Here is a 57,671-nt window from a genome sequence, read left to right as displayed (position 1 = left end):
CTAAAGCTTGTGCTTCTTCAATCGCATTCAAATCTTCGCGTTGAATATTTTCTATCAGTGCCATCGCAATCGCAGCGCGATCTTGGACATTTTTGATCAAACAGGGCACTTGCTTTAAACCTGCTTGTTTTGCAGCGCGCCAACGGCGTTCACCTGCAATAATTTCATAGCCGCCAAGCTCTAAACGTCTTACCACGATCGGCTGGATAATACCTTGCGATTGGATAGACGCAGATAGCTCTTCCAACGCTTCTGCCGACATATCTTTACGTGGTTGATACATGCCAGGTTTCAAATTTGATACCGCGATATCCATTAATTCGCCATCAGAAGAGAGTGCTTGGCTATGTGAGGCGGCTTGCTCCTTTTCACGAGCAAGAGAACTGGTTGCGAGCAATGCATCCAATCCTTTTCCTAAACCACGTTTAGTCATGTAGACGAATTCCTTTAGTTGAGATTATGCGGGTATTTCTTCTCGACGAAGCATTTCGCCAGCTAAGGCGAGATACGCTTTTGCCCCAGCTGAATACTTGTCGTAGTACATTGCTGGCTTGCCATAACTTGGCGCTTCAGCAAGACGGACATTACGAGGAATAACGGTGCGATAGACTTTGTTTCCAAAGTGCTTTTTCAGTTGATCGGATACTTCATTGGCTAGGCGATTACGCGGATCGTACATCGTTCGAAGTAACCCTTCGATTTTCAGGTTTTCGTTGACTACCGCGGCTAACTTGCTGATGGTATCCATTAACGCCGTTAAACCTTCTAATGCAAAATACTCACATTGCATTGGCACTAACACAGAATCCGCTGCGGCCATGGCGTTGATTGTAAGAAGATTTAAAGAAGGAGGACAATCAATAAAGATGAAATCATAGTTATCACGAACTGGCGCGAGGGCATTTTTCAAACGCACTTCGCGAGCAAAGACTTCCATTAATTTGATTTCAGCGGCTGTCACGTCTCCGTTCGCCGCAATCAAATCGTAGTGTCCCGTTGTTTTGCGACACACGACTTCATCAAAAGGGGTGTCTTCGACCAACAATTCGTACGCGGTTGCATCTACTTGATACTTATCAACACCACTGGCCATCGTTGCATTGCCTTGTGGGTCGAGATCGATCACTAAAACTTTACGCTTAGTCGCCGCCATAGAGGCCGCTAAGTTAATGCACGTTGTTGTTTTTCCTACGCCACCTTTCTGGTTGGCGATTGCTACGATTTTGCCCACGGTATGCCTCGCTGTTATCCCTTGCGAGATAAGATTACAAGATGACGGTCACCTTCCAACTCAGGAACTTTCAAAGCTTTGACATCAGTCACAGAACACCACTCAGGTAGTGTGGCTATTTCCTCATCTGGCCGTTGTCCTTTCAGGGCTAAAAATCGGCCCGATGTTTCTTTTGGTAAATGGTGACACCATTCCACCATATCGAGCATTGAAGCAAACGCACGGCTCAGTACGCCATCAAATTTTACTTCCGGCTGAAACTCTTCGACTCGACTTTGAATCGTGGTCACATTTTTAATACCAAGCTCATGCAGAACTTGTTTAATAAAACGAATGCGCTTACCTAAACTATCGAGTAAGTAAAAGGTTTTATCAGGATTCATGATAGCGAGAGGTATTCCAGGTAAACCAGGCCCAGTACCAACGTCGATAAAACGCTCACCCTGTAAGTGAGGACTTACCACTATACTATCTAAAATATGTTTCACCAACATATCCATAGGATCGCGCACTGAGGTGAGATTGTAGGCTTTGTTCCATTTATTCAGCAGTTCCACGTAACCGACTAATTGGCTACGTTGCTGCTCATTGACCTCGAGATCGGTTTGACCAATTAAATCATCGAGACGCGTTCTTAACTCGCTCATGCGGCGTCTTCCCCTTTCTTCAGTACACCTTGCTTTTTCAAATAAACCAATAAGATAGAAATAGCAGCTGGTGTAATACCAGAAATACGAGAGGCAATACCAACCGTTTCAGGCTTGGCATTGTTAAGCTTAAGGATCACTTCGTTGGACAAGCCTTTGACCTGTTTATAGTCAAGATCCAGCGGCAATTTAGTGTGCTCATGGCGCAATGATTTGTCGATCTCATCTTGCTGACGCTGAATATAACCATCGTATTTGATTTGAATTTCAACTTGCTCAGCCGCTTCACTATCGTTCAATGCTGGTGCAAATGACTCAAGCGACGTGAGCTGTTGATAGGTGATTTCAGGTCGACGTAGTAGATCTTCACCACTTGCTTCACGAGACATGGGTGTTTTGAGCAACGCATTCAGAGCATCAACACCAACGGAATTCGGGTTCATCCACGTTTGTTTCAAACGTTGACGCTCGATTTCCATGTTTTCCATTTTTTGATTAAAACGCGCCCAGCGCACATCATCGACTAAACCTAACTCTCTGGCTTTTTCGGTTAAACGCAAATCGGCGTTATCTTCGCGTAGCAGTAAGCGATATTCAGCGCGAGAGGTAAACATGCGATAAGGTTCTTTGGTACCCATAGTGGAAAGATCATCGATCAACACGCCCATGTAAGCTTGATCACGGCGTGGACTCCAGCCTTCTTTTTCTTGGCTAAATAAGCTTGCATTCAAACCAGCCATTAACCCTTGCGCTGCCGCTTCTTCGTATCCGGTGGTGCCGTTGATTTGACCAGCAAAGAACAAACCACTGATGAATTTGGTTTCATAGGTTTGTTTTAAATCTTGTGGATTGAAAAAATCGTACTCGATGGCGTAACCCGGACGAACAATATGTGCGTTTTCAAACCCTTTCATTGAGCGAACGATCTGCACTTGTACATCAAACGGTAAGCTGGTGGAAATACCGTTAGGGTAGAGTTCTGTCGTGGTCAAACCTTCAGGCTCGATAAAAATTTGATGGCTATTTTTGTCGGCAAAACGCATGACTTTGTCTTCGATCGATGGGCAGTAGCGTGGGCCGATACCTTCGATGACACCTGCGTACATCGGACTACGATCAAGATTGGCACGGATCACATCATGCGTTTTATCGTTGGTATGCGTGATGTAGCATGGTATTTGACGTGGATGCTGTTCACGTTGTCCCATGAAGGAAAAAACAGGCGTTGGGTTATCACCGTGTTGTGTTTCTAACACTGAGAAGTCCACGCTACGGGCATCGATCCTTGGTGGCGTACCCGTTTTTAAACGATCGACTCGAAACGGCAGTTCACGTAAACGTTGCGCTAATGCGATCGATGGAGGATCTCCTGCGCGGCCTCCTGAGAAGTTTTCAAGACCAATGTGGATCTTTCCACCAAGGAAGGTACCTACCGTCAATACCACCGCTTTGGCGTGGAATTTGAGGCCCATTTGAGTCACAACGCCCATTACACGATCATTTTCAACGATAAGATCATCGACCGCTTGTTGGAACAAAGTTAAGTTTGGCGTGTTTTCAAGCACATCACGCACATACGATTTGTAAAGCGCACGATCTGCTTGGGCTCGAGTCGCTCGAACTGCTGGCCCTTTTGAGGCATTGAGTGTTCTAAATTGAATACCTGCATGATCAATCGCTTGTGCCATTAGACCGCCCATGGCATCGACTTCTTTAACCAGATGTCCTTTACCAATTCCGCCAATCGCAGGATTGCACGACATCTGTCCTAGAGTCTCAATGTTATGGGTAAGCAATAGCGTACTTTGACCAGTACGAGCTGCAGCGAGAGCGGCTTCCGTTCCAGCATGGCCACCACCGACCACAATGACGTCAAATTTTTCGTGATAAAGCATGAACCGACCTCAGGTATTCAATGAAGCATGGACTGACAAAAGAGGCGTATTCTACCTGCTTTCCACTGGCTAGAAAATCGCTTTTCTGCTTTTTTAATCTGAGCTTGGTAAGTTAATAATATATAAGATCTATATAGAGATCTTTTATTAGATCTATTATTAGGATCGAGCATATCTGTGGATAACCGATAAATGATCAACAAGATCATGGTTTTTAAGAGGATCACAAGCTGTGATCCTGACATGATCTAATCGTGTATTAGCTGGGATCAAAAAGGCTAGTTATGCACAGGGTCGTAAAATGCATAAGTTATTAATTGGATAACTATAGGTTAATCACCGAATAACAGCATAGTTATACACATTAAAATATTTAAAATGGACTTAACTTTTCTATGGCGAGTATTGAGACAGTTATACACAGAGCTTAAGAGTACAAAAAAAGCGGCTCACAGGCCGCTTGGTGACTTGATGCTATTCGCTAGAATTGTTCTATGTGCTGTTTGAGCCATACTTCAGCGGCATCTTCAGGAACGGAATATTCTAATATATCTATGGTGAAACAGTCGCTAATTGGCGTTGCACCTATATCCTCAAGCAGTTGATATGCATGCTTACCTGCTGCGCAAAACGTGTCATAGCTTGAATCGCCAAGTGCTACCACGGCATATTTTAACTCGCTCGTATTCGGTGGTGTTGATTGCAAAGAAGCGATAAAAGGTTGGATATTGTCTGGGTAGTCACCCGCTCCATGCGTGGAGGTGACAATGAGCCAAGTCCCTTGTGCGGGGAGTTCACTTAAGTTGGGTTGGTTGTGGATAGTCGTAGTATAACCTTGCTCTTGCAGTAGATCGTTGAGATGATCGGCGACATATTCAGCGCCTCCTAAGGTGCTGCCAGTGATGATATGGATCATGAGATATTCCTATAATTAAGAGTGATCAAGCTTCTCACTGCGATCATTTGCCGATACAGAACGACGAAAAGATGCGCCCTAACAAGTCATCGGAGCTAAATTCGCCCGTTATCTCGTTTAGATGTTGCTGCGATAAACGCAGTTCTTCCGCTAAGATTTCACCAGCCATGTAGCCTTCGAGCTGCTGCTGACCAATCATGAGGTGCTGTGCGGCGCGCTCTAGCGCGTCCAAATGGCGTCGTCTGGCCATAAAGCCGCCTTCATTGCCCCCAGCAAAGCCCATGCACTCTTTGAGATGAGTACGCAGAGCATCAACTCCCTCTCCAGTTTTTGCCGACAGGCGGATTAAGGTTGGAGAATTAACATGACAGATACCGAGTGATTCTTTGGTTTGATCGACTTTGTTGCGGATCACCGTCATGCCGATGTTTTCAGGCAATCGATCGACAAAATCTGGCCAGATTTCTTTCGGATCGGTGGCATCTGTGGTGGTGCCATCAACCATAAAGAGCACACGATCTGCTTTTGCTATTTCATCCCAAGCACGCTCAATACCTATTCTTTCGACTTCGTCATTGGCATCACGTAGGCCAGCGGTATCGATGATATGCAGTGGCATGCCATCGATGTGGATGTGCTCTCTCAGTACGTCACGCGTGGTTCCTGCGATGTCGGTGACGATTGCTGAGTCTTTGCCTGATAAGGCATTAAGTAAACTTGATTTGCCCGCGTTAGGACGCCCTGCTATCACCACTTTCATCCCTTCGCGTAAAATGGCCCCTTGATTGGCCTCTTTGCGCACGGCGTCTAAGTTGTCGATGATATTTTGCAGATCTGCGGCAACTTTACCATCGGCAAGAAAATCGATCTCCTCTTCAGGAAAATCAATCGCTGCTTCAACGTAAATTCGCAGGTGGATTAGGGAATCGACCAAGGTGTGAATGCGTTTGGAAAATTGACCTTGCAATGAATGCAGAGCGGATTTGGCCGCTTCTTCAGAGCTGGCATCAATCAAATCGGCAATCGCTTCCGCTTGGGTTAAATCCATTTTGTCGTTTAAAAACGCACGCTCAGAAAATTCACCCGGGCGCGCTGCGCGCAAGCCACTGATAGCCAAAATGCGTTTGATCAGCATATCCATGACGACCGGGCCACCGTGTCCTTGTAGTTCGAGGACATCTTCGCCGGTAAAGGAGTGAGGGTTAGGAAAATAGATCGCGATGCCTTGGTCAAGTTCGGTGCCATTTTGATGCTTAAAAGGCAAGTATTCCGCATAACGAGGTTTCAGTGTTTTCCCGGTTACTTCAAGCGCGACTTGAGCTGCTTTCGGGCCTGAGACGCGAATAATCCCCACGCCACCTCGGCCTGGAGCGGTTGCTTGAGCAACAATGGTGTCTGTAGACATAAGGGTACCTAACATAGGGGTGTATGAGCGCAATTGTAATCAGCCAAAAACAAAAAGGCGACCAAAAGGTCGCCTTTGTTTCACTTGTCAGTGTGACTTCTTGCTGAAGTGGCTACTTAGAGTGTAAGCCTTTTTTCTCCAGCGCTTTGTAAATCAAGGTTTGCTGGATCAAGGTAACGATGTTCGATACCAACCAGTAAATCACTAAACCTGATGGGAAGAACAAGAAGAAGAACGTAAACATAACCGGCATAAAGGTCATGATCTTCTGTTGCATCGGATCAGTGACTGTCGTCGGGCTCATTTTCTGGATCATAAACATACTCACACCCATCAGCAGTGGCAAGATGTAGTATGGGTCTTGTGCTGAAAGGTCATGAATCCAACCAAAGAAAGGTGAATGACGCAGTTCAACCGATTCCATTAATGACCAGTAAAGCGCAATGAAGATAGGCATTTGCAGGAAGATAGGTAAACAACCACCGAGTGGGTTTACTTTCTCTTTCTTATACAGCTCCATCATTTCTTGGCTCATGCGTTGGCGGTCATCGCCGATGCGCTCACGCATTGCTTGCAGCTTCGGTTGCAGCATGCGCATTTTTGCCATAGAGGTGTATTGTGCTTTGGTCAGTGGGTACATAGCACCGCGAACAATGAAGGTTAAGCAGATGATTGCTACACCCCAGTTGCTAACGAAGCTTTGAATGAATGAAAGCAACATGTGTAGTGGTTTTGCAATAAACCATAACCAGCCGTAGTCGACAACTAGATCAAGATTTGGCGCAACTGCAGCCATCTCATCTTGCAGTTTTGGACCGACCCAAAGTGTGGCTAAGAATGTCGCTTTTTCACCGTTGGCGATGGTTTTATTTGGCATGCGAACACCAATATCACCTAAGTTGCCAATCACGCGAGTGTATAAGTTTGACCCTGCTGCATCACGTGGGATCCACGCGCTGGCAAAGTAGTGTTGGATCATCGCCGCCCAACCTTCACCGTTAACTAAAGGCAGTGACAAGTTACGATCTTGCATATCATCGAAACTGTATTTCTTATAACGTGTATCTTGTGTTGAGTAAGCACCGCCACGGTAAGTTGGCATAGCCAAGCTGCCTCCAGCGTCCAATAAATTTTGGCGTAGGTGTGCGTACATACCCAGTGTCGCGTTATTACCAGATTGGTTGACTACATCAAATTCAACATCCAAGGCGTAGCTGCCACGTTTAAGGATGAAGGTTTTGGTGTATTCAAGGCCATTGGCTTGATAAGTCATGGGAATGCGCAGTTCGTCTTGACCATCCGCTAGAGCAAAGGTGTCGGCGCTAACAGTATAGTTTGGACGATTGTTGCTGCTTAAATCGATCCCTTGCGGTCCCACTAAACCACTTTGCGCGATAAACTGGTGACCAGGAATGTCTTTAAGTAGCACAAATGGGTCTTCTGAATTGAGTTCAGCATCGTACTTATTCAGCTCGGCCTTCACTACATCACCACCTACCGTGTCAATTGACAGAGTCAGTACATCAGTCTTGACGGTGATGGTTTTTGCAGACGCATTGGTTACTGCTGGTGCTGGGTCTAACTCATCAGCCATAGATGGTGCAGTTAAAGTGCTGCTATTTTGTGCCTGCTCAACCGCTTGAGGTGCTGGGTTCTTTGCTACTTGCCATTGCTGGAAAAGTAAAAAAGAAACGAGTGCCAAGGCGATTAACAGGATATTACGTTGAGAATCCATCGTTAATTATCTCTGTCTTGTTTTTGGACTGGTGGCGGAACGGGGTCAAAACCCCCTTCGTTCAAAGGGTGGCATTTTAATAGACGTTTGCCTGATAACCAACACCCTTTTACAAAACCGTGAGCTTTCAACGCTTCTATCGCATAGTTTGAACAGGTTGGAGTAAAACGACAGCGTGGTCCAAGCAGAGGACTGATGATTCCTTGGTAAAAACGGACGAATCCGATTGCTAACCACGCGAAGGGCGAGACAGGCGATGCCATAATTTTTCAAATAGTTTGAACATTTCTTCATTGCTTAAATCTTGCGCGCTCTTTTTCGCAATCACAACAAAATCTTTGTTAGGAAGTTGATGCTGTTTATTACGGAAGCTTTCGCGAGCGAGGCGTTTGAAGCGATTACGGCCAACAGCAGTTTTGATCTGTTTTTTGGGGACGGCCAACCCTAACCTTGGGTGGGTAAGAGCGTTTTCGCGAGCAATGATAGTGAAATGGGGGGAGCCTGCGCTGTGCGCTTGCTGGAAGACTTTTTTATAATGTTCGGGAGTTAACAAACGTAACTCCCGATTGAACGCGTACGTATTCAAAATAATCGCGAATTATTTTGACAGGCGCGCGCGGCCTTTAGCACGACGTGCATTAATAACCTTACGGCCATTCTTAGTTGCCATGCGTGCACGGAAACCGTGAGTACGCTTGCGCTTTAGAACGGTAGGTTGAAAAGTGCGTTTAGACATGTGTAATTACCTTACTGATCAGTAGTTTTTAGGTTCAAATAAACCCGGCGTGGGCATATTTTCGCTTCTTTAATAGAAAGAAAGGAATCCGACGCCTCTCAACAAAGAGGCGGAATTGTAATCACTGTCACAATAAGTGTCAACGATTGGGTTCACTAAAATTCCGGTCGGGGGATTATACGCAGTCTCCTTTAAATCACAAGGATCCTTCGTCGATCCCCACCTGATTTAAAAATTTCTTGAGCTTAGGATCCTGTGGATTACCAAAGATATTCTGTGGAGAGCCTTGCTCTACAATTTGCCCATCGGCCATGAAGATCACGCGATCGGCTACCTCCTTTGCAAACTGCATCTCATGGGTAACCACCAGCATTGTTTGGTGATGAGTGGCTAATTTCTTCATTAAAGCAAGCACTTCGCCAACCCATTCAGGATCTAGTGCTGATGTAGGTTCATCAAATAGCAGCAATTCTGGTTGTAGCGCCATCGCACGGCCGATCCCAACGCGCTGCTGCTGGCCACCAGAAAGCGCTGCGGGATAACTATCTCCTTTATCCCCAAGACCGATGTCATCCAAAATCTGCTGCGCACGGGTCAGGGCGAGATCTTTTTTCCAACCGTGCACCGTAATGAGCCCTTCGGCGACATTTTGCCTCGCCGTCATATGAGCAAACAGCGCGTAGTTTTGGAAAACAAAGCCTGTTTTTCTGCGCAGTGCTAATACATCTGCTTTGGTCTGTTGCTGGGTGTCGACGGTGACATCATCAATAGTAATGGAGCCTTGGTCTGCGCGTTCTAGGAAGTTGACGCAGCGCAGTAAGGTCGATTTACCTGTACCGCTTGAGCCAATAATGACGATGATTTCACCTTTTTCTATTGCTAAGCTGATTCCTTTGAGCACTTCAGTATCGCCAAAGCGCTTATGAATATTATCGAGTTTAATCATCGTACATACGCCTTATTGAGCCTATCTTCAGCCCAAATTTGTACCCGAGTCAGTACCACCACTACGGCCCAGTAAATTAATGCAACGGCGAGGAAAGCTTCAAAGAAGCGAAAGCTTGACGAAGCTTCCATCTGCGCTCTGGCCATGATCTCAGCGACTCCTAATGTAAAAGCTAATGAGGTCGATTTGATCATATCAATGAAGTAATTCATTAATGATGGCAACGCGATACGAGTGGCTTGCGGCAAAATAATGCGGCGCATTGCTTGGCTTGTGGTCATACCCACAGACAAACTCGCTTCCATTTGGCTGCGATCAATACCCAAAATGGCGGCGCGAATACTTTCTGCCATATAAGCGGCGAAGTGAAGAGTTAGCCCGATCACCGCGGCGCTAAATGCATTTAAACCGACCATCCACGGTAACACTTGCGGCAGACCATAGTAGAGTAGAAATAGTTGTACCAGCAGGGGAGTACCGCGGAAAAAGCTGATGTACAGCTGGCTTAGCGGATCCAAAATGGGCACTTTGAACACACGAATATTGGCTAAAATGACCGACAGGATCAAAGCAAACACTAAGCCCCAAGTCGCCATCTCCATAGTGGTGCCTAAATACCTGAGCAGTATTGGCATCAGCTCAAGCATATAGTGAAAATCAAATCCCATCGGCTTACCTTTTTAAAACAAAAAAGGTGGAATGTGTGGTTCCACCTCAATCCTATCTTTTGATAATAGGGGAATTTACTTATTGGTGATATCGGCAGCAAACCATTTTTCAGAAATCGCACTCAGTGTGCCATCAGCGCGCATCGAGGCTAACGCTTGATTCACTTCAGCTTGCAGTTTTTGGCCTTGCTCGTTGTTAACAAACGGCCAAGCGTTTTCAATGGTTTCAAAAGGGTGACCAGCCAATTGCAACGGTAAGCCCGTTGTTTTAATCAATTCCAGAGCCGAAAGGCGATCCATCACAAACGCATCGGCACGGCCAAGAGCAACGTCATGTTCAATGCCAGTATCGTAAGTTTTGATGATGATTTTATTGTCTTTGTCAAAGCTGCGCAGTAGCTGCTCGAAGTTTGAGCCTAAATTGACCGCGACCGTTTTGCCGGCAAGATCGTCAATCCCTTTAATGCTGTCATTACCTTTGCGAACGGTAATTTGTGCACCGTCGATGACATACGGGTCAGCAAATAAGTATTTCGCTTTACGTGCTTCTGTGACGGTGATTTGGTTTGAAATGGTGTCAATTCGGCCAGTTTCAAGCAGGCCAAAGAGACCGGAGAAATTAGCAGTAACATATTTTACATCGTAATCATTGCGTTTACCTATCTCATCCCAAACATCCACTTCAAAGCCTTGCAGCTTGTCTTGTTTGACAAAAGTGAATGGAAAATAGCGCCCTGACATGCCGACTTTTATTTCCGTTGCCGCGTGTACGCTTGCAGCGGATAGTGCAATTGCAGTAATGGCGACTTTAACCCAGTTTTTCATCTTGAAACTCCTTATATTTATAGAGAGGGATGTTACTGGTAAAGCACTCAATAGAATAAATAACCAGTAGTTATTAACCATAACCGAACATAGTGACACAATTGGGGATAAGTATAGAGGATCCTTGTATATGTGGATCATCGTGTGGGTAAAGTGGTGCTAATTGTGAAGATCGACAAAAATCAAGCGCAAATTGTGTGAATAACTTCGATCTTATTCACTGGATCACGGATCAATCGCTGGCGATCTTGGTTATCAACAGGTAAAATCGCCAGTCTTTTCGATCATTTACTTAGGGTGAGGGCAACCGTGTCATCTTCGCTTTGGTTGCAATGTTTGCAACAGCTTCAAGAAGAGTTACCAGCAGCGGAATTCAGCATGTGGGTACGTCCGTTACAAGCGGAGCTCAATGACAATACTCTCACTTTATTCGCCCCAAACCGATTTGTGCTTGATTGGGTGCGCGATAAATACATCAACAGCATCAACCGACTACTGCAAGAGCATTGTGGCCACGATACCCCGAACCTGCGTTTTGAAGTGGGTAGTCGCCGGGTCAGCGCGCCTAAAGCTGCTCCCGTTCGTACTCAAGCGGATGTCGCGGCTGAATCTTCAGCTCCTGCACAGTTACAAGCGCGTAAACCAGTACATCGTACGTGGGAAAACGACACGGTTGTGGCAGACATTAATCACAGATCAAACGTTAACCCTAAACATAAGTTCAATAACTTCGTTGAAGGTAAATCGAACCAACTTGGTTTGGCTGCAGCGCGTCAAGTTTCCGATAACCCCGGCGCGGCCTATAACCCACTCTTCTTATACGGTGGTACAGGGCTAGGTAAAACACACTTATTGCACGCCGTTGGTAATGCGATTGTTGATAACAACCCGAATGCGAAAGTGATTTACATGCACTCAGAGCGTTTCGTGCAAGATATGGTGAAAGCGCTGCAAAATAATGCGATTGAAGAGTTCAAACGCTATTACCGCAGTGTTGATGCACTCTTGATCGATGATATTCAATTCTTTGCTAATAAAGAGCGTTCGCAAGAAGAGTTCTTTCATACCTTTAACGCATTGCTTGAAGGTAACCAACAAATCATTTTGACTTCCGACCGCTATCCGAAAGAGATCAATGGGGTGGAAGATCGCCTGAAATCTCGTTTTGGTTGGGGTTTGACGGTTGCGATTGAGCCACCAGAGCTTGAAACGCGTGTTGCGATTTTAATGAAGAAGGCAGAAGATCACCAAATTCATCTTGCCGATGAAGTTGCCTTTTTTATTGCCAAACGCTTACGTTCCAACGTGCGTGAATTGGAAGGCGCACTAAACCGTGTTATCGCCAACGCTAACTTTACTGGCCGTCCGATCACCATCGATTTTGTGCGTGAAGCGCTGCGTGACTTATTAGCTTTGCAAGAAAAATTGGTCACCATTGATAACATTCAAAAGACCGTGGCGGAATACTACAAAATTAAAGTGGCGGATTTGCTTTCTAAACGTCGCTCTCGCTCGGTTGCTCGTCCACGCCAGTTGGCGATGGCACTGGCTAAAGAGCTAACTAACCACAGCTTGCCTGAAATTGGTGATGCGTTTGGTGGCCGAGATCATACGACAGTGCTGCACGCTTGCCGTAAAATCCAGCAGTTACGTGAAGAGAGCCACGACATCAAAGAAGACTATTCGAATTTAATTCGTACCCTGTCTTCTTGATGCACAACCTTCTTATATCAGCTATTTTAACCCTCACATTTGGGGTTGCCCGATAACATCGTAAGAGCTAACTATGAAATTTACTATTGAACGTAGCCACTTCATTAAGCCACTTCAGCAAGTATCTGGAACATTAGGCGGACGTGCGACTTTGCCAATTCTTGGTAATTTGTTGCTCAAAGTGGAAGAGAACGAGCTGTCGATGACGGCGACCGATCTTGAAGTCGAACTGATTAGCCGCGTGACACTTGAAGGTGAGTGCGAAGCAGGAAGCATCACTGTCCCTGCGCGTAAATTTTTAGATATTTGTCGCGGCTTGCCCGATAGCGCCGTGATCACTGTGGTATTGGAAGGCGATCGCATTCAGATGCGTTCTGGCCGTAGCCGTTTCTCTCTGGCAACCTTACCTGCCAGTGACTTTCCTAATATTGAAGATTGGCAAAGTGAAGTGGAAGTGTCGCTCACTCAGGCAGAACTGCGTAGTTTAATTGAGAAAACCCAGTTTTCGATGGCTAACCAAGATGTGCGTTATTACCTGAACGGTATGCTATTTGAAATCGACGGTTCAACCTTGCGCTCTGTGGCAACCGATGGACACCGTATGGCGGTTTCGCAAACGGCACTCAGCGCGGATTTTGCCAATAAACAGATCATCGTGCCGCGTAAAGGGGTACAGGAACTGGTCAAGTTACTTGATGCGCCAGAACAGCCGGTTGTGCTGCAAATTGGTAGCTCAAATTTGCGCGCCCAAGTGAATAATTTCATCTTCACTTCTAAGCTGGTTGATGGCCGCTTCCCTGATTATCGCCGCGTTATGCCGCAGCAAACGACCAAAACCTTAGAAACGGGCTGTGATGAGTTACGTCAGGCATTTTCTCGTGCCGCGATTCTCTCAAATGAAAAGTTTCGCGGGGTACGGGTTAATCTTGCGGATAATGAAATGCGCATTACCGCCAACAACCCAGAGCAAGAAGAAGCGGAAGAGTTGTTGGATGTCACCTTTGAAGGCGACGCCATCGAAATCGGTTTTAACGTCAGCTATGTACTCGATGTACTGAATACATTACGTTGTGAACAGGTTCGTGTATCGATGTCTGACGCCAACGCCAGCGCGCTGATTGAAAATCGCGATGACGACAGCGCGATGTATGTCGTCATGCCGATCCGACTTTAAGTTTGCGCAATGCCGCTGACTCGTTTAATCGTCCAACAATTTCGTAATATTAAAGCCTGTGATATCCCATTATCATCAGGCTTTAACTTTCTTATTGGCCCTAATGGCAGCGGCAAAACCAGTGTATTGGAAGCGATTTACCTGCTGGGACATGGTCGCTCGTTCAAAAGCGCCTTAACCGGACGCGTCATACAAAATGAGTGTCAGGAGCTGTTTGTGCATGGGCGTTTTTTGACCTCGGATCAATTTGAGCTACCGATTGGCATTAATAAGCAGCGTGACGGTTCAACAGAGGTTAAAATAGGCGGTCAATCTGGACAAAAACTGGCGCAACTGGCACAAGTTTTACCTTTGCAATTGATTCATCCGGAAGGGTTTGATCTGCTCACCGATGGACCAAAACAACGACGTGCATTTATTGATTGGGGGGTATTTCATAGTGAACCTGCCTTTTATGATGCGTGGGGGCGTTTTAAGCGCCTCAATAAGCAGCGCAATGCGTTGTTAAAAACGGCAACCCATTATCGTGAACTCAGTTATTGGGATCAGGAGATGGCGCGCTTGGCTGAACAAATCGATGCATGGCGCACACATTATGTGACGCAAATGAAGTGTGTTGCCGAGGTGTTGTGTCGCAGTTTTTTGCCAGAATTTGATGTGCAAATGAAGTATTATCGTGGTTGGGAAAAAGAGACGCCCTATCAACAAATCCTCGAGAAAAACTTCGAACGCGATCAATCGCTAGGCTACACATTCAGTGGCCCGAACAAAGCGGATTTAAAAATAAAGGTCAATGGAACACCAGTTGAAGATGTTCTATCACGCGGTCAGCTTAAATTAATGGTGTGTGCACTGCGCGTAGCACAAGGACAACACTTAACCGAGCTGACAGGTAAGCAATGCATCTATTTAATTGATGACTTTGCTTCCGAATTAGATAGCCATCGTCGTAAGCGTTTAGCGGATTGCTTAAAATCGACGGGGGCACAAGTTTTTGTAAGTTCTATTACGCAAGGCCAAGTTGCAGACATGATTGAGTCAAACAGCAAGATGTTTCATGTGGAACATGGCACAATAGAGCACGGATAAAATAGTGAGAGAGTAACTCATGTCGAATAATTACGATTCATCGAGTATTAAGGTACTGAAGGGTCTGGACGCGGTTCGTAAACGTCCAGGAATGTACATCGGCGACACGGATGATGGCACCGGTCTGCACCACATGGTTTTTGAGGTGGTGGATAACTCAATTGATGAAGCGTTGGCAGGTCACTGTAAAGACATCGTAGTGACTATTCACGAAGACAATTCAGTTTCAGTTAGCGATGATGGCCGTGGTATTCCTACCGACCTTCACGAAGAAGAACAAGTTTCTGCCGCGGAAGTGATTATGACGGTTCTGCATGCGGGCGGTAAATTTGATGACAACTCATACAAGGTTTCGGGTGGTCTGCACGGCGTCGGTGTGTCCGTTGTCAACGCGCTGTCTGAAAAAGTGCTACTGACTATCTACCGTAATGGCGCTATTCACACACAAACTTATTGTCACGGTGTGCCACAAGCGCCGTTGGCTGTGGTGGGTGAAACCGATAAAACAGGGACAACCCTGCGTTTTTGGCCAAGTGCTGAAACCTTTACCAACATTGAATTCCATTACGATATTTTAGCTAAGCGTCTGCGTGAGCTCTCTTTCCTAAACTCTGGTGTATCCATCAAACTGTTTGATGAACGCGAAGAAGACAAAAAAGACCACTTCAGATATGAAGGTGGTATTAAAGCGTTTGTTGGCCATTTAAACCGCAATAAAACGCCGATCCATGAAAAAGTATTCCATTTCAGCTCTGAGCGTGACGATGGGATTACCGTGGAAGTGGCGATGCAGTGGAACGATGGTTTCCAAGAAAACATTTACTGCTTTACCAACAACATTCCTCAACGTGATGGTGGTGCCCACTTAGCGGGTTTCCGTGGGGCGTTAACTCGTACCCTAAACACCTTCATGGATAAAGAAGGCTTCTCGAAAAAAGCGCAAGCGGCGACCTCGGGTGATGATGCTCGTGAAGGCTTAACCGCGGTGGTTTCAGTGAAAGTGCCGGATCCTAAGTTCTCTAGCCAAACTAAAGATAAATTGGTTTCATCCGAGGTGAAATCTGCGGTTGAATCAGCAATGGGTGAGAAATTGGCGGAGTTTTTGGCTGAAAACCCAAGTGAAGCCAAGATGGTCTGTTCAAAAATCATTGATGCGGCTCGTGCTCGTGAAGCGGCGCGTAAAGCGCGTGAAATGACACGTCGTAAAGGTGCGTTAGATCTTGCTGGTTTGCCGGGTAAACTCGCCGATTGCCAAGAAAAAGATCCTGCACTATCTGAACTGTACATAGTGGAAGGGGACTCTGCTGGCGGTTCTGCCAAGCAGGGACGTAACCGTAAAAACCAAGCGATTTTGCCACTGAAAGGTAAAATTCTTAACGTTGAAAAAGCACGTTTCGACAAAATGCTTTCTTCGCAAGAAGTCGCAACGCTTATCACCGCATTAGGCTGTGGCATTGGCCGTGATGAATATAACCCAGACAAACTGCGTTATCACAACATCATCATCATGACCGATGCGGACGTCGACGGTTCGCACATCCGTACGCTACTGTTGACCTTCTTCTATCGTCAAATGCCTGAGCTGATTGAGCGTGGCTACATCTACATTGCTCAACCGCCTTTGTATAAAGTGAAAAAAGGCAAGCAAGAGCAGTACATCAAAGATGAAGATGCGATGAACCAATACCAAGTTGCTTTGGCATTGGATGGAGCCTCATTGCATGTTAACCCTCAAGCGCCAGCATTAGCAGGCGAAGCGTTAGAAACCTTGGTTAAGCAATACAATGTCGCCATTAAGCTGGTGGAGCGTATGAGCCGCCGCTACCCTTACGCCTTGATCCATGAATTCATCTATATGCCGCGTATCATTGTTGATCAATGCGCTGATTCTGCAGTAGTAGAAGCGTGGGGCAAACAGCTGGTAGAGCAGTTAAATGCGAAAGAAGTTGGCGCAAGCCAATACAGCATTGAAACTGAGCACAATGCAGAGCTTGGTATTTATCAGCCTAAGATAGTAGTGCGCACTCATGGTGTAACGCACCAACATCTATTAAGTGCTGATTTGCTCAATTCGAAAGAGTACAGCAAGCTGGCGGACCTTTCTGAAGCACTTTATGGCTTAGTTGAAGAAGGGGCTTACATTCAACGTGGTGAGCGTATTCAACCTGTCGATAACTTTGTTGATGCGTTGAACTGGTTAATTAAAGAGTCTCGTCGTGGCCTAAGCCTACAACGCTACAAAGGTCTAGGTGAAATGAACCCAGATCAGCTGTGGGAAACGACGATGGATCCTGAATCTCGCCGTATGCTGCAAGTCACGATTGAAGATGCTGTTGGTGCTGATGAACTGTTTACCACCTTGATGGGTGATCAAGTTGAGCCGCGTCGCGCATTCATCGAAGAGAACGCCTTAAAAGTTGCCAACCTCGATGTCTAAGTCGTTGCTATAAAGCAAATCCCAAAAACACCGTTTCGCAAGAGCGGTGTTTTTTTATGGTCAATACAAAGTCACCCAACGTGGGAGCAACCATTTTTAGCATCAACACTTTCTACTTATCTTAGGTTGTCTTCAAGGATAAAAGGTCATAAACGTTTTTTTATTGGGATTTTCTCTCAATAAAAAAAAGTATCTACTATTTTATTTTATTCCATGTTTTTAGCGGTTTTTATGAGCTTGAATTATATTTTTTGGCCGATATAGTATTCATTAATTACTTTTTAGGAGATGTGGTTTTGTTATTTATCTTACAGTAATAAATCCGAAGGTCTAACTTTCGGATATTATCTAATCTATTTTTGGAATTATTGTAAGGAGTAATAAATATCAACTTATTTAAGCGTTGGCTTGTTTTTTTCAAAAGTAAAATAATAACAAGCTTATTTGTTACCTATCAGTCTCCACTGGTTTTACTGACTCTTTTCGAGAGAATAGAAGCAGAATCATTGGCCAGATCTACGGCAGAGCGCCGAGTCAACGTTGGAGATAGGGTCAGCTTTGTTGATACAGAAAAGTGTCAACCTTATCAAATTATTATAGTGCTTGGTGAGCGGAATAACCCTAATGATGGTCTCGTATCACTTTACTCTTATTTAGGCGCTTCTATTTTTGGATTACGTGAACAAGAGTGTTTTAAATTATATATTTTAGGAAAAGAGCGAGAATATAAAGTGGTTAATATTCTTCCTGAAAAGTCACTAACGTGTGTAAATTAAATTTCTTCGTTAAAATAAGGAGATTACTATGAGTAAGAAAGATATGAAAAAAGCGCAACTTAGCCTAAAAGAAAAGCGGAAATTAAAGCAAGAAAAAATGGAAGAAAGCAGTGTAATTAAAGAAAGGAAAAAACGCGGAAAATAAAATAAGTTTTCATCGGTTAAAGTGCAAAATAAAGCCTAATGATATCGTTAGGCTTTTTTATGTCTCTGTATTGACTCTATATCCTGCTAATGAAGGCTTTGTAACTCTACGGAGTATCAGTTTGATTCGATGTCCTCTTTCTAGTTTCTGTTCGCTTTAGCGAGGACTAAAAAATTTTTCAAAAAATCCTTGAAAAGAATTTTAGTGCCCCTATATCTATCAATGAAGAGGATGCCGTAAGGACCTCTGGAATGGCGACACAGGTTTGCTCTCTTAAGAGGAGCCTTGTGTTGTGATCATTAAATGTGTTGTTAGCTCCATGTTGAAAGAATGGCTGCTAACGGCTTAAGGCTATTGCTTATGATGAGGATAGTATGATGAGAACAGTAGATTTCACTCCTTTATACCGCAACGCAATTGGTTTTGACCGTCTATTAAACATGATGGAATCCAGTTCAGCGAAGAATAGCTCTGCGGGTTACCCTCCGTACAATATTGAACAGCAAGACGACAATAAATATCGCATCACGATGGCGGTAGCTGGTTTTTCTGAAGAGCAGATTGAGATTACTCAACAAGAAAATACGCTGATTGTGCGTGGTGAACGTAAACCCGAAGAGAATAAAAACTACGTCTACCAAGGTATTGCTGAGCGCGATTTTGAACGTAAATTCCAATTGGCCGACTATGTCAAAGTGCTCGGAGCCACAATGGAAAATGGCTTGCTACACGTGGATCTTGAACGTGAAACACCTGAAGCGATGCAACCACGTAAAATTGCGATTAATGGTAAAAACTTAATTGAGAACAATTAAGTTACTGGCCACATTAAAGTAGTGAAAGAGCGCCTTTTGGCGCTCTTTTTCATGGCAGAAAGGATGAATTACTGTTGATACGCTAATGCCACTTCTTGAGCAATAATTTGAATGCCCTTTTGCATGGCTTCATCATCTTGCACGTAGTTCATGCGCAGACACTGATGCGCGTGTTGCCAATCGTCTTGTTGACCAATAAAGAAATATTCACCCGGTACAATCAATACTCCTCTGGCTTTTAGACGTTGGTAAAGTTCCATGGTGGTTATAGGGAGCTCATCAAACCAGAGCCATAAAAAGATCGCCCCTTCTGGTTTATGGATACGAAAGCGCGGGTCGCTAATGGCTTGCTTGAGTAACTCGACTGCTCTTTGTGATTTCTGCTGGTAGAAGGGCTTGATCACATCGCGACTGAGCCTTAATAGATCGCCTTTTTCAATCATATGATGAGCAATGGCTGGGCCGATGCTGCCTGGCGCTAAGCTAATGATGCCATTCATGTTGGTTAATGCTTGGGTAATGGTTTCGTTGGCAATGACGATACCGCAGCGCACACCGGGTAAACCCAGTTTCGAAAGGCTCATGCATAAAATGGTGTTGTCATTCCAAAAGGGTTCAATCTCTTCAAAAATGATGTTGGGAAATGGAACGCCGTATGCATTGTCGATAATCAGTGGGATATTGTTCTCTCTAGCCAGCTTATCGAGCTTGTGGATCTCTTGTTCTGTGAGCACATTTCCCGTCGGATTGGTTGGACGGGAAGCACAAATGGCGGCTACCGACGAATCCACGCTCAAGGTTTCGAAATCCACGTGGTATTTGAATAAGCCATTGTCGAGTAGTTCTATTTCTGGGCGATAGGAGACAAAAATATCTTCATCTATCCCGGCATCACCATAACCAATATATTCAGGCGCTAATGGCAGTAAAATTTTCTTATGTGAACCATCAGCTTGCTGGCCAGCAAATAGATTAAATAGATAGAAAAATCCACTCTGGCTGCCATTGGTTAAGCTAATGTTCTTTTCACTGATTTCCCAGCCATAGGTTTCTTTGAGCAGTTTTGCGAGAGATTTAACGAACAGATCTTTACCTTGTGGGCCATCATAGTTGGCGAGGGCAGCGATCAGTTCACCACTGCTAAGCATGTCAGCACTGGTTTGATGAAAGTAGTCAATCATGGCGGGAATGGCAGCTGGGTTACCACCGCCGAGCATAATGGCTCCGGGAGTGCGCAGGCCATCATTGAGATCGTCCATTAACTGGGTAATACCGGAATACTGATTAAATTTTTCACCAAATTTCGAAAACTGCATTGCTGACTGCCTAATTCATTCTTGTATTTGCTTGCATAAAGGGGCATGAAACGATGCCACGCCCATCGAGTAATCCTTGAACATACCCCAATGTTTTTGCGAGTCAAAGCACTATTTTTCGCCAAATAACACACTGCGGTCAGATAAAACAAAAAGCCCAGCGGATGGCCGCTGGGCTTTGATAGATTAATTTGTGTGCCGAAATATCAGCGACTACTTTTGCAGCAGTGAAATATCAGCAATTTGTAGGAACAGATTACGCAAGTTGTTGAGCAGCGTTAAACGGTTTTGTTTTAATGCTTCATCGTCTGCCATCACCATGACATTATCAAAGAAAGCATCAACAGGTTCACGTAGTGCTGCCAGCTTGCTCAGTGCTTGTTGGTAATCACCGGTAGCGAAAGCAGGTTCTAGTGCTTCGGTCATCACTTCCACTTCTTCCGCTAAGGCTTTTTCGGCCGCTTCTTGAAGAAGTGTTAGGTTGATTTCTGCAGCCAGTTCACCGTCAAATTTCGCTAAAATGTTACCGACACGCTTGTTTGCCGCCGCTAGGGCTTCAGCCGCTTCCAGTTCACGGAAGTGGGAAACCGCTTTAACACGTTTGTCAAAATCAGCGGGTTTGGTTGGACGACGAGCAAGTACCGCTTGGATGATGTCGACGCTAAAACCTTCATCTTGATACCAAGCACGGAAACGGCCAAGCATAAACTCAATTACATCGTGCTCAACGTTGTCGTTGGTAAGGCGATCACCAAACAGCGATTTCGCTTTTGCTACGAGGTCAACTAAGTCCAAGTTATAGCCGTATTCAACGATGATGCGCAGTACACCCAGTGATGCGCGACGCAGAGCAAAGGGATCCGAGCCTTTTGGTGCTTGGCCAATACCGAAGATGCCGACTATGGTGTCTAGCTTGTCTGCGATTGCCACAGCGGCGGAAACGCCATTGGTTGGCAGAGCATCGCCAGCAAAGCGTGGCATGTACTGTTCGTTTAGTGCAACGGCGACTTCTTCTGCTTCTCCGTCATGGCGAGCATAATGCATACCCATCACGCCTTGCGTGTCGGTAAATTCAAACACCATTGAGGTCATCAAATCGCATTTAGCCAGTAAGCCCGCACGTTTTGATTTTTCTACATCCGCGCCAATCTGTTCTGCAATGTAACCAGCCAGTTCAGTAATACGGTCAGTTTTATCTTTAATCGTACCTAACTGCTGCTGGAAAATCGCGGTTTCTAGTCGTGGTAGACGATCGACTAATTTGCTTTTGAGATCGGTATTAAAGAAGAATTCCGCGTCCGCTAAGCGTGGACGAACGACTTTCTCGTTGCCTTCGATAACATGGCGAGGCTCTTTCGACTCGATGTTAGAGACGAAAATAAAGTTAGGCAGCAATTGCTTATTCGCATCGCTCATCTGATGAGAATAAACCGGGAAGTATTTTTGGTCACCTTTCATGGTGTAAACCAAAGCTTCTGACGGTACTTTAAGGAATTTTTCTTCAAATTTCGCCGTCAGCACCACTGGCCATTCAACCAGTGAGGTCACTTCTTCAACCAAGTCATCGTCAAGATCGGCAACACCGCCAACCTGTAGCGCTGCTTTTTGTGCATCCGCAATAATTATCGCTTTACGCGCATCGTAATCGGCGATCACTTTACCGCGCTGTTCTAAAATCGCTGGGTATTGTTCTGCTGAATCGATGGTGAACTCTTTTTCGCCCATAAAGCGGTGACCACGAATGGTGCGCGCAGAAGCTACGCCTAAGATCTCACCTTCGATCAGTTCATCACCCATCAAAATAGTCAGAGTTTTTACTGGGCGGATAAATTGTGTTTCTTTATCACCCCAGCGCATGGGTTTGGCGATAGGCAAGTTTGCTAACGCTTTGGCGGCAAGTTCAACCACAATAGCTTTGGCATCTTGGCCTTTGACTTCCTGTTTGAACAGTAGCCATTCACCTTGTTCTGTTGTTAGGCGATCCGCTTGCTCAACAGTAATGCCGTTACCACGCGCCCAGCCTTGTGCTGCTTTGGTTGGATTGCCATCGGCATCAAAAGCAACAGAAATAGCGGGGCCACGTTTTTCGACCACTTTATCCGCTTGACCTTGGGCCAAGTTGGTCACTTTCAGTGCTAAACGGCGAGGGGTTGCAAACCATTTGATGCCTTCGTGTGCCAGTTCAGCGGTTTTCAATTCTGCGGCAAAGTTAGCCGCAAACGCTTCAGCCAAAGTGCGAAGTTGTTTTGGTGGTAGCTCTTCTGTGCCTAATTCAATTAGAAATTCTTTTGCCATCTTATTTATCCTCACCCTTTTTACACATAGGGAAGCCGAGTGCTTCACGAGATGCGTAGTACGCTTCTGCAACCGCTTTGGTCAGGTTACGGATGCGTAGGATGTAACGTTGACGTTCTGTCACCGAAATCGCTTTACGCGCGTCCAATAGGTTAAAGGCATGGCCCGCTTTCAAAATACGCTCATAGGCAGGAAGTGGCAGCGGTTTTTCTAGCTCAAGTAGATGCTTACACTCTTTTTCGCACTGGTCGAAGAAGGTGAATAGAAAATCGACATCCGCGTGTTCGAAGTTGTAAGTGGATTGTTCGACTTCATTTTGATGGTAAATGTCACCATAGGTGACTTTACCTAATGGGCCATCTGTCCAGACTAAGTCATACACTGAATCCACGCCTTGAATGTACATGGCAAGACGTTCAATACCGTAAGTGATTTCACCAGTTACAGGTTTGCACTCAAGGCCGCCGACTTGTTGGAAGTAAGTAAATTGAGTTACTTCCATGCCGTTTAGCCACACTTCCCAGCCAAGACCCCAAGCACCTAAGGTTGGGTTTTCCCAGTTATCTTCCACGAAACGAATATCGTGTACTAGTGGGTCAACACCGAGCACCTCTAAAGACCCTAAATACAACTCTTGAATGTTGTCTGGTGAAGGTTTGATGATGACTTGGAATTGGTAATAGTGTTGCAGGCGGTTTGGGTTTTCACCATAACGACCGTCCGTTGGACGACGAGAGGGTTGAACATACGCCGTTGCAATGGGCTCTGGGCCTAAAGCTCGCAGGCATGTCATTGGGTGAGAGGTTCCTGCACCAACTTCCATGTCTAATGGTTGAACAATGGTACAGCCTTGTTGGGCCCAATAATCCTGCAGCGCGAGGATCATACCCTGAAAGGTTTTGATATCGTATTTTTGCATAGTCAGGTTCGCGCGATTCTTCTGTCTGAATGGATGAAAATAACGAACAAGTATACCCAGATATTCGCTCAGCGAGTAGGGGTAATCTTGCTTAATTAATGGTCGAAAATCCGTTTTGGTCGAATTTATCGCATCGATTGTGCCAAATTCCTGCACATGAACGATTTTGACTTATTTCTAACTTGAGATTTTCACTCGGCCTGATTAGAATTGCGCCGTCTTTGGGGAGTAGCTTACCAGTGAGATTTCTTATCTTAACGGTTCGTTCGTCAACATAATTGGTGCCAAATCACCGTGGCGTTCGAGGCTAAAGTCATTTTAGCTTAGCAAGACCTTAGACAAACATCACAAACCGGGGTGGGGAGTGGCGTTTGTCTATGGTTATTATAATTATCCCGCCCCATTGAGCCTGTCGTGAGCGTATTAGCTATTTCAATTACTACCGTCGCCTTAGCTGAAATTGGCGATAAAACCCAACTGCTTTCTCTGCTGCTAGCCAGTCGTTATCGTAAACCTTTGCCTATTATTGCCGCCATTTTTGTCGCAACGATGGTTAACCATGCACTCGCTGCTTGGCTGGGCGTGGTCGTTGCCGATTACCTGTCACCAGAAATCCTTAAATGGGTGTTGGTCGCCAGCTTCCTTGCCATGGCGGGTTGGGTATTAATTCCAGACAAACTCGACGGCGATGAAAAAATTACCAATCGAGGTCCTTTTGTCGCTAGCTTCATCGCTTTTTTTGTCGCTGAAATTGGCGATAAAACCCAAATAGCAACGTCTATTCTTGGTGCGCAATATGCGGATGCTCTACTGTGGGTGGTGCTCGGAACGACAATTGGTATGTTGCTGGCTAACGTACCTGTGGTGCTGATTGGTAAATTATCCGCCGATAAAATGCCGCTAGGACTTATTCGTAAAATCACGGCGGTACTCTTTTTGATATTAGCGATCGGCGCGGCGATTTGGTAATTCCAATCGATTAGATGATTGGGCGAGTGAGCGTGACACAATTTATTACTCAACTTGTCGCCCAACGTCTACGGTTGCGTGATGAGTGACAAATTTATGCCATACTGGTCATGTTACTGTAGTGCTAGATGATGCAAGTCTAAGAGGGAATGCATATGCTGACACGTTATATGGGAATGACCGCCAAGAGCCAAAGTTACTTGTTTACGTTCGGTTTTGTGCTGACGTTGTTGGGTATGGCGTTGACGGAAATGTGGCTACCCATGGTGGCCGGCGCAATCATATTGTGTGGCTTAATGGTGGAATCTTGGATCCGAGTCGCGCACATTATCCCGATGCACGATGAAATTCGAACCCTGCAAAAGCAGATCACAAAACTGCAATCAGAGATCCGCACCATCGAGTTTAATGAGTAGTGTGCAGCGCAATGAATCAATGAATCAATAGCAAAAGGCGGCCTTTTTGAGGTCGCCTTTTCTTTTGCGTACACATCACTTAGATCGAGGCTTAACTCAATCCTTTCTTAATCAAATAGAGATAGGGCAATGTGTCCACTTTCTCCGCAATTAACTGATGATCCATAAAGCGGCAAAAACTGGGAATGTCTCGAGTGGTTGACGGGTCATCGGCTTTCACTAGTAAAATTTCGCCATCTTGCATGGTTCGAATGGTTTTTCTGACCATCATTACAGGCTCGGGACAGCGCAATCCTTCGGCTTCGAGTGTTTGTGTGGCAAGTGCCGGATCAAATGTCATATTCAAACCTAATCGATGTTATCGCAAGGCGTAGATAATACTGGCGAGGAAAAAATATTCAATAACCACTTGGCAAAGTGATCTTTTTGTTTTAACTTACTTAACAAGTTGATAACAATTTAGTGAGGCACTTATGTTAACAGCGCTTGATAGGTTAACCATTTATTCGGTTCTCTGCTTTATCTCATTTTGTGCCTTAGTGATGCGAACGCCTGCAGAAACGTCGTGGATGCCACTTTTTGGTGTCAGTGCGTCACTGGTTGGGATCTGGCTTGAGATGCATCTTTGGAAAGGCATCTCAGAAGAGCAGAATCACTAATCCATCACATATTGATCAACGCATTGCACTAATACGACACGTAACACATTCCGACACTATCCCCATTTTCTTGGGCTTCCCCGCTGAAAGGCGGGATTTTTTTTGCCTAACGCGTACACTGAGCCTATTTACCAATGACAAAAATGGGGTTATTGCATGGAGTTGGAAGATATCTATCGTCGTGATCTGAATTTATTGATTGCACTGAGAGTGTTGATAGAAGAGAGCAGTGTCAGTAAAGCGGCCCAGCGTTTAAATCTTAGCCAGTCAGCCATGAGCCGTGTATTAGGTCGGTTACGTGATCTGCTCAATGATCCTCTTTTTACGCGTCAAGGTCAGCATCTCATTCCGACTGAAAAAGCGCTGGAGCTTAATCGTGCCTTAGGCGAGCCATTGGAGTCTCTACGTCAAATCCTTTCACCTGTTGAATTTGACCCCCAGCAATGTGAACAAACCTTCACCATTGCCACGACAGATTACGCAATGCAGACCATCTTACCGTTTGCTTTACCAAGGATATATCAAGAGGCACCAAACGTGTCGTTTGAGTTTTTACCTTTGCAGCATGATAGGTTGGCCGATCAACTGACTTATGAAGGAGCTGATTTAGCGATTTGTCGCCCAACGTCGCCAGTAGCACCATTGATGAGTGAGGTGCTTGGGCGAGTCGGTGTGCTTTGTTTGCTCTCCCAACACCATCCGTTGGCGAATCGGCAGATCTCTTTAGCGGATTACCTGACATACCCGCATGCGATGATTGCGATCAGTGATGGTGTTAATGCCTTAATTGAACAAGCATTAAGTGGGCAGCCTAAACGGAAAATGGTGCTCAGAGCCTATCATTTAGAAGCCGCGCTAGCGATTGTTGATACCATGCCATTGATTATTACGGTGCCTGCGGATCTGGCCTATTTAGTGGCAGAGCGTTACGCATTGGTGGTGAAGCCGTTACCGTTTCAGTTTACGCCGTTTGACTACTCTATGATTTGGCACTCGCGATGTGAGCATTCTCCTGCCCAAGAATGGTTAAGGCAGATCGTCAAACAAGAGTGCAGCCGGTTGATTGCTAAGCGTATTGAAGAGATGCAGTTAGAGGGATAAAAATCATCAAGCTTTGAGTAAGACCAAAGCTTGATGAATGAATGGTTTAAAGCTTAATCACCACGCGACCAGTCACTTGACCATTGGTGATCGTTTCAGCGTACTGCGCTGTTTGTTCGAGGGTGATTTCCTCACACGCTTGCTCAAAGTAGCTTGCAGGTAGCAGTTTCGCTAAGCTTTCCCATGCTGCCATGCGTTTTTCTAGCGGGCAAGAGACGGAGTCGACACCTTGCAGGCGTACATTGCGCAAAATGAACGGCATGACGGTGGTGGGTAAATCAAAACCACCCGCTAAACCACACGCGGCAACTGTGCTGTTGTAGTCCATTTGGGCTAACACTTTGGCTAACATTTTGCTGCCTACTGTATCGACCGCGCCAGCCCAAATCTGTTTTTCCAGCGGACGAGCTGGCTCTTCAAATTCGCTGCGATCAATAACGCGGCTTGCTCCTAGTTTTTCTAGCAGTGGACCATTTTGTTCAACACGACCAGTTACCGCAGCAACTGTATAACCTAGCTTAGCTAATAGTGTTACAGCAACTGAACCCACGCCGCCACTGGCACCCGTCACCAATATTTCACCCTTTTCCGGTTGAATACCCGCATCTAAAATGGCTTGCACGCAAAGCATGGCAGTAAAGCCAGCAGTGCCAATCATCATCGCTTTTTTGCTATCAAGACCGTGCGCGAGTGGTACTAACCAATCGGCTTTCAAGCGTGCTTTTTGCGCCATACCACCCCAATGGTTTTCACCCACTCCCCAACCGGTTAGTACAACTTTATCACCGGTTTGGTAGCGAGTATCTTGGGATTCAAGTACGGTTCCCGCAAGATCAATGCCCGGTACCATAGGGAAATTGCGAATGATTTTGCCTTTACCTGTAATGGCTAAACCATCTTTGTAATTCAATGATGAGTAATCGACCGCGACTAAAACTTCACCTTGCGGTAATTGTGATTCGTCGATTTGTTCAATGGTGGCAACTGTGTTTTTTTCTTGTTGATTAAGGATTAACGCTTTAAACATTCGGATCTCCAGATTGGCACAGCAAGCATAAGATGTCGCTAAGTGTAGTACTGAATTAACTATGACTAAAATGAAACTTTAGCATTGGTTCTATGCGTATTATGCATCACTCATAAAAAATGCCAGTCGTGGGACTGGCATTGAGCTTTAGGATAAGAAGAACTGGTATGAAGGATTGTCCGTCTCATCTTTGCATTGGTAACCCAATTCTCTAAGGTGAGCGGAGAAGCGGTTTAAATCGCTCTCTTCGAGTTCAAAACCACACAATACGCGGCCATAATCGGCTCCATGATTGCGGTAATTAAACAAGCTAATGTTCCAGTGTGTGCCAAGCGTGCTGAGAAATTTCAGCAGAGCGCCCGGATATTCCGGAAATTCGAAGCTGTATAATCGCTCTTTTAGCGGCTTAGAGGGTTTGCCTCCAATCATATAACGGACATGCAGTTTGGCCATTTCATCATCCGATAGATCCACCACAGGGTAGCCACCTTGGCGTAAATCGTGAATGATGTTGTCGAGCTCTTCTTGCCCACTTAACAGGCGTACACCGACGAAAATGTTGGCCAGCTTGTCATCGTTATAGCGATAGTTGAACTCGGTGACCGCGCGACCGCCAATGATATTACAAAACTCAAAAAACGCGCCTTGACGTTCAGGTATGGTCACCGCCAAAAGCCCTTCACGTTTTTCGCCTAGCTCACATCGCTCCGACACGTAACGCAAGCCGTGGAAATTGGTGTTAGCCCCTGAAAGTACGGTGCCTAACTGTTTATCCACCAGCTTATGTTTTTCCGCGAATTTCTTCAGACCAGCCAGAGCAAGCGCTCCAGAAGGTTCGGCAATCGCACGCGTGTCTTCGAAGATATCTTTAACCGCCGAGCAGATTTCATCGCTTGATACCGTGATGTGGCCATCAATGTATTGCTGACACAAACGGAAGGTTTCATCACCAATACGTTTTACCGCGACACCGTCGGCAAACATGCTGACTTGGTCAAGCACCACGGGTTTACCTGCCTCGAGTGCTGCTTTTAAACAAGCAGAATCTTCAGGTTCAACCGCAATGACTTTGATTTCTGGCATCAGCTGTTTGATGAGCACCGCGACCCCAGCGGCTAAACCGCCACCGCCGACTGGTACAAAAATGTAATCAAGGTGGCCATTTTGTTGCAGCATTTCCATGCCAATCGTGCCTTGCCCTGCAATGACCAGTGGGTGATCGAACGGTGGGACAAACGTATAACCTTGCTCGTGAGCCAAGCGTTCCGCTTCGGCTTTGGCTTCATCAAAGTTGTTGCCATGCAAAATCACCAAACCGCCAAAACCGCGTACCGCTTCAACTTTGATATCAGGGGTAGTTTTGGGCATCACAATGGTGGTTTTAATGCCTAATTTTGTTCCCGACAGAGCCATTCCCTGCGCGTGGTTGCCTGCTGACGCGGCAATCACCCCAGCTTGTTTTTGCACCTCAGATAAACTCGACACCATATTATAAGCGCCGCGTAATTTAAAAGAGTGCACAGGCTGGCGATCTTCACGCTTGAGCTGAACGCGATTTTTGATGCGCGCCGATAAGCGGGGCATATCCTGCAGTGGCGTCACCGTTGCGACGTCATACACGGGGGCGCGCAGGATTTGGCGCAGATAGTCTGCGCCAGTTTGAGTTGCGTTACCTGAGTCGCTCATCCGCTAGCCCTCTAGCTTAGATTTGTCTCGAACAGCCCCTTTATCAGCGCTGGTGGCCATACTTGCGTAGGCTTTCAATGCCAAAGAGACTTCACGCTGGCGATTGACAGGTTTCCAACCGAGCTGGTCTTGTTTTACGCGGCGCTCAGCCAGTTCAGCTTCTGAAACGTTGAGCGTAATGGAGCGGTTTGGAATATCGATGGCGATAATATCCCCAGAATTCACCAAACCTATCGTTCCGCCGTTCGCAGCTTCTGGAGAAACGTGACCAATTGATAAACCGGAAGTCCCCCCAGAGAAACGACCGTCAGTCAGTAGCGCGCACTCTTTGCCTAGCCCCATTGATTTGAGGTACGTGGTTGGGTAAAGCATTTCTTGCATACCCGGGCCGCCTTTCGGGCCTTCATAGCGGATGACGACAACATCACCAGCCTTCACTTTACCACCTAAAATACCTTCAACGGCACTTTCTTGGCTTTCAAAGACCACGGCTGGGCCTGCAAATTTCAGGCTACCTTCATCAACCCCTGCTGTCTTGACAATACAGCCGTCAACGGCAATGTTGCCTGATAGCACGGCTAGGCCACCATCTTGGCTAAAAGCATGCTCTTTGGTACGAATACAGCCTTCTTTGCGATCGTCATCGAGGCGATCCCATCGGCATTGTTGCGAGAAGGCTTTAGTGGTACGAATACCCGCAGGACCGGCACGGAAAAAGCTTAAGACGTCTTCATCTTGCGTTTGCATGATGTCGTATTGAGCCAACTGCTCTTTCATCGATAAACCCAACACGGTGCGAGTTTGATTGTTGATGAGACCGGCGCGATCCAGTTCACCAAGAATCGCCATCACGCCACCCGCGCGGTGTACATCTTCCATGTGATATTTTTGAGTCGATGGCGCGACTTTACACAGATGAGGTACGCGGCGTGACATGCGGTCGATATCACCCATGTCAAAATCGATTTCACCTTCTTGAGCGCCTGCTAATAGGTGCAATACCGTGTTGGTTGAGCCGCCCATAGCAATATCGAGCGCCATCGCATTTTCGAACGCGGCTTTGTTGGCAATATTACGCGGTAAGGCGGATGCATCATCTTGCTCGTAATAACGCTTGGTTAATTCAACAATGCGTTTACCTGCGTTGATGAAGAGCGCCTCACGATCGGCATGCGTGGCCAACATTGAACCATTACCTGGTTGAGAAAGCCCCAACGCTTCGGTGAGACAGTTCATTGAGTTGGCGGTAAACATGCCAGAACAAGAACCACAGGTTGGGCAGGCCGAGCGTTCAATTTGTTCACTTTGTGCGTCGGAGACTTTAGGGTCCGCGCCTTGGATCATCGCATCGACTAAATCGAGTTTGATGATTTGATCAGAAAGCTTGGTTTTACCCGCTTCCATTGGCCCGCCAGAAACAAAGATAACGGGAATATTAATGCGCAGTGCCGCCATCATCATCCCAGGGGTGATTTTGTCGCAGTTGGAAATGCAGACCATCGCATCAGCGCAGTGCGCATTAACCATGTACTCGACAGAGTCTGCGATCAACTCGCGTGAGGGTAGTGAGTACAGCATGCCGCCATGCCCCATGGCGATACCGTCATCTACCGCGATGGTATTAAATTCTTTGGCGATGCCGCCGGCTTTTTCGATTTCACCCGCAACCAATTGACCCATATCTTTGAGGTGCACGTGGCCCGGTACGAATTGAGTGAATGAGTTAACCACCGCAATAATCGGCTTACCGAAATCTTCATCTTTGACGCCAGTGGCGCGCCATAATGCGCGCGCTCCAGCCATATTACGTCCGTGTGTCGTTGTTGCGGATCTATACTTTGGCATTGTCTATCGTCCTCTATTACTTCGGTTGTGGGTACACGTAATCCAACCAGCCCCACTTGTCTTCAGTGGTGCCGTTAAATAGGCCAAAGTAAGCTTCTTGCATCACTTTCGTGATTGGCCCACGTTTACCCTCTCCAACCGTAATTTGGTCTACGCTCCGTACAGGGACGATTTCGGCGGCGGTGCCAGTCATAAAAATTTCGTCAGCAAGATAGAGAGCTTCACGCGCAATGTTCACTTCACGCACTTCGTAACCCATTTCTTTAGCCAGCGTCATGATCGAATCACGCGTGATACCCGGCAAGATGGAGCTGGTGGTTGGTGGCGTGAGCAGCACACCGTTTTTGATGACGAAAATGTTTTCGCCTGCACCTTCAGATAAATAACCATCCACGCTTAAGGCGATACCTTCGGCATAGCCATGACGACGAGCTTCACCACCGACAAGCAGAGACGATAAATAGTTACCACCCGCTTTGGCTGCGGTTGGTATGGTGTTTGGCGCAGCGCGATGCCAGCTAGAAACCATCGCATCCACACCATTTTCTAGCGCTTCATCACCTAAGTAAGCACCCCAAGGGAAGGCGGCAATGATTAACTCCATTTCAGTATTCACTGGTGGGCAAACGCCAAGGCCAACGTTGCCAACAAAGCCAAGTGGGCGAATGTAGGCTGAATCCAGTTTATTGACGCGCAATGTTTCACGTGTCGCTTCCATGATCTCTTCTATCGTATAGGGGATAGGGAAACGGTAAATTTTTGCTGAATCTTTTAGGCGTTGAGCGTGCTCTTTATGACGGAAGACGATTGGACCTTTAGGAGTGTTATAACAACGCACACCTTCAAACACCGAAGTGCCGTAGTGCATTGCGTGTGTCAGTACATGAACGTTTGCATTTGCCCACGGAACCATTTCACCGTTGAACCAAATGTAATCTGCAGTTTTTGTTGCCATTTATTGCCTTCCTTATGCACAAATCTTTTGTTGTAAATTGTTATTCGGTAGTTCGTTATTTTTTATTGGGGTGACATCGACACTGCGAATATCCCATAATTTTTCAATTTGATTGATCAGTGTGCTGATGGGGCGATCACTATCAACAATGATTTCAACACTGGCGACTTTGCTGGCGTGGTTTTGCGTTGCGGCCACTTGTTTTATCACAAATCCACGATGGCGAATCACGCGCAGAACACGCTCTAATAGCACCGGTTTATCATCGGCTTTGATGTCTAATAGGTATCTATCCATTAGGTGTTCTCCAACATATCACTATTTGAGGCGCCCGGTGGTACAAGCGGCCATACGTTTTCTTCTTCATCAATCAAAACGTGAAGCAGATAAGCTGTTTTGCTGGCCAGCATTTCTTTAAGTGCTGGTTCAACTTCTTCTTTTTTGGTGATGGTTTTGCCAGGAATATCGAACGCCTTAGCTAGCATCACGAAATCTGGGTTGTCATCCAAAATCGTTTCACTATGGCGGCCATCAAAGAACAGCGATTGCCATTGGCGCACCATACCCAAACGGTGGTTGTTCAGTAGTACCATCTTGACCGGGATTTGGCGGCGCTTGAGCGTACCAAGTTCTTGAACATTCATCATGAACGAGCCATCCCCAGAAATGAGAATGGATTGATCATCTGGGCGAGCAACGGCAGCGCCCATTGAGGCGGGCAACCCAAAGCCCATAGTTCCAAGGCCAGCTGAGGTGATGAAGTTCTGTGGAGCACGCGGCTGAATGTGCTGCGCGGCCCACATTTGATGTTGGCCAACGTCGGTTGAGACGATGGCTGAATCGGGCATCATGTCGGACAGTTGTTTGAGTAACAATGGTGCAAAAATGAGATCGCCCGGGTGGTCATAGCGCCACTTAAAGCCACTGCGCAAACTTTCACTGTGGTGAACCCACGGTGCGATATCACGCGTCAGTTCCAGTTGTGGAAGAATGAGATTGATGTCACCACGTAGTGACGCATTGGCGATACGGAGTTTATTAAACTCGGCCGCATCGATATCGATATGAATCACTTTGGCGTGTGGTGCAAAAGTATCCAGTTTTCCCGTTACTCGGTCATCAAAGCGCGCTCCAACCACAATCAACAAATCACACTCTTGAACGACCAAGTTTGCCGCCTTAGTCCCATGCATACCAAGCATGCCAAGGTAGTGCGGGTCATGGCGCTCAATCGTGCCCAAGCCTTTTAAGGTACTTACTGATGGCATCGGATTGAGGCGTAAAAACTCGCGTACGGAATCGGTCGCTTTGGCCAGTTGAACGCCACCGCCAACATACAATACAGGACGAGAGCTTTGTGAAAGCAGTTGTTGCGCTGCGTGAAGCTGCTCTTGGCTGGCAACTGGCATGGCTGGCGCAGTGAACGCAGGTAGCTCAGTCACGGGGGTTTTTGCCAGTTGTACATCTTTAGCGATATCCACAATCACCGGGCCGGGGCGACCCGCTTTCGCTACCTCAAAGGCTTCGGCAAGGGTGGGTGCGAGATCGTGGATATCGGTAACGAGGTAGCTGTGTTTGGTGCAAGAGAGTGACATACCAATCACGTCCATCTCTTGAAAAGCATCGGTACCAATGTGTGAGCTTGCGACTTGGCCGGTGATGGCGACGAGGGGGATTGAGTCAAGAAATGCATCGGCAAGACCGGTGACCAAATTGGTCGCTCCGGGTCCTGAGGTGGCCATGCACACCGCGACATCTTGTGTCGAGCGCGCCATGCCAATCGCCGCCATGGCTGCACCTTGTTCGTGGCGACAGAGGATGTGTTCTACACCGCCATCGTATAATGCATCATAGATTGGCATGATAGCGCCGCCGGGATAACCAAAAACGGTTTTGATTCCCTGCTGCTTTAATGCGGCTACAACCAGTTGTGCTCCTGTCATCGTAACCCTCCCAAACTGTGTATGGCACAGTAAACCATGTTGTGTTTGCACTTCATGTGCGCTCCCATTCTTCCTGTCATATCGGGTTGGATAATCACCAACCAGTATGAACTTTTTAGTTTAATAGTTGTAAAAAAACCCCCGGACTTTTCAGTGCGGGGGTCTTTTGAATCTGGTGGTTATTTTGCGCTCACTAGCCCCCGCGCGGAATCAATAATGACCACGATAATCAGGCTTAGCAGTAGGTTAATGTGAGCGTTCAAATTCATCACTTAATTCTTAAAATAGTTGGCGTAATATCTTACGAAATTGTTTGCGTCTCTAGTGGTAACACACAATTCCGTTAAATGACAAGCAAAAACTCATTCTTTTTTCACATTCTTTCAGCATCACAACAAGCTATATAACAATCTCTCGTGTGCAAATAAGGGCGCAGAAACAGAACGAACACTTTTTAAACAACCACAAAGGAATGAAATGGGACTCGCAATTATTCACAGCCGAGCCAGTGTTGGCGTGCAAGCACCGACAGTGACAGTTGAAGTACATATTAGCAATGGTATGCCCGGTTTTACGTTGGTCGGCTTGCCAGAAACGACGGTCAAAGAGTCTCGTGATCGCGTGCGCAGCGCTATCATTAATTCCCGTTTTGAGTTTCCCGCCAAGCGTATTACGGTCAATCTAGCGCCGGCGGATCTCCCCAAAGAGGGTGGTCGATTTGATTTACCGATCGCGTTGGGTATTTTGGCGGCCTCACAGCAGATAGCGCTAACGAAGTTAGATGGGTATGAGTTTATTGGTGAATTAGCCTTATCTGGTGAGTTGCGTCCTGTTAAAGGTGTATTACCCGCCGCTTTAGCTGCGAATCGAGCCAAGCGCTGTTTGGTGGTGCCTCATGGTAATGGTGATCAAGCCGCGTTAGTGGCAAAGGATCAGCATAAATCGGCGCAAACGCTGCTTGAGGTGTGTGCTGATTTGTGTGGCCAGCAAACCCTCTCTCTTTTTCAAACCGAACCTAAACCGTGCCAAGCGAAAAATACTCGCGATCTGCAAGATATCATTGGTCAACAGCAAGGAAAGCGAGCGTTAGAAATCGCAGCCGCGGGCAACCATAATCTGCTTTTTCTCGGTCCACCCGGAACGGGTAAAACCATGCTTGCCTCTCGGTTGTGTGATTTATTACCAGAAATGAATGAAGATGAAGCGATGGAAACTGCTTCGGTTGCTTCTCTGACTCCACAAGACATCAACCAGCACAACTGGAAGCAAAGGCCATTTCGCTCGCCTCATCATTCCAGTTCAATGGCGGCGCTGGTCGGTGGCGGTTCTATTCCGAGGCCGGGGGAAATTTCTTTGGCACACAATGGGTTATTGTTTCTTGATGAAATGCCGGAATTTGAACGAAAAGTGCTCGACTCATTGCGTGAGCCATTAGAGTCAGGTGAAATTATTATTTCAAGAGCGCAAGGCAAAACGCGTTTTCCAGCTCGCTTTCAATTAGTGGGGGCGTTGAACCCCAGCCCAACCGGCTATTACGAAGGCACGCAAGCCAGAGCCAACCCGCAGAGTATTTTGCGCTATTTGGGACGCTTATCGGGGCCACTGCTTGATCGTTTTGACATGTCGATAGAAATCCCCTCGCTTCCCAAAGGAATGCTGGCAAATGGCGGCGAAAGAGGTGAAGCAACGGCTGTGGTTAAAGAAAGAGTGCTGATTGCTCGTGAACGGATGGTGATTCGTAATGGTAAGGTTAATGCTTTGTTAGGGAGCCGAGAAATTGAACAGTATTGCCCTTTAACTAAGGCTGACGCCGAATTTTTGGAAAATGCACTGCACCGCCTAGGGCTCTCCATCCGCGCGTATCATCGCATTATCAAAGTGGCACGTACGATTGCTGATTTAGAAGGGGCCGAGCAGATTGCTAAGCCCCATCTAGCGGAAGCGCTCGGCTATCGAGCAATGGACCGCTTGTTGAAACAACTGACCGCACAAGCGGTGTAATGAACTTAAAATTGGTAATTTAACCCTAGCGCTGTAAAGAGAGACGATTCGTCGTAAAACGAGAGGTTTGAGCTCGATTGGTTATAACCGGCTAAAGCGATTAATGACCAATCATCCCAATCCATAAATTGGCTGTATTCGTACGCGAAGAATAGGCTCAGTTCATCGTCATTACGCACAGTGTGATTAAACAGTGAATTTCCACCTTGATAGTCGCGCTTGGTATACCCAGCGGTCAGCGCCAGTTTATGGCGATTGATAAACGTGAAGTAGGAGAGATCGGCGGCGTAAGAGTGATGAGTATTGGCGTCGCCATCCGCTTGGTGGTTGATATAAGTGATGGAGGGCTGTAACAAACTGGTTGGGCTCAGAGAGTAACGATACTGCCCTTTTAGGTAGTAACTTTTACCATCACGAGCCAGTTCAGGGCTTGGAAACTGATCGTTGTCGATCTCTTTGGTCGCGTAAGCGACATCGATAGTCCATGGGCTGCCTTGAATACTATTGAATGTTAATCGGTAGGCATTTCCTGACTCATCGGTTTCTTGGCGCTGACTGTTTAGTTGGTAAGGGTTAGCCCAGGTTTTTCCAGACATCACGGTCGGTAAAAAAGCCACATCAACCACGGTACCTGTCTCCATCTCATATTGATACCCCAGCTGAAGCGCTAAAGTGCCGACGGCAATATCATCACGTGAGGTGCCTAGATAAACCTGTTGTTGACGTTTGTCCCCGAAGGTGTAAGCAAGGTTACCCAAAGGCCCAACGGCAAAGTTTGACTGCCGGCTACTCTTTGTTTCGAGTGATGTAATACGCTCATCTCCACCCGTATCAAACGATGATTGGGAAGATGCAAAAATAGTATTAATGGCAATCTCACCACTTAAACCTGTTTCTGGAGCCAGTTCGGCAGATACATGAAAAGCCAGAGCGCTAACAAGCGTCATGGACAGGTATTTATTCATTAGGAGTTTCCATACTTTGATTCAATAGTGGTTAAGTATATGAATAAACTTGGATGACGACACGATAAAACTAATCTGACCGTTTTATGAATGAAGAGTGAGCCTTGTCTTAGGCATACATAGTTTTGTGCTGTGATGGCTTGTGTTTCAAGATTGGTTGTATGAGAAAGCGCTGCAAGGTTGAACTTGATTAAGTAAAAATGAGGAGCCGTTGTGCTCCTCATTTGGGAATGATTACTTGGTCAGTAGGTAATTGACCAGTTCGAAGTATTCATTGGTCGATTTAACACCTTGTCCCTGCACCAAATAATGATTGTTAACCACGACAGCAGGCACACCTGAAAGGCCGCTTTCTTGGAACTGTTTATCAAAGCGGCGCACCATTGAATCGACGGCAAAACCATTAAAGGCGGCATCAAATTTTGCTGCATCAATACCTTCGTCTAGGAAGATTTGGCGTAGATCCGCATCATCTCTTGGTGGTTTACGCATCGTGTGGATGCGGTTAAACATCACGGGCACCATTTTGTCTTCAACTTTGAGGGCAAGCATGGTGGCGTAAGCTTTACTCATTGATTTACCCATAGAGCCACCCATAAAAGAAACATGGTTTTTCTGCAGAGTAACCCCTTGTGGGAGCTGCTTTTTCAGTTGGGCGATGATCGGCTCAAAGGTATTGCAGTGTGGGCAGTAAAAGGAGAAAAACTCCGTCACGGTTGGATTTTTAGAGGGTTCAAGATCAAGCACTTTATAATGCTCACCTTCTTTAAATTGGGCTGCATGAGCCGATAAGCTCAGCAGTAAGGTTGCAACCAGTGCAAAAAGCTTCTTCATTGTGTACTCCATTTATTGCTTCAAGGTGACTTACCATTGTGGCATTAGTGAGAGCGTAGGCTCGTCTAATGCTGCTATTTGTTCTTTAAACGCAAGCACTTGGCTTTCCCAATATTTAGGGTCATTAAACCAAGGGAAGGCGAGTGGAAAAGCAGGGTCCTGCCATCGTTTGGCCAACCATGCCATGTAATGCACCATTCGTAGACCGCGTAACGGTTCAATTAGTTTCAATTCGGCTGGATTAAAATCGTGAAACTCTTGATACGACTCTAAGATAATGTCCAACTGCATTCGCTTATCTTGCAATTCGCCATTGAGTAGCATCCACAAATCCTGTACTGCTGGTCCATTGCGAGCATCGTCTAAATCGACAAACATAGGCCCATCTCGCCACAAAATATTGCCTGGATGGCAATCACCATGCAAGCGGATGGCCGCGGATTTTGCTGGCCATTGCTGTTCAATTTTGTTGATCAATAACGATAAGTCACTGAAAAAGGTATTTTGCAAGTGCTGAGGTATAAAGGACGCATTTTCCAATAGCTGTTTGGGTTGATAAAGATACTCATCTAAGCTGATGGTCGGGCGATGAACAAATGTACGAGTGGCACTGATGTGATGAATGCGTCCAAGAAACCGGCCCACGCCTTCTAATTGGTCCATATTGTCCACTTCAAACTGCCGCCCACCCACACTGTTAAACAGCGCGAAATGATAGCCCTGATAGTGATGTAAGGTTGCACCGTTGATGAGCAATGGCTCAGCAATCGGAATTTCCGCCGCGTACAGCTCGCGTGTGAAATCGTGCTCCTCTTGAATTTGCTCAACACTCCAGCGCTGAGGTCGATAGAATTTCACCACATAGCGTTGGCGTTCTTCATCGATGAATTGATAAACGCGGTTTTCGTAACTGTTGAGTGCCAGAAATCCTGATTCAGCACGAATGCCGATGCTTTCTAAGGCATACCACATGGTATCAGGGGTGAGTGCATCAAAATGGAAAGAAGCTTTGGTCATGATTAAAAAGGGCCCATTACTGAGCCCTTTTCCATTCGTTACGAAGTTAGAGTTTATTAATAAACCGGCTCTCAACTTCTATCGTGAATTGGTTACTGTCCGTGAGTATAAACTGAATCGTCGCTATAGGAGAGCTGAGTTTCTCAGGAGCGACGCCAAGGCTGGTTGGTAGGTTCAATACCTCTCCTGGTTTGACTTGGATGGTTTGTTTACCATACCAAGAGACGTCCGATAGCCCTTTCACGTCAAGCTTATACTCTTGCGTTTGCTGAGTTTTGTTGATGACTTTCAAGGTGTAAGTGTTCTCAATTTCACCATTGCTGTTGGTTTTAAATAGCTGGTTTCTATCACGCAATACACTTAAGCCGACCGGATCAACGCTGGCCACTTGAGCGATGAATAAGCCAAACATCACCAGCAGTACCGTGCCATAACCGAGCAATTTAGGCCTGAGTATTTTGGTGTGGTGGCCGGAGAGGCGGTGCTCCGTGGTATAGCTGATGAGCCCTTTTTCATAGCCCATACGTTCCATCGTGGTATCGCACGCATCAATACAAGCGCCGCAGTTAATACATTCGTACTGCAAGCCATCACGAATATCGATGCCAGTCGGACACACTTGTACGCACAAATCACAATCAATGCAGTCACCTAAACCGAGTGCTTTGTGATCGGCTTTACGAGCGCGTGGCCCACGAGTTTCACCGCGTTTGCTGTCATAGCCAACAATAAAGGTATCTTTGTCAAACATCGCAGACTGAAAGCGAGCATAAGGACACATATGGATGCAGACGATCGAACGCATCCAGCCTGCATTTCCGTAAGTACAAAGGGTGAAAAAGAGTACCCAGAAGACGGGCCAGAAACTTTCATCGAGTGTGAAAAAGTTCACCACGAGTTCGCGTACCGGGACGAAATAGCCGACAAAAGTAAAACCAGTACCGAGTGCAATCGCCAGCCAAGCAATGTGTTTGATGGCTTTTCTTATAGCAAGATTAGCGGTGAGTTTTCCTGAGTCCTGCTTGCGGCGTTTATTGGCGGCGCCTTCGAGTTTTTCTTCAAACCAAATGTAGATAAATGTCCACACAGTTTGCGGGCACAGATAGCCACACCAGACACGGCCAAGAAAAGTGGTAATAAAAAACAGGCCGAATGCCGCAATCATAAACAACAGGGCAAGTAGAGTTAGGTCTTGTGGGTAAAGTGTGGTGCCGAAAAAGTTAAATTGCTGGTGGCCGATGTCGAGCAAAATCGCTTGGCGATCACCGTAAGAGATCCACGGTACTAAAGTAAAAAGCAGCAGTAAAAACCAGCCACCATAGCGGCGGAGTTGTTGATAAGTACCTTTACTTTCGCGCACATAAATACGGTTGCTGGGGTTAAAACGGTCACCGTTGCCTTTGTGAGTTTTGGGGTTGAATATTTTAGGAGTCACATCCTTTATATCGATTTTGTCCTGACTCATGAAATGATCCTTGTTGGGCTGTAAGGTGTGATTTCTTTTAGTTCACACTCTGCGACATTGCTGTTTTCTCTTTGGGTACAATACCAAGATGAGAAATTATCATTGTTCAATCTTTATTTATTAAGCGGCAAGTATAACGCCAATAACAATTTTATTTCTTTAACACTATCAACCTTTAACAATAAAGCCTCAACTCGTGAGGCTTATCGCTAATAATAAAAAAGCGACCTAATAAGGCCGCTATCTTGATCATTATCACAGGGGCTACATCATTTTATGATGCCACGCGCGCGTAAAATGGCTGTTTTAAAATCATCTTCCTGATCTTTCTTCAGGCCAGGAATCATTTCGTCTTTGGCGCTGTTGCGCATTTTTAGATGGTAGATCAATACATCATCTGTAAGCGCTTCTAATGGTCCTTTATAACCCGCTTCTTGAGCCAGTTTGGTGATGAATTGCATTAAGTTGAGCTGCTGATCTTTTTGCCATTCAGGCGCAAGTAGTTCAATTAGCTCTTCAATTCGATGACATTGCATTCTCTTTTCCCCAATTTTTATAAGTATTTTGAGTAAAGGTATCAAATTGCGGATTGAAGTCCAATTGAGCGCAAAGAAAAAGCGCAGGGTTTAGCTGCGCTTTTTAATTATGCTGCCTGAACAACATTAGTTGTGCTCGATGCAGTAAGGGCATTTTTTTCAACTAAAGTCATTGCTGGAGCGACTTTTTTTGCAGTCGGAGCAGCAGCAAAACCACTACGACGACGCATTGCACTACGGTTTGTGTGCGAAAACCTGACAGCTGTTGGGCGCATTCATTAACCTAACGGTCAGGCACATCCATTGCCAATCTAATGGCCTGAATCACCATGAGTTGAGCTTCATAATTGAAGGGTGGCTCTTCTGGCTCTCGCCAATCCAAATAATGATTCAGGAATAACGATATGCTTTCATATCGTAGTTAGATTAGCACCAAGTTTTGAATTGATCGATAGTTGAACGATAGTTGAGATGAATATTCTTGCAAATAAAGCTTAAAATTGTGTGAGATGCTTGGTTGAGTTTGTCATCTGATCGGCATTACATCGCGTTTTGTTAAATAGGAGGTACCTATGTCGTTTACAAAAAACTCGCGATTTATCGCTCTCCTTGATACCCGTTTCGTTACGAAATTTGTATTTAGGCTTACAACTGTAAGCTGAGTTGTGCAATACTAAGCCCACATTTTGTTGCTTTTGGTATGGTGTTTATGTCTGCTGTTGACAATGACGGCTATGGTGCTGGTGAAGAACGGGCGAATGCACTGAGTCATGGTTTGGGACTATTGCTTAGTTTTGTTGGTTTAGTCTTGCTGCTGATCAAGGCAACAAGTGCGCAGGCCGATGCATTGACTTATATCAGCATGAGTCTCTATGGTGGCAGCATGATAGCGTTATTCCTTGCTTCAACGCTGTATCACTCCGTTGCGACACCGAAAGCCAAACGCTGGCTAAAAACGTTCGACCACTGTGCCATTTATCTACTGATTGCCGGAAGTTACACACCCTTTTTGTTGGTTAGCCTTCGCACTCCTTTGGCAATAGGGCTTATGGTGGTGATCTGGCTGCTGGCGCTGCTCGGTATCATCATGAAAATTGCCTTTGTCTACCGTTTTAAAAAGTTCTCACTGGTGACTTATTTGGCGATGGGGTGGTTATCCTTGGTTGTGATCTACCAACTGGCCCTCAATATCGAGGTCGGTGGTTTGGTGCTACTTGCTGTTGGTGGTTTGGTCTATTCGCTCGGGGTGATTTTTTATGTAGCGAAACGCATTCCCTATAACCATGCGATTTGGCATTTATTCGTGCTAGGTGGCAGTGCTTGTCACTTTTTTGCGGTTTACCTTTTTGTTCACCCAGTAAGTGCTTAACGCATTTCGACCCGCTCAATGTTGGCCGAAATTTGATAGCCTTGCTGGCGATCAACCTGAAGGGTAATCGGCTTTCCTTGCGCTTGAGTTTGTGGGCGTAAATAGCTATCAGCCATCCGTTTAATGGATTGCCAAATGGGTAACTGCTGAGTGAGCAGTGGTTGACCTTGCTCGTCATAAAGAATGATGCTGAGCACTACCGCAATGACAGATTGCGAGCTTTGATTGGTGATGGCTGTTGGGATAACGAGTGTATCTCCTTGGTAGTAAGCCGCGCCGAGTACCACTTCCACTCCAGAATCTGACAGTTGTAAAATCGGTTTTTCACTCTCCATCTCAAAGGTGGTTGCTCGGGCTTTTTGAGCAATAGGGGCCGCGTGAATGACGGTTTCCGGCGACATTGATTGCGGTTCAACATATTGCCATGTGAAATCATCATTGAGTTTCACCTGGCGGCCATCTTCTAAGGTCAGAACTTGCGCGCAAGATACGGCGCTTGCTGTCATGCTTAACAGCATCATTATCACAGGTATTGTCTTCATCTTAACGTCGCCAAAATGCAGGGAAAAACAGAACGATAATCGTCAAAATTTCTAAACGCCCCATCAACATCCCTAAGCTCAGAACCCACTTTGCTGCGTCAGGCAGTGGTGCGAAGTTGCCCGTTGGACCAATCACCGAGCCCATTCCGGGACCAACGTTGGCCACTGCTGTGATGGAACCTGAAATGCTGGTGACAGGGTCAAGGCCCATTGCACTGAGCGCGCCTGCGATAGCAATGACAGTGATGAAAAAGGTTAAACCAAAAGCGACGACTGAGCGGACAATATCATCATTAACCGGACGATGATTATAGCGCTGTACGAAGATGCCTGATGGATGGACCAACTTCATAATTTGTTTATTGAGCAGCGTCATCGCAATTTGGAAGCGGAACACTTTAATCCCACCAGAGGTTGAGCCGGAACAAGCTCCTGCTGCCATTAAGAAGATGAACAGCGTGCTTGGCAGTGCGCCCCAGGCGGTGAAATCTTCCAAACCAAAACCAGTAGTCGTGACCACTGAAACGATATTAAACATCGCCACTCGCAGGGCGTCCAACCAGTAGTAGCCTAGTTTGAGATTCAGCCACAACGCAATGATGAGACTGGCAATTAGGAAAAGATAAGCAAATCCGCGAACTTGTGCGTCTTTTATGATCACTTTGATATTTTGTTTTCGGGCCGCAGCGACAAACAGTAGAAAGGGCAAGCCCCCCAAAAACATAAACAGCGTTGCTACCCAATGTGCACCGTTTGAGAAGTGGTTCATCGAACCGTCGGAGGTGGAATATCCACCAGTCGACAAGGTGGTGAATGAGTGGTTGATCGCTTCAAAAAGCGTCATGCCAGTGAGGATATAGCCAATCAAGCACAGTAAGGTCAGTACCAAATAGACCAGCACAATATTTTTCGCGACAGTTTTGGCGCGTGGGCTACTTTTATCGGACCAATCAGACGATTCGGTTTGGAACAATTTCATCCCACCCACATTGAGCATTGGTAATACCGCTACCGCCATTACGATAAACCCAACCCCACCAAGCCATTGCAGAATAGAACGCCACAACAAGATGCTGGGCGGCATATTATCAAGGCCACTGAGCACGGTTGAACCTGTAGTGGTTAACCCTGACATGGTTTCAAAATAGGCGTCGGTAAAGCTGATGTGGTTGATAAAGACGAAAGGGAGCGCCGCGAAAGCGCTGGCAACCGTCCACACTAAGCTGGTGATGAGAAACATATCGCGCACGCTGAGCTTAAAGTGTGCGGTACGCCCCAAGCTTAAGCAGATAAAGGCGACAATATGAGTGATGATGACCGCTTGAGCAAAATCAAGGAAGCCACCCGTACCGGTAAAAAAAGCGACCAGTGTCGGCACATACATAAATAGGGCGAGCTTAGACAGCACGAGTCCTATAACGAATGAAATGGGGCGTAAATTCAGCATGACGCCAATGACCTATAGGAAAAATGGGCTAGGTTGGAACAAGGCTTCCACATCGGGCACGTACTTTTTATCCACTAAGAACATCACCACGTGATCATCTTGCTCGATAATAGTGCGGTCATGGGCGATTAACACTTCTTCACCACGCACAATCGCGCCAATGGTTGTGCCCGGTGGCAGTTTAATATCACCCACTGCGCGTCCCACCACTTTAGAGGTGTTTTGGTCGCCATGTGCAATTGCCTCAATCGCCTCTGCCGCGCCACGTCGTAGCGAAGAGACGTTAACGATATCGGCACGACGTACGTGAGTCAGCAGTGCGGAAATGGTGGCTTGTTGGGGTGAAATCGCGACATCAATCACGCCGCCTTGTACGAGGTCGACATACGCGCCACGCTGGATAAGTACCATCACTTTTTTCGCGCCCATACGCTTGGCGAGCATGGCGGACATGATGTTGGTTTCATCTTCGTTGGTGAGCGCAATAAACACATCGACTTGGTCGATGTTCTCTTCGGCTAGCAGCTCTTGGTCCGCCGCATCACCACAAAATACTATGGTGTTTTCTAACTCTTCCGATAACTGCTCTGCACGTGGGTAATTACGCTCAATCAGTTTAACGCTGTAGCTGTGCTCTAAACGTTTGGCTAAGCTTGCCCCAATGTTACCCCCGCCAACAATCATGATACGGCGATAGGTTTTTTCCAGCCGCTGTAGCTCACTCATGACCGAGCGAATATGATTACTGGCGGCCACGAAGAACACTTCATCGTCAGCTTCAATAATGGTAGTGCCTTGCGGGCGAATTGGCCGACCTTGGCGGAAAATGGCCGCGACGCGGGTATCAATGTGCGGCATGTGTTCACGTAGCGCTGAAAGAGCATTACCCACCAATGGCCCGCCGTAGTAAGCTTTCACAGCCACTAGGCTCACTTTCTCTTCGGCAAAACTCACCACTTGCAGTGCGCCGGGGTATTGGATCAACCGTTCAATATAGCTCGTCACTAGCTCTTCAGGGGCGATAAGGTGATCCACCGGGATCGCGCCTGACTGAAACAAAGTCTCTTTTTCAAGCAGATATTCAGGAGAACGAATACGCGCAATTCGGTTGGGCGTATTAAACAAAGAGAACGCCACCTGGCATGCCGCCATGTTGGTTTCATCGGTATTAGTGACCGCAACCAGCATGTCCGCGTCCTGTGCGCCCGCTTCACGCAGTACATCTGGGTGGCTGGCGTGGCCATGAATCACCCGCAAATCGTACTTGTCTTGCAGCTCGCGCAAGCGGTCACTATTTTTGTCGACAATGGTGATGTCATTGTTCTCGCCGACCAAGTTTTCGGCCAGTGTGCCACCGACCTGACCTGCACCAAGAATAATGATTTTCATACTCTGTTCTCTTTCTACCTGCCGAATATCGGCCACTGAAAAGGCAGCAATAATGCTGCCAATGTGCGTCGAATTTACGCTTGTTTGGTTAATACTGCGTAGTAAAAACCGTCCATATCTTCTTCTCCGGGGAGTATCTGACGCCCCGGCTGCTCACGATCGGAACCCACTAATTGAGCGTTATGAGTTCGTTCTAAGAAGGCTTTGACCTGCAAGCTGTTTTCTTGTGGAGTGATCGAGCAGGTTGCGTAAACCATAGTGCCACCGACTTTTAATTGCTTCCACATTGCGTCCAGTATTTCGCTTTGTAATTGAGCCAATGCCTCAATATCGCTACCACGACGTAGCCATTTGATGTCTGGATGACGGCGAATAACCCCAGTGGCGGAGCAAGGTGCATCTAATAAAATTCGGTCAAACTGTTCGCCATGCCACCACTCTTCAGGGTAACGAGCATCACCGCAGATCACATCAGCGCGAAGTTGCAGGCGTTCTAAGTTGTCATAGACGCGCTCAAGGCGGGTTGCATCGCTGTCAATCGCAACCACTTCAGTATCGTGTGTGTGCTCTAGGATATGCGCGGTTTTACCCCCTGGGGCGGCGCAGCAATCTAAAATTAGCTCGCCTGCTTTAGGTTGAAGGTAGTCAATCGCTAGCTGCGCAGCGGCATCTTGCACCGATACCCAACCACGATCAAAACCGGGTAAAAGCGTTACATCGCAAGGTACAGCGAGTTTTATTGCGTCGGCGGCGTGAGAGTGCACGCTGCACTCGATATTTTCGCTAGCTAATAGTGCAAGATATTCATCACGAGTGTGGTGCTGACGGTTGACGCGCAACCACATTGGCGCTTTTTGATTGTTCGCTTGCACAACCGTTTCCCACTGTTCTGGGTACGCTTGTTGTAACAGTTTAAGTAGCCAACTTGGGTGGCCATATTTGCCTGCGTTGTGGCTAACGGCAATAGCGTCCAGTGCTTCTTGATCGCGCAAGTAGCTGCGCAATACGGCGTTGATTAGCCCACCTAAATTTTCACCGCGCAATGTTTTGGTGCCTTCAACCGTCTCGGCTACTGCGGCGTGAGCGGGAATGCGCATAAAGCTCAACTGGTAGATACCAACTAAAATAAGATGGTGAAAAACCCGCTTTTTCCCTTTCAGTGGGTTGTCCATTAGCTCATTGGCAATTGATTCCAAACGAGGCAAATAACGCAAAGCCCCGTAGCAGATCTCTTGCAACAGAGCATGGTCTCTTGGGCGGATGGTTTTTTGCGCCGCAGGAAGTGCGTGAGAAAGTGAGTGGCCTTTATCAACCACTTGAAACAACACGTTAGCCGCAGCTGCGCGAACATTCATAGAAGTACCGACTTTAAATAAATGAAAATCAATGAGGGCATCTCTGCCCTCGTTAAGGTTTAGCTAAGTTGTGTGCCGACTTCAAACCAGCTTGCGCGCGAATTGAGAATGTCTTGCACTGACATCGCTTTTTTGCCCGGCACCTGCAACTGCTCAAGCACCAGTAAGCCGTTGCCGGTTGCCACATAAATACCCGATTTATCGGCTTGAACAATCGTGCCTGCAGGGTGGTCGCTGGTTTGTGCTTCAACGCGACTTTGCCACACTTTAATGCTGTTCTCAGCCACATCAAAATGGCTCATTGGCCATGGATTAAAAGCACGCACGCAGCGTTCAATAAAAGCAGCATCCGCTGACCAATCGATTTTGGCTTCTTCTTTGCTAAGTTTTTGTGCGTAGTTAGCCAATGTATCATCTTGTTGAGTGGCAATCGCTTTGCCACTGGCGATATCGGCGATGCATTCTACCAACGCTTGTGGGCCTAACTCGGCCAGTTTGTCATACATAGAAGCGCTGGTGTCTGTTGTCTCAATCGGCAGCTTAGCAATTTTGAGCATATCGCCCGTATCTAGGCCGACATCCATTTGCATGATGGTTACACCCGTTTCACTGTCTCCCGCCCAGATCGAGCGTTGGATCGGTGCGGCACCACGCCACCGTGGCAGAATGGAACCGTGTACGTTAATACAGCCAAGCCTTGGCATATCAAGTACGGCCTTCGGTAGCAGTAATCCGTAGGCGACCACTACCATTAAATCTGCGTTGAGATCGGCGAGCGCTTGCTTGGCTTCGTCGCTCTTAAAGTTCTCTGGTTGATACACAGCAATATTGTGCTCAACGGCCATCTGTTTCACTGGACTGGCGGTCAGTTTTTTACCGCGTCCTGCCGGGCTATCTGGTTTAGTGTACACCGCGATAACCTCATGCTCCGAAGACAACAACGCCGCCAAATGACGGGCGGCGAAGTCCGGAGTACCTGCAAACACAATGCGTAATGATTGGCTCAAGGTAACCTCACTTAAGTTAGTTTTTTTCGTTATAGCGTTTGATTTTCTCTAGCTTATCTCTAATACGCTTACGCTTTAATGGCGAAAGGTAATCCACAAACAATTTGCCTTGTAAGTGATCAAGCTCGTGTTGAACACAAATGGCTAAAAGGTCATCCGCTTCAAATGAGAATTCGTTGCCATCACGATCTAACGCTTTGACTGTGACTTCTGCTGCGCGAGGAACAAGGGCGCGTGAGCCCGGGACCGACAGACAGCCTTCTTCAATGCCATCTTCACCGCGTTTCTCTAAGATTTCAGGGTTAATCAGAACCATTGGCTGGTCGCGACTCTCTGAAATATCGATCACAACGATGCGTTGGTGAATATCGACTTGCGTTGCGGCAAGTCCGATACCGTCCTCGTCGTACATAGTCTCAATCATGTCATCGACGATTTTTTGGATCTCAGGTGTCACTTTCTCTACCGGTTTTGCCACGGTACGAAGACGATCATCTGGGAATGTTAATACTTGTAATACAGACATATACACTCGAAATATTGAACTGTGCCGAAACAGCTTAAAGCTTGTTGGCTCAATTCTAGACATTTTATGACCCAAATGACAGCATCCAAATGTTAATAATCTGATTCATCCTTACTTATTTCGGCCAAGGAACAGAGGTCATGTCACGATTTATTCGTTATTTAGTGTGTGTGTTTTTACCGTTGTCACTGGTCGTTAATGCGTTGGCGGCGGAAGATATGGCGCTTACCGTCAAAGCAAATGCCCCGCAGACATACACGGTCGTCAAAGGAGATACCTTGTGGGATATTTCTGCGCTCTATCTTGATAACCCATGGTTGTGGCCACGTTTATGGCAAATTAACCCAGAGATCGATAACCCGCATTTGATTTATCCCGGCGATAAGCTGACCTTAGTCTGGCGTAACGGACAGCCGGTGTTGAGTTTAAAACCTATGGTCAAGTTGAGTCCGAAAGTGCGTGTGCTTGAGAAAAAAGCGGTTCCGACGGTGCAAGAGGGATTAGTGTTGCCGTATCTGCATACGGATCGCTTATTGGATAAGCAAACATTACAAGAAAGCCAGCGTGTGCTCGGTGCCAGCGACGGTAAACAATATCTGACGGCGCAAGATACGCTCTACATAAGCGGGCAACAGACTCACCCCAAATGGGGTATTTATCGTGAAATCGCTGAGTTTTCTCGTCATGATGCTGCCGCGAAAAATAAAACTATGGTTGCTTTGCGTTTGATTGCTTCTGGTGAATTGGTCTCCGCCGATGAGGCTTTTAGCGGGCTAACCATCACCGCACAGCAACAAGAGATAAGAGTCAATGATATTGCCCTACCTGAAGTGGGCGTCGAAACCTTAACGCTTTCAACCACTTTTTTCCCATCGCCATCGCGACTACAAGCTGAAACGCATATCCTCGGATCGTTGGAGGGTAGTGAGTATTCGGCGCAGAATCAGGTAGTTGTGATCGATAAAGGCCTTGCAGATCAACTGTGTCAAGGGACGATGTTTGATTTGATTCAAGCCGGTTCTAAAGTGTCTGGAAAGAAAGGACACCACCAACAGAACCTTGATGAAACCCTGCAATTACCAAGCAGCTTGGTGGGCAGTTTGATGGTCATTCGACCTTATGAACATTTTAGTTTGGCTTTGATTACCGATAGCCTCGTGCCGATTGGTAAAAGTGTAATCGCGGTTTCGCCGCTCAAACCAGAGCTAACAATCGAGCCAAATGAACAAGCCGATACGGATTCGATGGTTAAGGATGATACCGCAAGCTGATGGAGCAGAACGAATTAGCGGCGTGGCTAGCATTCAGCTTTGTGCCAAAATTGGGTGGCAAGAAACTTTCTCGTCTTGCTAGCGTCGCTTCTCTTGCTCATTTAATTGATTATTCCGAGCGGGAGTTAGCCGCGTTGGGTCTAGTTCAAGATCAAATCCGTTATCTGCGCGAGACGGCCCCTCAAGAAGTTGAAGAATGCCTAAGTTGGCAGCAAGCTAATGAGTCTCATCATATCCTTACTCCATTTTGCGATGGTTATCCTTCTTTACTAAAAGAAATTGCTACCGCACCTCCGGTTTTATTTGTCAAAGGACGAATAACAGCACTCTCTGATCCGCAAATGGCGATCGTCGGCAGTCGTAATGCGAGCCCTGATGGCCAACGAGTTGCTCATCAGTTTGCGCGAGAATTTGTGCAACAGGGCTTGCTTGTTACCAGTGGTTTGGCATTAGGTATTGATGGACATGCTCATGACGGTGCGTTGCAAGCGGGTGGTGAGACGATAGCCGTGCTCGGTTCGGGCCTTGAATCTATTTACCCAGCGCGACATAAAAAATTAGCGCAACGGGTGATGGAAAGCGGAGCATTAGTCTCGGAATTTCGTCCCAAAGCCAAACCAAGGCCAGATAACTTTCCGCGGCGAAATCGCATTATCAGTGGGTTAGCGGTTGGTGTTTTAGTGGTGGAGGCGGCGGAGAAAAGTGGCTCGTTGATCACGGCGCGCTATGCGGCTGAGCAAGGGCGAGATGTGTTTGTTATTCCGGGCTCCATTGCTAACCCAAATTGCCACGGTAGTAATCAACTTATTCGTTGTGGGGCGTGCTTGGTGCAAAACAGTGAACAAGTATTATCTGAAATTGGCACCTTAGTAGACTGGTCATTGCGCCAAAAGCAGCCTCAACCTGATTTATTTTCTGTACAGAGCGATCAGCAATTGCCATTTGCTGAACTGTTAGCTAACGTAGGAGTAGAGGCTACGCCTGTTGATATTCTTGCGAGCAGGACCCATATACCTGTCCATGAAGTCATGATGCAGCTTTTAGAACTTGAGCTTTCAGGTCATGTTGTTGCCGTTTCTGGCGGCTATATTCGTAAGGGGAAGGGTTAGCTATGATGATGGATATATTGATGTATCTATTTGAAACCTACGTCCATAGCGATGTAGATTTGCAAGTCGATCAAGATGAGCTCGAAGATGAATTGCTTCGAGCCGGTTTTCACCAGAAAGATATCTATAAGGCCCTGAATTGGTTAGAAGAGCTTGCGGCATTGCAACAAACCGATGCTCATTCAGCGATGGCAACCAGTGCTGCGACTTCGATGCGGATGTACACAGCACAAGAGATGGACAGGCTGGATCTTGAAAGCCGAGGTTTTTTATTGTTCCTTGAACAAGTGAAAGTATTAACTCCTGAAATTCGTGAAATGGTGATTGATCGAGTGATGGGTTTAGAAACCAATGAATTTGAATTGGATGACTTAAAGTGGATCATTTTGATGGTGCTATTTAATGTACCGGGAAATGAAAATGCTTACACGCTTATGGAAGAGCTGCTATACACCAAAGATCAAGGTATTTTGCATTGATTGCAGCCGTTCGTTTAGTTGAGCATTATGAGTCGTAAAACCGAGTCCCCCCTTTTTTCTGCGCATGGACAAGCGCTGCAGCATGAGCCTTGTCCGCAATGTGGTGGCCAATTACAGCTTCGTCAGGGTAAGCATGGGCTGTTTTTAGGCTGTAACCATTATCCCAATTGTGACTATATTAAACCGCTGCAGCAAAATGATGGTCATATCGTTAAGGAGTTGGGTGTGCCATGCCCAGAGTGTGGCCATGAATTAGTGTTACGCCAAGGTCGTTATGGCATGTTTATCGGGTGTAGTCATTATCCGCATTGCCACCATATCCAAGATACAGATTCCCCTGCAGACAATGTTCCTCAGTCAAAACAGCTTTGTCCTGAATGTTTGAAAGGCCATTTAGTGGAGCGAAAAACGCGCCATGGTAAAACTTTTCATGCTTGCGATAATTACCCTAAATGCAAGTTTGCCGTTAATCAGCAACCTGTTGCCGGTAAATGCGAAAAATGTGGGTTTGAATTATTGATAGAGAAAAAACTCGCCAGTGGTATCAAGCTGCAATGTGCTGATCGAAAATGTGGTCATATTCAATCCGCCACAGAGTAAAGTGACGGCATATGAAAATGGCACATTGAACGTGCCATTTTTTGTCCGTATTTATCGTCAATTAGATTTATTTTAGAGAGTCGGTTTGAGCGCTTGAACAAAATGGTGCAAGGCTGGATACGTTGTCGCATCAAGTACTTCAGCCAAGCGACAGAGCGTTCGTTGCAACTGCGCGTTGTAATCTGCACTGACATTAATATGGCCCATTTTGCGCCCAGCACGTTTCTCTTTGCCATACCAATGAATGTGGCAGCCTTCAATCGCCATCACGGCTTCTGGTAAATTGTCCTCACCCAAAATATTAATCATCGCGGTTGGGCGAAGTAACTTCGTGCTGCCTAAAGGTAAGCCACATACTGCGCGAAGGTGATTCTCAAATTGACAGGTTTCTGCGCCTTGCTGTGTCCAGTGACCAGAGTTATGGACTCGTGGTGCAATTTCATTCACCAACAATGTTCCCTGCACATCAAAAAACTCGAGCGCTAGCACACCGACATAATTGAGACGAGCGGCAACCGAGGTAAACATCGACAGTGCTTGCTCTTGCAAGGCTGGGTCATCTATCGCCGTTGATAAACTCAGTACACCGTTAATGTGCACATTTTCTGCCAGCGGGTAAACCGCGATGCTGCCATCTTTGGCACGCGCGCCGACTAACGAGACTTCACGATCAAAGGGAACAAACTGCTCTGCCACTATCGCTTGAGTCGGAGTAGCTTGGATACAGGCTTCCATTTCTGGCCAAATGAGCTCTGCTTGTGAAGCTTCTTTTAAACGCCATTGACCCTTTCCGTCATAGCCACCCAGTGCACTTTTTAGAACTATAGGTAGGCCGATGTTGGTTATCGCGGCATCTAAATCTTCACGAGTATTAATCACAAAGTATTGGGCATTTTTTGCGTTGGCTTCATCGAGTAGCGCTTTTTCAAGACGGCGATCGCCTCCGGCTTTAATGGCTTCGACGCTAGGAAGAAACTTACCACTTTGCTCACAAACAGTGAGGATTTCATGGGGAATATGCTCAAATTCAGCGGTAATGACATCCGCTTGTTTGATCGCATTGTCTAAACCATGACCAGTGATGTGTAATGTCAAAGGATGGACGATGTTACCGCTGCCCACATCAAAAGCGGAGATTTGAATGTTCAGCGGAGCGCCAGCCAGCGCCATCATGCGTGCCAGTTGCCCAGCGCCCAAGACTAAAACGTGCATAGTATCAATCCTCTGCAGGGTTAGGGTGGCTCAACACCGCTTCAGTTTGTGCTAAACGAAATGCTTCCACTTTTGCCATGACGGCCTCATCACTGGTGCCGATGATTTGCGCGGCAAGCAACCCAGCATTGGCCGCGCCTGCTTCTCCAATAGCTAAGGTGCCCACCGCAATCCCTTTTGGCATTTGCACAATCGAGAGTAAAGAGTCCATCCCTTTGAGTGCCTTTGACTGAACGGGAACGCCAAGTACCGGTAAGCTAGTAAACGCTGCCGTCATGCCCGGCAGGTGTGCGGCTCCGCCTGCGCCAGCTATGATGACTTTAAGGCCGCGTTCTCTTGCGCTGGTGGCGTAATCGGCAAGAAGTTGAGGTGTGCGGTGAGCAGAGACAACTTTGGTTTCGTATGCCACACCAAATTGATCCAACATGTCAGCAGCTAGCTTCATTGTGGGCCAATCGGATTTTGAACCCATGATAATTCCGACTTTCATCTCAAACTCCTTAATACTTCTAAAAATGGGGTGAGCGGGATAATTTGCGCGCATTATACGAGTATTTTTTCCTTAGGAAAACGTTTGCGTCAGCTTAATTGTGCAATTGATACATTTTATAAACAAATAGCTTTAGCCAGTTTTCAACGAAGTTTGTACACTTAGCCGCACTGTATTAAAGAAACCGATGGACAGTTTTTGTGAATAACTTTGAACACACTTTGCAGGCTCTACGTGACGGTGAAGTAATTGCCTACCCAACGGAAGGCGTGTTTGGGGTTGGGTGTGACCCAGATAACCCGCAAGCCATTCAGAAGCTCTTAGCGCTCAAGCAGCGTCCTGTGGAAAAGGGGTTGATTTTAATTGCGGCCTCTTACGAACAATTGCTTCCTTATATTGATGAGAGCCAGTTGACATCAGAGCAGCTCGCACGAGTACATGCCACCTGGCCTGGCCCTGTGACATGGATAATGCCGACAAGTGATAAAGTCTCTACTTGGGTGAGTGGACAATTTGATTCGATAGCTGTACGTGTGACAGATCATCCTTTAGTGCAAAAGCTATGCAATGCGTTTGGAAAACCATTAACCTCGACCAGTGCGAATTTAAGTGGTCTTGCACCTTGCCTGACAACGGAAGAAGTTGAATCGCAACTGGGTGAGCAACTGGTTGCGATTTTAGATGGTCAAACCGGTGGTCGAAATAAGCCCAGTGAAATTCGTGACGCGAAAACCTCACAAGTATTAAGACAGGGTTAACCCTGCTAAGGAAGCAAGCGATGCCAACCATTGATAAGCAAGCCGTCAAACAATTTTTGCTTGAGCTGCAAGATTCCATTTGCCAGCAACTTGAACAAGCGGATGGCCAAGCACTGTTTGAAGAAGATGCATGGCATCGCGAACCGAGTGAGCGTTTGGGAGGCGGTGGGCGAACTCGAGTGATGAAAGAAGGCCGTGTTTTTGAACAAGGCGGCGTGAATTTCTCACATGTGCAAGGGCAGCAAATGCCCGCTTCAGCGACCGCGCATCGCCCTGAATTAGCTGGACGTCATTTTGAAGCGATGGGGGTTTCTTTGGTGATGCATCCAAACAATCCCTATGTTCCGACTTCTCATGCCAATGTTCGTTTCTTCATCGCTGAAAAAGAAGGCGAAGATCCTATCTGGTGGTTTGGCGGAGGATTTGACTTAACGCCTTTCTATCCGTTCGAAGAAGATGCTCAATCATGGCATGCCACGGCGAAAGCACTGTGTGTTCCTTTTGGTGAAAAAGTGTATGCCGAACATAAATCGTGGTGCGATGAGTATTTCTTCCTCCCTCATCGCAATGAAACGCGCGGTATTGGTGGCCTATTTTTCGATGATTTAAACGCTTGGGGATTTGAGCGCTGTTTTGCTTATATGCAAGCTGTCGGTAAAGGATACACCGCTGCGTATTTGCCGATTGTTGAACGTCGCCAAGCGATGGAGTACGGTGACAGAGAGCGCCAGTTTCAACTTTATCGCCGTGGTCGCTATGTAGAGTTCAACTTAGTGTATGATCGCGGCACATTGTTTGGTTTGCAAAGTGGCGGTCGAACGGAATCGATTTTAATGTCGATGCCGCCATTAGCTCGTTGGCAATATCGTTATCAAGCGGAAGAGGGCAGCGCAGAGGCGAAATTAAACACCTTCTTGCTGCCGAGGGAGTGGTGACAGCGGTACATTTTCAATGATAGGGTCGCCGAGGTGGCCCTGTTAATTATCGAGAGGCAAGGATATGGCTCAGCACATTGATCAATATGCAGTATTTGGTAATCCGATTGGGCACAGTAAGTCGCCGATGATCCACACACTTTTTGCACGGCAAACCAGTCAGGAAATGCACTATACCGCTCAACTCGCGGCTCTAGATGGCTTTAAACAAGCGGCTGAAACCTTTTTTGCCTCCGGTGGCCGAGGGTGCAACATTACCGTGCCTTTTAAAGAAGAAGCGTATCAGTTTGCGGATCGATTAACCGAGCGAGCTCAACTTGCAGGCGCGGTCAATACACTGAAAAAATTAGATGATGGCGAAATTATCGGTGATAACACCGATGGAGAAGGGCTGGTTCAAGATTTGCTTCAGTACCAAGTGCCACTACGAGACGCTTCTATTTTAGTGATTGGTGCTGGCGGCGCGGCGCGCGGCGTGATTAAGCCCTTACTCGATCAGCACCCTACAAGTCTTGTGATTACCAACCGTACCTTTGCAAAAGCCGAGCAGCTCGCCATGCTTTTTAGTCCCTTTGGCGCGGTAAAAGCAATCGCGTTGGAAGAGATTAATCAACATTTTGACCTCATCATTAACTCGACCTCGGCCAGCTTAGATGGTGAATTGCCAAATATCGCTCCGACGATCTTCAGTAAGAGCAGTGTGGCCTATGACATGATGTATGGCAAAGGATTAACAACATTCAATCAGTGGGCATTAAGTCATCATTGCGCTCATGCTTATGATGGTTTGGGGATGTTGGTTGGGCAAGCTGCGGAGAGCTTTATGCTATGGCGCGGACTCAGGCCGGGTTCTCGACAAATATTGAGAGAACTGAGAAAAAATCTAGAAGGCTAATCATGAACCAAGCGATTTTATTTCCTGACCGACAAACGTGGCACTCGGCAAGCCAAAGCGTACTTTTTCCTGCTCAACACGCGGGAGCTTTGCTCGAGTGTACGGTACACAAGTCAGTACTGAGCCATCTGTCTGGTGAAATGATTACTAACGGTGAGCAAGCTATTCAAGTTTTTGAACAATGGCGATTTGACCTTGAAGAGCTTGCTGAAAGCTTGATTGAAGATGAAGCGTTCAATTTAGATGGACAAATAGAGATTAAAGCTTAGTTAATGGCTTTCTTTGACACTCGTAAGATAGTCATTTTTGTTCTGCACATAGTTGTCGGAAGATTTAAGCAAAAAAGCTCGCTCTTTATCTGTTAGCGGGCGGATCTGTTTCACTGGGGATCCTACATAAAGATAGCCGCTGGCCAATACCTTGTTTGGTGGCACTAAACTGCCAGCTCCAACCATCACCTCCGATTCAACGACTACGCCATCGAGCACAATTGCTCCCATGCCAATTAAGACTCGATCATGGATTACGCAACCATGCAGCATCACTTTATGGCCAATTGTGACGTCATCGCCAATAATAAGTGGAAAACCATCCGGGTTTTCGGTGTTTTTATGAGTCACGTGCAGTACGCTGCCATCTTGAATGTTGCTACGTTGGCCAATGTGAATATGGTTTACATCGCCTCTGGCTGCAACCAATGGCCATATGCTGGAATCATCGCCTAAAACAATATCGCCAACCAACACTGAGCTACTATCTATATAGACGCGCTGTCCGATTTGTGGGGATATTCCTTTATAACTACGAATTGATGACATGCTCGTCTCCTTTAATAACTGACGCCATAAGATAAATTAAACAGAAATAGCGTCAAAACAACTCTTTTTGAATAAAAATTATCCCAACGAACAGAAAATCAAAAAAAACAGCAAAAAGGGGTTGCCAACGTGACGGCGATCTCTATAATGCCGCCTCACTGACACGGCACAGCCAGTAAGGGTTCAAGCCCAACGAGCAGCCAATCAGTAGGTCAAATCGGTAAGACGAAATAATGTAAAAAAGTGTTTGACACTTTTCATTATCTCGCTAGAATGGCCGCCTCTTCAAAGGAAGCCTCGGCAAGCCAGAGAAGAACGCTCTTTAACAATATAAACCTATCAATCTGTGTGGGCACTCGTTGATGAT

General features: G+C 46.5%; 57 protein-coding genes (1 of these 57 running past the window's edge). 20 read left to right on the top strand and 37 right to left on the bottom strand.

Annotated elements, in window-relative coordinates:
* From AACV12_RS01425 to AACV12_RS01365, 13 genes are all read right to left on the bottom strand, one after another.
* Positions 1-433: the 5' portion of a ParB/RepB/Spo0J family partition protein gene (locus AACV12_RS01425; protein ID WP_017046373.1), read on the bottom strand. It extends 449 nt beyond the left edge of the window; only the first 433 of its 882 coding nucleotides appear in the window; its start codon is at positions 431-433; its stop codon lies off the left edge, out of view.
* A gap of 24 nt (positions 434-457) precedes the next feature.
* Positions 458-1,231 (bottom strand): ParA family protein, encoded by a 774-nt coding sequence (locus tag AACV12_RS01420; RefSeq protein ID WP_013855586.1) that lies wholly within the window; start codon positions 1,229-1,231, stop codon positions 458-460.
* Between the two features lie 14 nt (positions 1,232-1,245).
* Positions 1,246-1,878: a 16S rRNA (guanine(527)-N(7))-methyltransferase RsmG gene (gene rsmG, locus AACV12_RS01415; RefSeq protein WP_010319958.1), complete on the bottom strand. Its 633-nt coding sequence runs from the start codon at positions 1,876-1,878 to the stop codon at positions 1,246-1,248.
* Positions 1,875-3,773, bottom strand: coding sequence for a tRNA uridine-5-carboxymethylaminomethyl(34) synthesis enzyme MnmG (mnmG, locus tag AACV12_RS01410; protein ID WP_017047816.1), 1,899 nt, complete (start codon positions 3,771-3,773; stop codon positions 1,875-1,877). Before mnmG ends, rsmG begins: the two co-directional genes overlap by 4 nt.
* A gap of 481 nt (positions 3,774-4,254) precedes the next feature.
* Positions 4,255-4,689 carry an FMN-binding protein MioC gene (mioC, locus tag AACV12_RS01405; RefSeq protein WP_013855584.1) on the bottom strand — a complete coding sequence of 145 codons (435 nt, stop codon included), beginning with the start codon at positions 4,687-4,689 and terminating at the stop codon, positions 4,255-4,257.
* Between the two features lie 43 nt (positions 4,690-4,732).
* Complete coding sequence (mnmE, locus tag AACV12_RS01400) at positions 4,733-6,094, bottom strand: tRNA uridine-5-carboxymethylaminomethyl(34) synthesis GTPase MnmE (RefSeq protein ID WP_026028517.1); 1,362 nt, start codon at positions 6,092-6,094, stop codon at positions 4,733-4,735.
* Between the two features lie 112 nt (positions 6,095-6,206).
* Positions 6,207-7,829 (bottom strand): membrane protein insertase YidC, encoded by a 1,623-nt coding sequence (gene yidC / locus AACV12_RS01395; RefSeq protein WP_017046370.1) that lies wholly within the window; start codon positions 7,827-7,829, stop codon positions 6,207-6,209.
* Positions 7,830-7,831: 2 nt separating this feature from the next.
* Complete coding sequence (yidD, locus tag AACV12_RS01390; RefSeq protein WP_081265547.1) at positions 7,832-8,092, bottom strand: membrane protein insertion efficiency factor YidD; 261 nt, start codon at positions 8,090-8,092, stop codon at positions 7,832-7,834.
* Entirely contained in the window at positions 8,059-8,415 is a 357-nt protein-coding gene (gene rnpA, locus AACV12_RS01385; RefSeq protein WP_026027667.1) for a ribonuclease P protein component, read from the bottom strand. Before rnpA ends, yidD begins: the two co-directional genes overlap by 34 nt.
* A 12-nt stretch (positions 8,416-8,427) precedes the next feature.
* Positions 8,428-8,565: a 50S ribosomal protein L34 gene (gene rpmH, locus AACV12_RS01380; RefSeq protein WP_010319951.1), complete on the bottom strand. Its 138-nt coding sequence runs from the start codon at positions 8,563-8,565 to the stop codon at positions 8,428-8,430.
* 196 nt (positions 8,566-8,761) lie between these two features.
* Positions 8,762-9,511 (bottom strand): amino acid ABC transporter ATP-binding protein, encoded by a 750-nt coding sequence (locus AACV12_RS01375; protein WP_170901328.1) that lies wholly within the window; start codon positions 9,509-9,511, stop codon positions 8,762-8,764.
* On the bottom strand, positions 9,508-10,179 hold the full coding sequence (locus AACV12_RS01370) for an amino acid ABC transporter permease (RefSeq protein ID WP_029388115.1): 672 nt from the start codon (positions 10,177-10,179) through the stop codon (positions 9,508-9,510). Before AACV12_RS01370 ends, AACV12_RS01375 begins: the two co-directional genes overlap by 4 nt.
* Before the next feature lie 75 nt (positions 10,180-10,254).
* Complete coding sequence (locus AACV12_RS01365) at positions 10,255-11,004, bottom strand: amino acid ABC transporter substrate-binding protein (protein WP_026027668.1); 750 nt, start codon at positions 11,002-11,004, stop codon at positions 10,255-10,257.
* 309 nt (positions 11,005-11,313) lie between these two features.
* On the opposite strand from AACV12_RS01365, the gene dnaA reads away from it, so the two are divergent.
* From dnaA to AACV12_RS01335, 6 genes are all read left to right on the top strand, one after another.
* The gene (gene dnaA / locus AACV12_RS01360) at positions 11,314-12,717 is read left to right on the top strand and encodes a chromosomal replication initiator protein DnaA (protein ID WP_010319947.1); all 1,404 of its coding nucleotides are present in this window, start codon (positions 11,314-11,316) and stop codon (positions 12,715-12,717) included.
* 73 nt (positions 12,718-12,790) lie between these two features.
* Positions 12,791-13,891 carry a DNA polymerase III subunit beta gene (gene dnaN / locus AACV12_RS01355; RefSeq protein ID WP_017046368.1) on the top strand — a complete coding sequence of 367 codons (1,101 nt, stop codon included), beginning with the start codon at positions 12,791-12,793 and terminating at the stop codon, positions 13,889-13,891.
* A gap of 9 nt (positions 13,892-13,900) precedes the next feature.
* Positions 13,901-14,980 carry a DNA replication/repair protein RecF gene (gene recF / locus AACV12_RS01350; RefSeq protein ID WP_094124052.1) on the top strand — a complete coding sequence of 360 codons (1,080 nt, stop codon included), beginning with the start codon at positions 13,901-13,903 and terminating at the stop codon, positions 14,978-14,980.
* A 19-nt stretch (positions 14,981-14,999) separates the two neighbouring features.
* Complete coding sequence (gene gyrB, locus AACV12_RS01345; RefSeq protein ID WP_013855574.1) at positions 15,000-17,417, top strand: DNA topoisomerase (ATP-hydrolyzing) subunit B; 2,418 nt, start codon at positions 15,000-15,002, stop codon at positions 17,415-17,417.
* A gap of 506 nt (positions 17,418-17,923) precedes the next feature.
* Complete coding sequence (locus AACV12_RS01340; protein WP_094127391.1) at positions 17,924-18,193, top strand: GreA/GreB family elongation factor; 270 nt, start codon at positions 17,924-17,926, stop codon at positions 18,191-18,193.
* 522 nt (positions 18,194-18,715) lie between these two features.
* Positions 18,716-19,153 carry an Hsp20 family protein gene (locus AACV12_RS01335; RefSeq protein WP_010319943.1) on the top strand — a complete coding sequence of 146 codons (438 nt, stop codon included), beginning with the start codon at positions 18,716-18,718 and terminating at the stop codon, positions 19,151-19,153.
* Positions 19,154-19,221: 68 nt separating this feature from the next.
* On the opposite strand, the gene AACV12_RS01330 is transcribed toward AACV12_RS01335, so the two are convergent.
* The 3 genes from AACV12_RS01330 to glyQ all read right to left on the bottom strand — a co-directional run bounded on the left by AACV12_RS01330 (position 19,222) and on the right by glyQ (position 23,683).
* Entirely contained in the window at positions 19,222-20,469 is a 1,248-nt protein-coding gene (locus tag AACV12_RS01330) for a valine--pyruvate transaminase (RefSeq protein WP_010319942.1), read from the bottom strand.
* A gap of 213 nt (positions 20,470-20,682) precedes the next feature.
* A complete protein-coding gene (gene glyS, locus AACV12_RS01325) occupies positions 20,683-22,764 on the bottom strand; it encodes a glycine--tRNA ligase subunit beta (RefSeq protein WP_019281084.1) in 2,082 nt (693 codons plus the stop codon).
* Between the two features lies 1 nt (position 22,765).
* On the bottom strand, positions 22,766-23,683 hold the full coding sequence (gene glyQ, locus AACV12_RS01320) for a glycine--tRNA ligase subunit alpha (protein ID WP_013855568.1): 918 nt from the start codon (positions 23,681-23,683) through the stop codon (positions 22,766-22,768).
* 414 nt (positions 23,684-24,097) lie between these two features.
* On the opposite strand from glyQ, the gene AACV12_RS01315 reads away from it, so the two are divergent.
* Positions 24,098-24,652 carry a TMEM165/GDT1 family protein gene (locus AACV12_RS01315; RefSeq protein WP_017046363.1) on the top strand — a complete coding sequence of 185 codons (555 nt, stop codon included), beginning with the start codon at positions 24,098-24,100 and terminating at the stop codon, positions 24,650-24,652.
* Between the two features lie 155 nt (positions 24,653-24,807).
* The gene (locus tag AACV12_RS01310) at positions 24,808-25,068 is read left to right on the top strand and encodes a hypothetical protein (RefSeq protein ID WP_010319938.1); all 261 of its coding nucleotides are present in this window, start codon (positions 24,808-24,810) and stop codon (positions 25,066-25,068) included.
* Positions 25,069-25,159: 91 nt separating this feature from the next.
* Here the strand turns inward: AACV12_RS01310 and tusA are convergent, their stop codons facing one another.
* A complete protein-coding gene (gene tusA / locus AACV12_RS01305) occupies positions 25,160-25,408 on the bottom strand; it encodes a sulfurtransferase TusA (RefSeq protein ID WP_010319937.1) in 249 nt (82 codons plus the stop codon).
* Between the two features lie 133 nt (positions 25,409-25,541).
* Here tusA and AACV12_RS01300 point away from each other — a divergent pair, with 133 nt between their 5' ends.
* Both AACV12_RS01300 and AACV12_RS01295 read left to right on the top strand, forming a co-directional pair.
* Positions 25,542-25,727: a hypothetical protein gene (locus AACV12_RS01300; RefSeq protein WP_010319936.1), complete on the top strand. Its 186-nt coding sequence runs from the start codon at positions 25,542-25,544 to the stop codon at positions 25,725-25,727.
* 156 nt (positions 25,728-25,883) lie between these two features.
* The gene (locus AACV12_RS01295) at positions 25,884-26,828 is read left to right on the top strand and encodes a LysR family transcriptional regulator (protein ID WP_013855564.1); all 945 of its coding nucleotides are present in this window, start codon (positions 25,884-25,886) and stop codon (positions 26,826-26,828) included.
* A 46-nt stretch (positions 26,829-26,874) separates the two neighbouring features.
* Here the strand turns inward: AACV12_RS01295 and acuI are convergent, their stop codons facing one another.
* The 6 genes from acuI to ilvG all read right to left on the bottom strand — a co-directional run bounded on the left by acuI (position 26,875) and on the right by ilvG (position 34,284).
* Entirely contained in the window at positions 26,875-27,855 is a 981-nt protein-coding gene (gene acuI, locus AACV12_RS01290) for an acrylyl-CoA reductase (NADPH) (RefSeq protein WP_017047824.1), read from the bottom strand.
* Between the two features lie 147 nt (positions 27,856-28,002).
* The gene (gene ilvA / locus AACV12_RS01285; RefSeq protein WP_017046359.1) at positions 28,003-29,541 is read right to left on the bottom strand and encodes a threonine ammonia-lyase, biosynthetic; all 1,539 of its coding nucleotides are present in this window, start codon (positions 29,539-29,541) and stop codon (positions 28,003-28,005) included.
* Positions 29,542-29,544: 3 nt separating this feature from the next.
* Positions 29,545-31,386 (bottom strand): dihydroxy-acid dehydratase, encoded by a 1,842-nt coding sequence (gene ilvD / locus AACV12_RS01280; RefSeq protein ID WP_170901325.1) that lies wholly within the window; start codon positions 31,384-31,386, stop codon positions 29,545-29,547.
* A gap of 16 nt (positions 31,387-31,402) precedes the next feature.
* Entirely contained in the window at positions 31,403-32,341 is a 939-nt protein-coding gene (gene ilvE / locus AACV12_RS01275; protein ID WP_010319931.1) for a branched-chain-amino-acid transaminase, read from the bottom strand.
* Positions 32,342-32,353: 12 nt separating this feature from the next.
* The gene (gene ilvM, locus AACV12_RS01270) at positions 32,354-32,638 is read right to left on the bottom strand and encodes an acetolactate synthase 2 small subunit (protein WP_010319930.1); all 285 of its coding nucleotides are present in this window, start codon (positions 32,636-32,638) and stop codon (positions 32,354-32,356) included.
* Entirely contained in the window at positions 32,638-34,284 is a 1,647-nt protein-coding gene (gene ilvG / locus AACV12_RS01265) for an acetolactate synthase 2 catalytic subunit (RefSeq protein ID WP_017044151.1), read from the bottom strand. Before ilvG ends, ilvM begins: the two co-directional genes overlap by 1 nt.
* Positions 34,285-34,761: 477 nt before the next feature.
* Between ilvG and AACV12_RS01260 the strand changes: the two genes are divergently transcribed.
* On the top strand, positions 34,762-36,285 hold the full coding sequence (locus tag AACV12_RS01260; RefSeq protein WP_094127379.1) for a YifB family Mg chelatase-like AAA ATPase: 1,524 nt from the start codon (positions 34,762-34,764) through the stop codon (positions 36,283-36,285).
* Between the two features lie 5 nt (positions 36,286-36,290).
* On the opposite strand, the gene AACV12_RS01255 is transcribed toward AACV12_RS01260, so the two are convergent.
* The 5 genes from AACV12_RS01255 to AACV12_RS01235 form a co-directional block, all read right to left on the bottom strand.
* Positions 36,291-37,250 (bottom strand): DUF2860 domain-containing protein, encoded by a 960-nt coding sequence (locus AACV12_RS01255; RefSeq protein WP_017048695.1) that lies wholly within the window; start codon positions 37,248-37,250, stop codon positions 36,291-36,293.
* 234 nt (positions 37,251-37,484) lie between these two features.
* Positions 37,485-38,084: a thiol:disulfide interchange protein DsbA/DsbL gene (locus tag AACV12_RS01250; protein WP_026028316.1), complete on the bottom strand. Its 600-nt coding sequence runs from the start codon at positions 38,082-38,084 to the stop codon at positions 37,485-37,487.
* A 30-nt stretch (positions 38,085-38,114) separates the two neighbouring features.
* Positions 38,115-39,101, bottom strand: coding sequence for a serine/threonine protein kinase (locus tag AACV12_RS01245; protein ID WP_026028515.1), 987 nt, complete (start codon positions 39,099-39,101; stop codon positions 38,115-38,117).
* A 46-nt stretch (positions 39,102-39,147) separates the two neighbouring features.
* Entirely contained in the window at positions 39,148-40,566 is a 1,419-nt protein-coding gene (ccoG, locus tag AACV12_RS01240; protein ID WP_170901323.1) for a cytochrome c oxidase accessory protein CcoG, read from the bottom strand.
* Positions 40,567-40,835: 269 nt separating this feature from the next.
* Positions 40,836-41,102 (bottom strand): YihD family protein, encoded by a 267-nt coding sequence (locus AACV12_RS01235; RefSeq protein WP_029189868.1) that lies wholly within the window; start codon positions 41,100-41,102, stop codon positions 40,836-40,838.
* Between the two features lie 709 nt (positions 41,103-41,811).
* On the opposite strand from AACV12_RS01235, the gene trhA reads away from it, so the two are divergent.
* Positions 41,812-42,471, top strand: coding sequence for a PAQR family membrane homeostasis protein TrhA (trhA, locus tag AACV12_RS01230; protein WP_088720688.1), 660 nt, complete (start codon positions 41,812-41,814; stop codon positions 42,469-42,471).
* Here the strand turns inward: trhA and AACV12_RS01225 are convergent.
* The 6 genes from AACV12_RS01225 to def form a co-directional block, all read right to left on the bottom strand.
* Complete coding sequence (locus AACV12_RS01225; RefSeq protein ID WP_170901322.1) at positions 42,468-43,013, bottom strand: DUF3157 family protein; 546 nt, start codon at positions 43,011-43,013, stop codon at positions 42,468-42,470. The genes trhA and AACV12_RS01225 overlap by 4 nt on opposite strands.
* A 1-nt stretch (position 43,014) precedes the next feature.
* Positions 43,015-44,460 carry a TrkH family potassium uptake protein gene (locus AACV12_RS01220; protein ID WP_017043680.1) on the bottom strand — a complete coding sequence of 482 codons (1,446 nt, stop codon included), beginning with the start codon at positions 44,458-44,460 and terminating at the stop codon, positions 43,015-43,017.
* 12 nt (positions 44,461-44,472) lie between these two features.
* On the bottom strand, positions 44,473-45,849 hold the full coding sequence (gene trkA, locus AACV12_RS01215) for a Trk system potassium transporter TrkA (protein ID WP_026027554.1): 1,377 nt from the start codon (positions 45,847-45,849) through the stop codon (positions 44,473-44,475).
* Positions 45,850-45,923: 74 nt separating this feature from the next.
* Positions 45,924-47,204: a 16S rRNA (cytosine(967)-C(5))-methyltransferase RsmB gene (gene rsmB, locus AACV12_RS01210; protein ID WP_170901320.1), complete on the bottom strand. Its 1,281-nt coding sequence runs from the start codon at positions 47,202-47,204 to the stop codon at positions 45,924-45,926.
* Positions 47,205-47,263: 59 nt separating this feature from the next.
* On the bottom strand, positions 47,264-48,211 hold the full coding sequence (gene fmt / locus AACV12_RS01205) for a methionyl-tRNA formyltransferase (protein WP_170901318.1): 948 nt from the start codon (positions 48,209-48,211) through the stop codon (positions 47,264-47,266).
* Between the two features lie 16 nt (positions 48,212-48,227).
* The gene (def, locus tag AACV12_RS01200; RefSeq protein WP_038148727.1) at positions 48,228-48,737 is read right to left on the bottom strand and encodes a peptide deformylase; all 510 of its coding nucleotides are present in this window, start codon (positions 48,735-48,737) and stop codon (positions 48,228-48,230) included.
* 140 nt (positions 48,738-48,877) lie between these two features.
* On the opposite strand from def, the gene AACV12_RS01195 reads away from it, so the two are divergent.
* The 4 genes from AACV12_RS01195 to AACV12_RS01180 are packed head-to-tail and all read left to right on the top strand — an operon-like array spanning position 48,878 to position 52,196.
* Positions 48,878-50,008, top strand: coding sequence for a LysM peptidoglycan-binding domain-containing protein (locus tag AACV12_RS01195; protein WP_170901316.1), 1,131 nt, complete (start codon positions 48,878-48,880; stop codon positions 50,006-50,008).
* Positions 50,008-51,117 (top strand): DNA-processing protein DprA, encoded by a 1,110-nt coding sequence (dprA, locus tag AACV12_RS01190; RefSeq protein WP_017048702.1) that lies wholly within the window; start codon positions 50,008-50,010, stop codon positions 51,115-51,117. Before AACV12_RS01195 ends, dprA begins: the two co-directional genes overlap by 1 nt.
* 2 nt (positions 51,118-51,119) lie before the next feature.
* Positions 51,120-51,596 (top strand): DUF494 family protein, encoded by a 477-nt coding sequence (locus tag AACV12_RS01185; RefSeq protein WP_013855530.1) that lies wholly within the window; start codon positions 51,120-51,122, stop codon positions 51,594-51,596.
* Between the two features lie 27 nt (positions 51,597-51,623).
* Complete coding sequence (locus AACV12_RS01180; RefSeq protein WP_170901315.1) at positions 51,624-52,196, top strand: DNA topoisomerase family protein; 573 nt, start codon at positions 51,624-51,626, stop codon at positions 52,194-52,196.
* Between the two features lie 72 nt (positions 52,197-52,268).
* On the opposite strand, the gene AACV12_RS01175 is transcribed toward AACV12_RS01180, so the two are convergent.
* Positions 52,269-53,408, bottom strand: a complete 1,140-nt coding sequence (locus tag AACV12_RS01175) for a 5-(carboxyamino)imidazole ribonucleotide synthase (protein WP_170901312.1) — start codon at positions 53,406-53,408, stop codon at positions 52,269-52,271.
* Positions 53,409-53,412: 4 nt separating this feature from the next.
* The gene (gene purE, locus AACV12_RS01170) at positions 53,413-53,898 is read right to left on the bottom strand and encodes a 5-(carboxyamino)imidazole ribonucleotide mutase (protein ID WP_010319910.1); all 486 of its coding nucleotides are present in this window, start codon (positions 53,896-53,898) and stop codon (positions 53,413-53,415) included.
* 200 nt (positions 53,899-54,098) lie between these two features.
* Between purE and AACV12_RS01165 the strand changes: the two genes are divergently transcribed.
* From AACV12_RS01165 to AACV12_RS01150, 4 genes are all read left to right on the top strand, one after another.
* Complete coding sequence (locus AACV12_RS01165) at positions 54,099-54,656, top strand: L-threonylcarbamoyladenylate synthase (RefSeq protein WP_017043689.1); 558 nt, start codon at positions 54,099-54,101, stop codon at positions 54,654-54,656.
* Positions 54,657-54,676: 20 nt separating this feature from the next.
* Positions 54,677-55,591, top strand: a complete 915-nt coding sequence (hemF, locus tag AACV12_RS01160; RefSeq protein WP_010319908.1) for an oxygen-dependent coproporphyrinogen oxidase — start codon at positions 54,677-54,679, stop codon at positions 55,589-55,591.
* A gap of 64 nt (positions 55,592-55,655) precedes the next feature.
* Positions 55,656-56,486: a shikimate dehydrogenase gene (gene aroE, locus AACV12_RS01155; RefSeq protein ID WP_170901310.1), complete on the top strand. Its 831-nt coding sequence runs from the start codon at positions 55,656-55,658 to the stop codon at positions 56,484-56,486.
* Positions 56,487-56,488: 2 nt separating this feature from the next.
* On the top strand, positions 56,489-56,755 hold the full coding sequence (locus AACV12_RS01150; RefSeq protein WP_010319906.1) for a DUF1488 family protein: 267 nt from the start codon (positions 56,489-56,491) through the stop codon (positions 56,753-56,755).
* Here AACV12_RS01150 and AACV12_RS01145 read toward each other — a convergent pair whose 3' ends face one another.
* Entirely contained in the window at positions 56,756-57,304 is a 549-nt protein-coding gene (locus tag AACV12_RS01145) for a gamma carbonic anhydrase family protein (protein ID WP_069212092.1), read from the bottom strand.
* Between the last annotated feature and the right edge of the window lie 367 nt (positions 57,305-57,671).

Source organism: Vibrio sp. 2-2(8), from assembly GCF_963888495.1.
Classification (GTDB): domain Bacteria; phylum Pseudomonadota; class Gammaproteobacteria; order Enterobacterales; family Vibrionaceae; genus Vibrio; species Vibrio anguillarum.
Note: the sequence above shows the minus strand (reverse complement) of the source record. Positions and strands in the feature narration are given on the sequence as shown.

What these genes read in the sequence shown, in the direction of transcription:
- AACV12_RS01145 (WP_069212092.1), bottom strand. Translation starts at nt 57,304, where the DNA reads ATGTCATCAATTCGTAGTTATAAAGGAATATCCCCACAAATCGGACAG.
- def (WP_038148727.1), bottom strand. Translation starts at nt 48,737, where the DNA reads ATGTCTGTATTACAAGTATTAACATTCCCAGATGATCGTCTTCGTACC.
- dprA (WP_017048702.1), top strand. Translation starts at nt 50,008, where the DNA reads ATGGAGCAGAACGAATTAGCGGCGTGGCTAGCATTCAGCTTTGTGCCA.
- AACV12_RS01335 (WP_010319943.1), top strand. Translation starts at nt 18,716, where the DNA reads ATGAGAACAGTAGATTTCACTCCTTTATACCGCAACGCAATTGGTTTT.
- AACV12_RS01295 (WP_013855564.1), top strand. Translation starts at nt 25,884, where the DNA reads ATGGAGTTGGAAGATATCTATCGTCGTGATCTGAATTTATTGATTGCA.
- recF (WP_094124052.1), top strand. Translation starts at nt 13,901, where the DNA reads ATGCCGCTGACTCGTTTAATCGTCCAACAATTTCGTAATATTAAAGCC.
- ilvM (WP_010319930.1), bottom strand. Translation starts at nt 32,638, where the DNA reads ATGGATAGATACCTATTAGACATCAAAGCCGATGATAAACCGGTGCTA.
- AACV12_RS01255 (WP_017048695.1), bottom strand. Translation starts at nt 37,250, where the DNA reads ATGAATAAATACCTGTCCATGACGCTTGTTAGCGCTCTGGCTTTTCAT.
- AACV12_RS01220 (WP_017043680.1), bottom strand. Translation starts at nt 44,460, where the DNA reads ATGCTGAATTTACGCCCCATTTCATTCGTTATAGGACTCGTGCTGTCT.
- glyS (WP_019281084.1), bottom strand. Translation starts at nt 22,764, where the DNA reads ATGGCAAAAGAATTTCTAATTGAATTAGGCACAGAAGAGCTACCACCA.
- AACV12_RS01185 (WP_013855530.1), top strand. Translation starts at nt 51,120, where the DNA reads ATGATGATGGATATATTGATGTATCTATTTGAAACCTACGTCCATAGC.
- rsmB (WP_170901320.1), bottom strand. Translation starts at nt 47,204, where the DNA reads ATGAATGTTCGCGCAGCTGCGGCTAACGTGTTGTTTCAAGTGGTTGAT.
- rsmG (WP_010319958.1), bottom strand. Translation starts at nt 1,878, where the DNA reads ATGAGCGAGTTAAGAACGCGTCTCGATGATTTAATTGGTCAAACCGAT.
- ccoG (WP_170901323.1), bottom strand. Translation starts at nt 40,566, where the DNA reads ATGAGTCAGGACAAAATCGATATAAAGGATGTGACTCCTAAAATATTC.
- AACV12_RS01235 (WP_029189868.1), bottom strand. Translation starts at nt 41,102, where the DNA reads ATGCAATGTCATCGAATTGAAGAGCTAATTGAACTACTTGCGCCTGAA.
- ilvD (WP_170901325.1), bottom strand. Translation starts at nt 31,386, where the DNA reads ATGCCAAAGTATAGATCCGCAACAACGACACACGGACGTAATATGGCT.
- dnaN (WP_017046368.1), top strand. Translation starts at nt 12,791, where the DNA reads ATGAAATTTACTATTGAACGTAGCCACTTCATTAAGCCACTTCAGCAA.
- AACV12_RS01310 (WP_010319938.1), top strand. Translation starts at nt 24,808, where the DNA reads ATGCTGACACGTTATATGGGAATGACCGCCAAGAGCCAAAGTTACTTG.
- mnmG (WP_017047816.1), bottom strand. Translation starts at nt 3,773, where the DNA reads ATGCTTTATCACGAAAAATTTGACGTCATTGTGGTCGGTGGTGGCCAT.
- aroE (WP_170901310.1), top strand. Translation starts at nt 55,656, where the DNA reads ATGGCTCAGCACATTGATCAATATGCAGTATTTGGTAATCCGATTGGG.
- mnmE (WP_026028517.1), bottom strand. Translation starts at nt 6,094, where the DNA reads ATGTCTACAGACACCATTGTTGCTCAAGCAACCGCTCCAGGCCGAGGT.
- yidC (WP_017046370.1), bottom strand. Translation starts at nt 7,829, where the DNA reads ATGGATTCTCAACGTAATATCCTGTTAATCGCCTTGGCACTCGTTTCT.
- glyQ (WP_013855568.1), bottom strand. Translation starts at nt 23,683, where the DNA reads ATGCAAAAATACGATATCAAAACCTTTCAGGGTATGATCCTCGCGCTG.
- gyrB (WP_013855574.1), top strand. Translation starts at nt 15,000, where the DNA reads ATGTCGAATAATTACGATTCATCGAGTATTAAGGTACTGAAGGGTCTG.
- tusA (WP_010319937.1), bottom strand. Translation starts at nt 25,408, where the DNA reads ATGACATTTGATCCGGCACTTGCCACACAAACACTCGAAGCCGAAGGA.
- rpmH (WP_010319951.1), bottom strand. Translation starts at nt 8,565, where the DNA reads ATGTCTAAACGCACTTTTCAACCTACCGTTCTAAAGCGCAAGCGTACT.
- trkA (WP_026027554.1), bottom strand. Translation starts at nt 45,849, where the DNA reads ATGAAAATCATTATTCTTGGTGCAGGTCAGGTCGGTGGCACACTGGCC.
- AACV12_RS01370 (WP_029388115.1), bottom strand. Translation starts at nt 10,179, where the DNA reads ATGGGATTTGATTTTCACTATATGCTTGAGCTGATGCCAATACTGCTC.
- AACV12_RS01250 (WP_026028316.1), bottom strand. Translation starts at nt 38,084, where the DNA reads ATGAAGAAGCTTTTTGCACTGGTTGCAACCTTACTGCTGAGCTTATCG.
- yidD (WP_081265547.1), bottom strand. Translation starts at nt 8,092, where the DNA reads ATGGCATCGCCTGTCTCGCCCTTCGCGTGGTTAGCAATCGGATTCGTC.
- trhA (WP_088720688.1), top strand. Translation starts at nt 41,812, where the DNA reads ATGTCTGCTGTTGACAATGACGGCTATGGTGCTGGTGAAGAACGGGCG.
- AACV12_RS01175 (WP_170901312.1), bottom strand. Translation starts at nt 53,408, where the DNA reads ATGCACGTTTTAGTCTTGGGCGCTGGGCAACTGGCACGCATGATGGCG.
- AACV12_RS01300 (WP_010319936.1), top strand. Translation starts at nt 25,542, where the DNA reads ATGTTAACAGCGCTTGATAGGTTAACCATTTATTCGGTTCTCTGCTTT.
- AACV12_RS01260 (WP_094127379.1), top strand. Translation starts at nt 34,762, where the DNA reads ATGGGACTCGCAATTATTCACAGCCGAGCCAGTGTTGGCGTGCAAGCA.
- acuI (WP_017047824.1), bottom strand. Translation starts at nt 27,855, where the DNA reads ATGTTTAAAGCGTTAATCCTTAATCAACAAGAAAAAAACACAGTTGCC.
- AACV12_RS01180 (WP_170901315.1), top strand. Translation starts at nt 51,624, where the DNA reads ATGAGTCGTAAAACCGAGTCCCCCCTTTTTTCTGCGCATGGACAAGCG.
- mioC (WP_013855584.1), bottom strand. Translation starts at nt 4,689, where the DNA reads ATGATCCATATCATCACTGGCAGCACCTTAGGAGGCGCTGAATATGTC.
- AACV12_RS01365 (WP_026027668.1), bottom strand. Translation starts at nt 11,004, where the DNA reads ATGAAAAACTGGGTTAAAGTCGCCATTACTGCAATTGCACTATCCGCT.
- AACV12_RS01375 (WP_170901328.1), bottom strand. Translation starts at nt 9,511, where the DNA reads ATGATTAAACTCGATAATATTCATAAGCGCTTTGGCGATACTGAAGTG.
- ilvA (WP_017046359.1), bottom strand. Translation starts at nt 29,541, where the DNA reads ATGAGCGACTCAGGTAACGCAACTCAAACTGGCGCAGACTATCTGCGC.
- hemF (WP_010319908.1), top strand. Translation starts at nt 54,677, where the DNA reads ATGCCAACCATTGATAAGCAAGCCGTCAAACAATTTTTGCTTGAGCTG.
- AACV12_RS01195 (WP_170901316.1), top strand. Translation starts at nt 48,878, where the DNA reads ATGTCACGATTTATTCGTTATTTAGTGTGTGTGTTTTTACCGTTGTCA.
- ilvG (WP_017044151.1), bottom strand. Translation starts at nt 34,284, where the DNA reads ATGACAGGAGCACAACTGGTTGTAGCCGCATTAAAGCAGCAGGGAATC.
- AACV12_RS01330 (WP_010319942.1), bottom strand. Translation starts at nt 20,469, where the DNA reads ATGCAGTTTTCGAAATTTGGTGAAAAATTTAATCAGTATTCCGGTATT.
- ilvE (WP_010319931.1), bottom strand. Translation starts at nt 32,341, where the DNA reads ATGGCAACAAAAACTGCAGATTACATTTGGTTCAACGGTGAAATGGTT.
- AACV12_RS01150 (WP_010319906.1), top strand. Translation starts at nt 56,489, where the DNA reads ATGAACCAAGCGATTTTATTTCCTGACCGACAAACGTGGCACTCGGCA.
- purE (WP_010319910.1), bottom strand. Translation starts at nt 53,898, where the DNA reads ATGAAAGTCGGAATTATCATGGGTTCAAAATCCGATTGGCCCACAATG.
- AACV12_RS01225 (WP_170901322.1), bottom strand. Translation starts at nt 43,013, where the DNA reads ATGAAGACAATACCTGTGATAATGATGCTGTTAAGCATGACAGCAAGC.
- AACV12_RS01245 (WP_026028515.1), bottom strand. Translation starts at nt 39,101, where the DNA reads ATGACCAAAGCTTCTTTCCATTTTGATGCACTCACCCCTGATACCATG.